Origin of the sequence: Bacillus nitratireducens (genome assembly GCF_036320425.1) — a bacterium.
Lineage (GTDB): Bacteria > Bacillota > Bacilli > Bacillales > Bacillaceae_G > Bacillus_A > Bacillus_A nitratireducens.
Genome location: NZ_JAUMJO010000003.1, coordinates 567,053 through 624,605 on the forward strand (window position 1 = coordinate 567,053; position 57,553 = coordinate 624,605).

A 57,553-nucleotide genomic window follows, 5' to 3' on the forward strand; every position below is an offset into this window, starting at 1 on the left:
GGAGCGGTTTATATAAACGCAACGATTGTTGTTGAACGTGCATCACAAAAAGGAATTATTATAGGTAAGCAAGGGAAGATGTTAAAAGAAGTCGGTAAGCGAGCTCGTTTTGACATTGAAGCACTACTTGGTTCTAAAGTATTTTTAGAAGTATGGGTAAAAGTGCAAAAGGATTGGCGTAATAAGATGTCGCAGCTTCGTGACCTTGGTTTCCGTGAAGACGAGTATTAATATGGAGTAAAGTTGTAATCAGTGGATGGTTCATTCATCCACTGATTATTGGTTTTTATGAACCTTGATAAATTAGGAAAAATTTTTCTCACATGAAAATGAACAAAATGGGTCAATTTAATAACAACAAAGGAAATTGGTTTATAGGCTACGCTTATTGAGAAAGGTGGATTCTTATGCTAGATTTTACCTGGAAGTTTTTCTCCAAAACAGGAAGCATTGAAACGTATTTGCTTTTGAAAGAAATGGAAAAAGACGTAAACGATGAGATGGATCAACATGAAGAGGAGTTAGCTCATTTAGACTCTCCAATTTCTTGACCCGTTTTGTTCAAACCTTGGATGGTGACGAACATGTTTCAAAAAGTTGAGGGCATTGTTATCCGTACGACAGATTACGGAGAAACGAACAAGATTGTTACAATATTCTCACGGGAATTTGGTAAGGTAAGTGCAATGGCAAGAGGGGCGAAAAAACCGAAGAGTCGGTTAGCAGCTGTTTCGCAACTTATGACACATGGTCATTTTCTTATTCAAATAGGATCTGGACTTGGAACTTTGCAACAAGGCGAGATTATTTCATCTATGAAAGAAATTCGTGAGGATATATTTTTAACTGCTTATGCATCATTTATTATTGAATTAACTGATAAAGCAACAGAAGATAAGAAGAATAATCCGTATTTATTTGAAATGTTATATCAAACGTTGCATTATATGTGTGAGGGTGTTGACCCTGAAGTATTATCATTAATTTATCAAACGAAAATGCTTCCGGTATTAGGGATGCGCCCGTACTTTGATACATGTGCTATTTGTCATCAAGAAACAGATTTTGTCGCCTTCTCTGTTCGGGAAGGCGGTTTTCTGTGCTCGCGTCATGCAGAGCAAGATCAGTATCGTATTCCGGTGGGAGAGGCTGTTCATAAATTATTACGTCTCTTTTTTCACTTCGATCTACACCGGCTCGGTAATGTATCGGTGAAGGACAGTACAAAAAAACAAATGCGCACAGTATTGAATACATATTATGATGAATATTGTGGGATTTATTTGAAATCAAGGCGTTTCTTAGAACAACTTGATAAATTTCAAATATAATTAGGGCCGTATACGGTCCTTTTTACATACTTTCTTTTTCGAATAGCATATTTAGTATATAATATTTAAGAGATAGTATAACTTTTTTCGTTGTGCATTAAAGGTGGTGATTATCATAGAGCTGAATAAACGGCAAGAACATATCATTCAGATTGTAAAAGATCACGGTCCTATTACAGGGGAGTCAATTGCTGCGCAATTGGGTTTAACACGTGCAACGCTAAGACCAGACTTAGCAATTTTAACGATGGCTGGTTATTTAGAAGCGCGTCCACGCGTAGGTTATTTTTATACGGGTAAAACTGGGGGACAGCTATTATCTGAAGCTGTTAAAAAAATTAAAGTGCAAGATTATCAATCTAGACCTGCTGTAATTGATAAAAATGTATCAGTATACGATGCAATCTGTACTATGTTTCTAGAGGATGTTGGTACATTGTTTGTTGTAGATCAAGCTATTTTATTGGTTGGCGTTGTATCTCGTAAAGATTTATTAAGAGCTAGCTTAGGGAAGCAGGATTTAACCTCTCTTCCGGTTAATATTATCATGACAAGGATGCCAAACATTGCGATGTGTCGCAGGGAGGATTCTTTATATGATATTGCGATGGAATTAATAGAAAGACAGATTGATGCAATGCCAGTTGTAAAGGACACGAAACAAGGTCTAGAAGTGATTGGGCGAATTACAAAAACAAATATTACACGTGCGTTTGTAAATTTAGTAAATAACGAATAAGTGTAATTTGTTTAAAGTGAGGTAATGTAATGGATAATAAAATCGTATATGTCGTATCTGACTCTGTAGGAGAAACGGCTGATTTGGTTGTTAGAGCGGCAATGGGACAGTTCCCATTCGCTCCTGATATTAGACGTGTACCTTATGTAGAAGATACAGGGACATTAAAAGAAGTGATTTCAATTGCCAAGAGCAATAAGGCGCTTATTTGTTTTACGTTAGTAAAGCCTGATATGCGTCAATATTTATTGACAGAGGCGGCAAAAGAAGGGGTAGAGGCATACGATATTATCGGACCTCTTATCGATCAAATTGAAGAAATTACAGGGCAAGTACCAAGGTATGAGCCAGGTGTCGTTCGAAGATTAGATGAAGAGTACTTTAAAAAGATTGAAGCGATTGAATTTGCGGTTAAGTATGATGATGGTAGAGATGCACGTGGTATTTTAAAAGCCGATATCGTGTTGATTGGAATTTCACGTACATCAAAAACACCACTTTCACAATATTTAGCGCATAACAAACGCTTGAAAGTTGCCAATGTACCACTTGTACCAGAAGTGGATCCGCCTGAGGAATTATATAAAGTGGCAAAAGAGAAATGTTTCGGTTTGAAAATTACACCGGATAAGTTAAATCATATTCGAAAAGAACGATTAAAATCACTTGGATTAAGTGATGGAGCAACATATGCGAATATTAATCGTATTAAAGAAGAAATCGTTCATTTTGAGAATGTAGTGAGTAAAATAAATTGTCAAGTGATTGATGTATCAAATAAGGCGATTGAAGAAACAGCTAATATTATTGTGAATGCAGTGCAAAACCAAAAAATGTTTTAGCACATTTACCACAGGTGAATGTGCTTTTTTCGCTCGTGAGAAGTAGGACAATAACTGTCGATTTAGTAATAGAATACAGTGTAATGGTTATACTTATATTCTTCTGTTTTTTTATTATGTTGAAGGAACGATTTAGTTATCTTTAAATGTAAAATGAAAATTAAAGGGATATGTAGCGTAGTTGAAGAAAATATATTATAATAAAAAATTGTGATAAAAACCTATATTTTACGTTTAGACTTTAATTTTTCAGAATAAACTAGGGATAGGATTTGCGAAAAAGACATGTATTTACGTTAAATCGACAAAATCTAAACAAGAAAACGCACATTATGGAAGGATTCACAGAAGGGATGTAGAATACAGAAATATGCAAAACATCAGTGAGACATTAGTTGATGCAGATGCATGTCCCGTGAAGGATGAAATTGTGGGCGTTAGAACAAAAAATTATGTCGAAATTTTGTTTGTCGTATCGTAGGCTCATCGTTTAAGGAAACAGCAAGATAATTGGGTCTATGTAGATTTTAAGTAAGATGAAGTCGGTTTTTATATTTATCAACATGCAAAAGCTACAGATTTCGTGATCACATAGGATATGTGGCTTGCTAGTCTTCTTTTGAAAAAGAGTACATGTATTGTCTCCACGAAGTACATTTGTAAAAGATGAGCAAATGGATACAATTTTATATAGTAGGTATGTATTTGTGAAGTTACGCAAGAAAGGGGCTTATACAAAAGGCCCAAAATAGTTTACACAACGTGATCGACAGCACTTTCTAATAAATTTAGAAAAAATATTGTCGAATTATAAAGGAATCTTGTAATTAATATCGAATACAAACTACGACACGGAGATGGAGTTATGGGGAACAGAATTCCCGAAGAAGTTGTTGAACAGATTCGGACGTCATCCGATATTGTAGAAGTGATAGGTGAGTATGTTCAACTTAGAAAGCAGGGGCGTAACTATTTCGGCCTTTGTCCATTTCATGGTGAGAATTCCCCTTCATTCTCTGTTTCATCTGATAAGCAAATTTTTCATTGCTTCGGATGTGGAGAAGGTGGAAATGTCTTTTCTTTTCTTATGAAAATGGAAGGACTTGCTTTCACGGAGGCTGTTCAAAAGCTGGGTGAAAGAAATGGAATTGCAGTTGCAGAATATACATCAGGGCAAGGACAACAAGAAAACATATCTGATGACACTGTCATCATGCAACAGGCTCATGAACTTTTGAAGAAGTATTATCACCATTTATTAGTAAATACAGAAGAAGGAAATGAAGCACTTTCGTATTTATTAAAACGTGGTATTACAAAAGAAATGATTGAGAAGTTTGAAATTGGTTATGCATCACCAGCTTGGGATGCAGCGACAAAAATTTTGCAAAAAAGAGGTTTTTCGCTATCTAGTATGGAACAAGCCGGCCTTCTTATAAGAAGCGAGAAGGATGGTAGTCATTATGACCGATTCCGTGGAAGGGTTATGTTTCCAATTTACACTTTACAAGGTAAGGTGATAGCGTTTAGTGGAAGGGCGCTAGGAGATGATACTCCGAAATATTTAAATAGCCCTGAAACACCAATTTTTCATAAAAGTAAGTTGTTGTATAACTTCCACCAAGCAAGGCCGTTTATTAGAAAACGTGGGCAGGTTGTCCTTTTTGAAGGATATGCCGATGTACTAGCCGCGGTAAAAAGTGGTGTGGAAGAAGCTGTTGCGACAATGGGAACAGCTTTAACTGAAGAACAAGCGAAACTTCTGCGACGTAACGTTGAAACTGTTGTTCTTTGCTATGATGGTGATAAAGCAGGGCGAGAAGCGACGATGAAAGCAGGGCAGTTGTTATTGCAAGTTGGTTGCCAAGTGAAAGTCACACCCTTGCCAGATAAGCTTGATCCTGATGAATATGTGCAACAATATGGGACAACTGCTTTTGAAAATCTTGTGAAATCAAGTATAAGTTTTGTTGGTTTCAAAATAAATTATTTGCGTTTAGGGAAAAATTTGCAAGATGAGTCTGGCAAAGAAGAATATGTAAAAAGTGTTTTAAAAGAGTTATCATTGCTACAGGATGCGATGCAGGCTGAATCATATTTAAAGTCATTATCGCAAGAATTTTCGTATTCAATGGAAACACTTTTGAATCAATTGCACCAATATCGCAAAGAACAAAAGGTACAGCAAAAACAAATAAAGCAGGTTTCTAAGCCATCTCAAATTGTTCAAACGAAACCGAAGTTAACAGGTTTTGAAAGGGCAGAAAGAGAAATTATTTACCATATGTTGCAAAGTGCAGAAGTGGCTGTTCGTATGGAACCCCATATAGAAGATTTTCATACAGAAGAACATAAAGGGATTTTATATGAACTATACGCATATTATGAAAAGGGAAATGAACCTTCAGTCGGAACATTTTTAAGTTGGCTCTCTGATGAAAAGTTGAAAAATATTATCACTGATATTTCGACGGATGAATTTATTAATCCAGAATACACAGAAGAAGTGTTGCAAGGTCATTTGGAGACGCTCAAACGTCATCAGGAAAAACTTGAAAAGATGGAAATCATCTTTAAAGTAAAACAAATGGAAAAAACAGATCCTGTAGAGGCTGCTAAATATTATGTGGCATATTTACAAAATCAAAAAGCAAGGAAATAGCTTTTTTGATAAAATTTTAGTATAATGAATGTTTGTATCTCGCGTAAGGAGGGGAACAGATGGCTGACAAACCAGCTCGTTCTAAACAAATTGAAACTGAAATGACCCTTGAGCAAGTGAAAGAACAACTCACTGAGCTCGGAAAAAAACGTGGCGTTCTTACATATGAAGAGATTGCAGAACGCATGAATGGATTTGAAATTGAATCCGATCAAATGGATGAATACTATGAATATTTAGGTGAACAAGGGATTGACTTAGTTGGTGACAATGACAACGACGAAGGTCCTAATAATCGCCAAATTACAAAAACGGAAGAAGAATTTGACCTTAATGATTTAAGTGTGCCGCCAGGTGTGAAAATCAATGACCCTGTTCGTATGTACTTAAAAGAAATTGGTCGTGTAGACTTACTATCTGCTGAAGAAGAAATTCGACTTGCGACACGTATTGAAGAAGGCGATGAAGAAGCAAAACGCCGTCTTGCGGAAGCAAACTTACGTCTTGTAGTAAGTATTGCAAAGCGCTACGTGGGCCGTGGTATGCTTTTCTTAGACTTAATCCAAGAAGGAAATATGGGTCTAATTAAGGCAGTTGAAAAGTTCGACTACCGTAAAGGTTTTAAATTTAGTACGTATGCAACTTGGTGGATTCGCCAAGCTATTACACGTGCGATTGCAGACCAAGCGCGAACAATTCGTATTCCAGTTCATATGGTTGAAACAATTAATAAGTTAATCCGTGTACAACGTCAATTATTACAAGATTTAGGACGCGAACCATCACCTGAAGAGATTGGTGAAGAAATGGATCTTGCTCCAGAAAAAGTACGCGAAATTTTAAAAATTGCACAGGAGCCAGTTTCTCTTGAAACACCAATTGGTGAAGAAGATGACTCCCATTTAGGTGACTTTATTGAAGACCAAGAAGCAACATCGCCTGCGGACCATGCAGCGTATGAGTTGCTAAAAGAACAATTAGAAGATGTGTTAGATACACTAACAGATCGTGAAGAAAATGTTCTGCGTCTTCGTTTTGGTTTAGATGATGGACGAACTCGTACGCTTGAAGAAGTTGGGAAAGTATTCGGCGTAACGAGAGAACGTATTCGTCAAATTGAAGCGAAAGCACTTCGCAAATTAAGACATCCAAGCCGTAGTAAGCGTCTTAAGGATTTCTTAGAATAGGCTACTTTTAAGTTTACTTCACTTTTGTGAAGTAAACTTTTTTATTTTGTTAATTTTTGTTAAAATTTAGCTATCGGCAACGATTACAATTTCTTGTAATTTATTTTACAGAATTGTCTTTTGATTTGCAAATGCTCATTTTTCGATTTTTCGATTTATTTTGTTTATTATATACAAAATAATATGTAGAAAAGTAAAAAATATGATGAGAAACGTTAGTAATTATCGAAATAATATGCGATATAATAGTGAAAATCAATAAACTGAATTTATGGAATATTTTTAACAAATATTAGTTTACTCTTTTCTGATAGAACGTTTTCAAGTACAATAAAAATGACTGAATCATCTAACTATTTAGGGGTATAGAGGGGGGAGAAGAGATATGAAACGTAATCCGTTGATTCCGTTCGCTCTTATTGCAGCATTAGGTATTATCGTTATGTTTGTATTTTCATTTCAGGGGCTAAATAAATCTAAAGAGTTAGCTGATGCAAAAAATGGTGGGAAACCAGCGCAAACAGCATCAAAGCCAGAGGATATTGTAAAGCAAAGCTGTACGAGCTGTCACGGTGATCAGTTACAAGGAGCAGTGGGACCTAATTTACAAAAAATTGGTGGGAAACTTTCAAAAGATGAAATTAAAGAAATTCTTTCAAAAGGAAAAGGGAATATGCCGCCAAATATAGTTCCAGCTGATCAAGCGGCAAAAGTAGCTGATTGGTTATCGAAGAAAAAATAAAGTATAGAAAAACAAGCCTTTTGCTTTTGTGCAAAAGGCTTGTTTTTCTATACTTTCTAAAATACGATTAGTAATAGAGAATGGAAGTGTTGTTATGGACTTGCAACAACCACTATAAATTCATTATCATGGAGACAGACTGACAAGAGAAGGAGTAATGGAAATACATGAATGAAGTAAAGCTTTCAAAACGATTAGAAGAAGTTGTGCGGGAGATTCCAGTAGGATCCACAGTAGCTGATATTGGATCGGATCATGCGTATTTACCGTGTTATACAATTATAAATAATATTGCTACAAAAGCAGTTGCAGGAGAAGTTGTAGATGGACCATTTCGATCTGCGCAAGCAACTGTAGCTGAAAGTGGCCTGCGAGATAAGGTAGACGTTCGTAAAGGGAATGGATTAGAAGTAATTACACCAGGGGAAGTAGATGTGATTACAGTTGCTGGTATGGGTGGAGCATTAATTCGTGACATTTTAGAAAGTGGTAAAGAAAAATTAGAAGGTGTAACACGTTTAATTTTACAGCCGAACATTGCAGCACATCACATTCGTGAATGGTTTATTGAAAATGGCTGGGAGCTTATCCATGAAAAAATCGTAAAAGAAGACGGGAAAATTTACGAGATTTTAGTTGGGGAACGAGGAAATATTGCAGCACCTTACTCGGATAATAAACAAGCTGAATTGTTTATGGGTCCATTTTTAATAAAAGAAAAAAGTGAAGCTTTTGTTGAAAAGTGGGAAGGAGAATTGAAAAACTTCCAAAATATTTTAAAACAGTTAGAGCGTGCGGCAGAATCTGAAGAAACACAGGCGAAGCGTGCAGAAGTAGACGCGAAAATGAAAATGATAGGGGAGGTTTTATCATGAGTAAAATTCCGAATGGTCATGAAATTATTTCTTTATTTGAAAGTATGTATCCGAAGCATTTAGCGATGGAAGGGGATAAGATCGGCCTGCAGATTGGGGCACTTAATAAACCTGTGCAGCACGTACTAATCGCGTTAGATGTAACGGAGGAAGTTGTGGACGAGGCGATCCAATTAGGGGCGAATATCATTATAGCGCACCATCCTTTAATCTTTAGTCCATTAAAAGCGATTCATACAGATAAGGCGTACGGAAGAATTATTGAGGCGTGTATTAAAAATGATATTGCGATTTATGCAGCACATACAAATGTAGATATTGCTAAGGGCGGGGTAAATGATTTACTTGCTGATGCGTTAGGGTTACAAAATACAGAAGTATTAGTTCCTACATATGCAGAAGAAATGAAAAAAATTGTTGTATTTGTTCCGGTAACTCATGCAGAAGAAGTTCGCAAAGCTCTTGGAGATGCGGATGCAGGTCATATCGGTAATTACAGCCACTGTACGTTCGGTAGTGAAGGGGTGGGTACGTTTATCCCTCAAGAAGGTACAAACCCTTATATCGGTGAAACTGGACAGTTAGAACGTGTGGACGAGGTGCGTATCGAAACGATTATTCCAGCTTCATTACAAAGAAAAGTTATTAAATCGATGTTGGCAGCCCATCCATACGAAGAAGTGGCGTATGATGTATATCCTCTTGATAATAAAGGTGAAACATTAGGCCTTGGTAAAATAGGGTATTTACAAGAAGAAATGACGCTTGAGCAGTTCGCTTTACACGTGAAACAATCATTACATGTAAAGGGTGCGCGAGTTGTCGGGAAGTTAGATGATACAGTGCGTAAAGTAGCTGTACTTGGTGGTGACGGTAATAAATATATAAACCAAGCGAAATTTAAAGGGGTAGATGTATATGTAACAGGTGACATGTATTACCATGTTGCTCATGATGCGATGATGCTTGGTTTAAATATAGTTGATCCAGGACATAACGTTGAAAAAGTAATGAAGCAAGGTGTGCAAAAGCAATTACAAGAAAAAGTGGATGCAAAGAAATTCAATGTACACATTCATGCTTCGCAGTTACATACAGATCCGTTTACATTTGTATAAGAAAAATAAAAACCGTTGCTCATATAGGCAACGGTTTTTATTATTGTTCTTTTTTCACTTTTACACGAGGTAAGATTTTTTGAAGTGGTACTTTTCGAATTCTTTCCCACGTAGCCGGATTCATTGGGTCATATTGATCCAAGAAAGCGATAACCTCTTTTGTAATTGGTGTTGGAGTAGAAGCACCTGCTGTAACAGCTACGTTTTCTACACCTTGTAGCCACTCTAATTGAATTTCACTTACATCCGCAACACGATAAGCTTTCGTACCAGCAATTTCTTGTGATACTTGCGCTAAGCGATTCGAATTGTTACTTTTTGGATCACCAACAACGATTGTTAAATCTGCAACATCCGCTTGTTTAGCTACCGCTTCTTGGCGAACTTGAGTTGCTAAACAAATTTCCTTATGGAATTCTGCTGTTGGGAATTTTTTCTGAATGTCCTCCATTAAATGTTGAACGTCCCATTGACTCATTGTTGTTTGATTCGTAACTAAAATTTTATCCGTTGGGATTTCTAATGTTTCTAAATCATCAGCTCTTTCGATAAGATGAACGATATCAGGTGCAATACCAACCGCGCCTTCTGGTTCTGGATGGTTTTTTTTGCCGATATAAATGACATGGTATCCTTCAGCTTTTTTTGCTTCAATAAGGTCATGTGTTTTTGTAACATCTGGACAAGTTGCATCGATTGTCGTTAAACCTTTTTCTTTTGCACGTTGTTTAACTTCAGGAGAAACACCGTGAGCAGTAAAAATAACAGTACCAGAATCAATTTGATCTAAAATATCTAAGCGACTTGGTCCGTCTAACGTAATGATTCCATCTTCTTCAAAAGCGTCTGTAACATGTTTATTGTGAACAATCATACCTAAAATATAAATAGGTCTCGGTAATGATTTATCTAATGCAGCGTTACGTGCAATTACCATTGCATCGACAACACCGTAGCAATAACCACGAGGGGAAATTTTAACAATTTTCATATGAGTAATCCTCTCCTTCTAAACAAGAGATACTTTTGTGCATAGTCTTTTACATTATAAAGGAGGAGGGGATAGAAAACAAAGGATTGTTACACATATAGTTTTGGTTTTGTTGCTGATTGTTGAACGGGTTCTTTCGGAACCTCTTTTTCTATTACCGGTTCAAGCACTATTTTTTTTCGTTTTCGTTTCCTTTTTGGAGGTGGAGGAGGTGGAGTTGCTACCTCAACCTGTTCTGTTGCATCTTCAGTTTGATTTTCTTCCGTACTTTTTCCAGAGGTGAGGATTTTAACAATGCTTGGTAGACTACGCATAATGGGACCGTACTGTTCGACAACAGGGCCGACAGATTGCACGACTTGAGATACTTTTTCGATATTATTTATCATATTAGTTGGGTTCGAAATTAAATTTGAAAAAAAACTACCGATGCCACTGCTAGATGCCGCTGCAGTTGTAGCTGACGCAGCACCACGTGTATCATTTGATTCATACATTTGAGGTGGTATCATCTGCTCTGGATATTGCTGCATGTATGGTTGATATTGTTGTGTATATTGTTGTTGGTATGGTTGTTGCTGTTGATATTGGGGCGGCGGTTGTTGGTACATCATCGGTGGCCCTTCCATTTGTCGATAAGGAGGGACCATTTGCATGAAAGGTTCGGTTGGATCGTGTTTTTTAAAGAGTTTAGCAAGGAAACCTTTCTTTTTTTGAGCCATCGGTGGTAGTTGTGGAATCGGATATGGTGTGTAAGATTGTTGTCCTCGATTCGGATACATTTGTCTTATAGGGGATTTCGGAAACATGTGGGAAATCCTCCTTTCTTCAGTTAGGTATATACACATACAATATGCAATGAAAGGGAAGAAGGTTAGTTTTTGAAGTAAAAACCTAAACTAAAGATGGATTTTACTTGTAGATTTCGATATAATGTAGACTTGACTGATTTGTGCGCGCAGTAGAAATTTTAGAAAGAAGGTGTAACTTATGACACTACAAACTTTTACACAGTATGATTTTAAACCATTTTTAATAGATGCAGTTCGTGAACTACGCTTTTCAGAGCCGACAGGAATTCAACAGAAAATTTTCCCGGTTGTGAAAAAAGGTGTGAGTGTAATTGGACAATCCCAAACAGGTTCTGGGAAAACACATGCATACTTACTTCCTACATTAAACAGAATTGATGCAAGTCGTGAAGAAGTACAACTTGTTATTACAGCGCCTACTCGTGAGTTAGCACAACAAATTTACGAAGAAATCGTGAAATTAACAAAGTTCTGTGCAGAAGATCAAATGATTACAGCACGTTGTTTAATTGGTGGAACTGATAAACAACGATCAATTGAAAAGTTGAAAAAACAACCTCATATTGTAGTTGGAACACCAGGACGTATTAAAGACTTAGTAGAAGAAAAAGCGTTATTTGTTTATAAAGCAAATACTATTATTGTCGATGAAGCAGACTTAATGCTTGATATGGGATTCATTCAAGATGTAGATAAAATTGCAGGACGTATGCCTAAAAACTTACAAATGCTAGTTTTCTCTGCAACAATTCCTCAAAAATTAAAACCGTTTTTGAAGAAATATATGGAGAATCCAGAGCATATTCATATTAATCCGAAACAAGTTGCAGCAGGAAATATTGAGCATTATCTTGTGCCTTCAAGACACCGTAATAAAATTGAATTAGTGAAAAATATGCTACTTCAATTTAAACCGTACCTAGCAATTGTGTTTACAAACACAAAGAAGAAGGCTGATGAAGTAGCCGATGGATTAGCAGAACGTGGGTTAAAAGTAGGGCGTATACACGGTGATTTATCACCACGTGATCGTAAAAAAATGATGAAACAAGTTCGTGATTTAGAGTTCCAATATATTGTTGCAACAGATTTAGCAGCACGCGGTATTGATATTGAAGGAATTAGTCATGTTATTAACTATGAACTTCCATCAGATTTAGATTTCTTCGTTCACCGTGTTGGAAGAACTGCACGTGCGGGTCATTCAGGTATTGCAGTGACAATTTATGATCCAGCAAATGAAGAAGCGTTAGATAGTTTGGAAAAACAACGTCATATCGAGTTTAAGCATGTAGATTTACGCGGAGATGAGTGGGCGGATTTAGGTGACCGTCGTCGTCGTAAGAGCCGTAAAAAACCAAATGATGGACTAGATGTTATGGCAACAAAAGTTGTTAAAAAGCCGAAGAAAGTAAAACCAAACTATAAACGAAAACTTGCAACAGAACGTGATAAAGTGAAGAGAAAATATAGCAATAAAAAAAGATAAGGGATTTTCCCTTATCTTTTTTTATCCCGCTATTTGTGAGAGCATATAATCAGTAAGGATAGAAAAATATTGATTAAAGTTTTGCCTAATCCAGTTAAGTTAAATATAGAGTATAGCTTGTTTAAATAGTCATATAAATTTGCGTAGTGCCTTTTTTGAGAACAAACAATTCACTACATTTTTCTACAAATTATGCTATCATTATATCTATTGTATATTGAAGAGGTGATTGTATGTTAAAGATTGGATCTCATGTTTCAATGAGTGGTAAGAAGATGTTATTAGCAGCAAGTGAAGAGGCTGTTTCGTACGGTGCAACAACGTTCATGATTTATACAGGTGCACCGCAAAATACACGAAGAAAACCAATTGAAGAATTGAATATAGAAGCAGGAAGAAAACATATGGAACTGAACGGTATTGAAGAAATTATCGTCCATGCTCCCTATATTATTAATGTTGGGAATACGACGAAACCTGAGACGTTTCAATTAGGTGTTGACTTCCTTCGTATGGAAATTGAAAGAACGGCAGCATTAGGTGTGGCGAAACAAATTGTTCTTCACCCAGGAGCTCACGTTGGTGCAGGAGCAGATGCTGGTATTCAACAAATTATTAAAGGGCTTAATGAAGTAATAACGCCAGAACAAACGGTTAACATTGCGCTAGAAACGATGGCAGGAAAGGGAACGGAATGCGGTCGTAGCTTCGAAGAAATTGCGAAAATTATTGATGGCGTAAAATATAATGAAAAGTTATCTGTATGTTTTGATACGTGTCATACGCACGATGCAGGTTATGACATTGTAAATGATTTTGACGGTGTATTAAACGAATTTGATAAGATTGTTGGTATTGATCGTTTGCAAGTACTTCATATTAATGATAGTAAAAATGTACGCGGCGCAGGAAAGGACCGTCATGAAAATATCGGTTTTGGTCATATCGGTTATAAAGCGTTGCATCATATTGTGCATCATCCGCAGTTAATGCACGTACCAAAAATTCTTGAAACGCCGTATGTAGGTGAAGATAAAAAAGACAAGAAGCCACCATATAAATTAGAAATCGAAATGCTGAAGAATGGTACTTTTGATGAAGGGATTCTTGAAAAAATTAAAGCACAATAAGGAGGGGATTTTCCCCTCCTTATTTTAATAGTTGCTGAAATAAAGTATTTACTTGTTGGGCGGTGGCAGGAGAAGTTACCTTTGCGATTTGTTTTAAGAGATCTAGTCGCTCGTTATTATCGTAAATGTTAATATTTTTTCCTTTCATAAGTAAAACAATTTGATCAGCTTGTGCGGTTGTAATTGGAACTTCATATTCTTTGCTATATTTTAATAGCTCTTTTGTAGAAATATGGTTTAATTTTTTATTAACAATTTGTTTGATGAGGTTCATCGTGTTGTCCTCCTTCACACGTTCTACTATCGAAATATATGTGCACATAGCTTGTATATATTCTTATAGAGTTTCGTTTTTTCCATGAGAAAAAGAAGCTTATGCTATAATATAAGAACAAAACTATAGATAAAGAGTATAAGGAGGACTTATGGAAAAAAAGCAACATCGAAAAGAAAGTGTTATTCATCTTATATATCGCTTAGTTATGATTATCTTTGGAGCAGCGTGTGCGGCGGTAGCGATTGAACTATTTTTAATGCCAAATAAAATTATTGATGGTGGAATTATTGGTATTTCTCTTATATTAGATTATCTTACTCCTAATATTTGGTGGTTAAGTTTTTCTACTTTAGTTGTTATCCTTAACATTCCGTTTATGTACTCGGGTTATAAACAAATTGGAAAAACATTCATGTTATCTTCTGCGTTCGGAATCGTTGCTTTAGCATTTATTGAATCGACGTTGCACGCTGTCCCGCCATTTACAACTGAGCCGATTTTAGCGACAGTGTTTGGCGGTCTTATTTTAGGTCTTGGTGTAGGGCTCGTTATTCGTCACGGTGGATCAATGGACGGAACAGAAATTATGGGTATTTTATTAACGAAGAAATTACCTTTCTCTGTTGGCGAGTTTGTAATGTTTGTGAACTTATTTATTTTTGCGTGGGCAGCATTTGTGTTTGGCGTTGAACAGGCGATGTATTCTGTTATGACGTACTATATCGCATTTAAAACTATTGATACAGTAATTCAAGGATTAGACGAAACGAAAGCAGTTTTAATAGTGTCAGATCAATATGAAGAAGTATCAAATGCAATTTTACACCGCCTTGGCCGTGGAACAACAAAACTTGTTGCTAAAGGTGGCTATACAGATAAAGAAAAAGAAGTTATTTATGCAGTTGTAACGCGTCTTGAAGTGACGAAGTTAAAGTCGATTGTGCATGAAATTGATGAAAATGCCTTTGTTACGATTATGAGTACGCAAGAGACGAATGGCGGTAAGTTTAAATCAGCGATTCACTAAAAAATTAATTACAATATCTTTCGAAAGCAGAGAAATTTTCTCTGCTTTTTGTTATAATAGTAAGGTTTCTGGAAATAAGGAATATATTTTGGGCAGATTGGTTTACAACTATAATAAGCTGTACTATAATTCAAATAGAGATAAATCGGAATCATTCTGAATTAAAATAGGTGATGTGTAATGAATAATATATTAGAAATAGAAGGACTTACGTTTCGGTATGAAGATCGAAATGTGTTAGAAGATATTAATTTGCAAGTTCCGAAGGGAGCTTTTTTAGGTTTAGTTGGACCAAATGGTTCAGGGAAATCGACTTTACTTAAATGTTTATTGGGTGTTTTAAAGCCGAAGCAAGGAAGTATTAGATTGTTTGGCATTGATAGTAAAAAGTTTAAAGAGTGGAATAAAGTTGGTTATGTATCTCAAAAGGCAAATAGCTTTAACTCAGGTTTCCCGGCGACTGTTTTTGAAGTTGTTTCAATGGGACTTGTTTCCAAAAAAGGTCTTTTTCGCTTCTTTACGAAAGACGATAAGGCGAAAGTAGAAAAAGCGATTGCTGATGTAGGGATGAGTGAGTTCCAAGGTCGCAACATTGGAGAGCTTTCTGGTGGACAACAACAACGTGTATTTATTGCTCGTGCACTTGTAAGTGATCCGGAATTACTTATTTTGGACGAACCTACTGTTGGGATTGATGTGAAAAATGTGGAAAGCTTCTATGAGATACTAGAGGATTTAAACAAAAGGCTAGGGATCACGTTAATTCTTGTTACGCACGATATGGGTGCTGTAACAGAAAAGGTGACGCATGTTGCATGTTTAAATCAGCATCTACATTTCCATGGGAATGTAGAGAAATTCCGAGAGTTAGAAGATGCCGAAATGTCGATTTTATATGGACATCATGTTCATCGCTTAGAACATGAACATGGGCATCACGGGAGGATATAATGATACAGGATTTTTTACAATATGATTTTTTACGTAATTCTTTATACGCTGGTGTTTTAATAGGGCTTGTCGCACCACTTATCGGCGTGTTCGTTGTAATTCGTCGTATGTCGCTTATTGCGGATGCATTAAGTCATGTGACGTTGTCGGGAATTGCAGCAAGTTTATTACTTGAAAAGACAATCTTTACTGGTGGGTTTTTAAACCCTTTATATATGGGAATGTTTTTTTCAATCGGTGGAGCATTGCTAATTGAAAAATTACGTACTGTATATAAGCATTATCAAGAGTTAGCAATTCCGATTATACTTTCAGCAGGGATGGGGATTGGAGTTATCTTCATTTCACTTGCTAATGGATTCAATACGGATTTATTTAGTTATTTATTTGGTAGTGTAAGTGCTGTAACAAGTGCGGATTTAATTATTATTGGGATAGTAGCAATTGTAGTTATTATAACGATTGTTTTATTATACAAAGAGTTGTTTTTACTATCATTTGATGAGGAATACGCTGTATCAACCGGTTTGAGTGCAAAGTGGATTCACTTTATTTTCATTATATTAGTTGCTCTTGTAATTGCGGTATCAATGCGGGTTGTAGGTGTTCTTCTCGTATCATCTTTAATGACGTTACCAGTTGCAGCAAGTATTCGTATTGCAAAAGGATTTAAACAAACAATTTTCTTTTCCATTTTATTTGGTGAAATTGCAGTAATTGGTGGAATGTTTGCTTCGTATCAACTTGATCTAGCACCAGGTGGTACAATTGTTATGATAGCGGTTCTTATTTTAATCGGTGCGATTTTATGGAAGAAGAAAAAAACTGCATAAAGTAGGGATAGGTATGAATCTAACAGAAGCTTTACGCCTAATGAAGGAAAAAGGATATAAACATACGGGGAAAAGGGAAGAGATGCTAAGGTTATTCGCGGCACATAATCGTTATTTAACTGCGAAAGACGTTTTAGAACATATGAAGGATGATTATCCAGGACTTAGTTTCGATACGATTTATCGTAACTTAACGGTATTCGCTGAAATTGGAGTTTTAGAGCAAACGGAATTAAATGGTGAAAAACATTTTCGTTTTACGTGCTCTATTATGGCACATCATCATCATTTTATTTGTTTAGATTGTGGTGGTACGAAAGAAATCACTTCTTGCCCAATGGATTTTATGAATAAAGATTTTAACGGTTATGAAGTAACCGGTCATAAGTTTGAAATATATGGCCGTTGTCCAAAATGTGCAAAATAAGAACTCGTCGGTTACATAACTGACGAGCTTTTTTACGTAAAAAAGAAGGTTGCCCACAAATATTGTGGCAACCTTCTTTTTATTGTTCTTGTGTTTCTTTTTCTTTTTCTTTTTCTTTTTCTCGTTCAGCAGCCATTTCAGCGGCAATTACATCGATTTCTTTTTTCAGTTCTTCCACCATTATTTCTTCTGGTACTTTACGAACAACTTGCCCTTTACGGAATAATAAACCTTCTCCACGTGCACCGGCAATACCGATATCAGCTTCACGAGCTTCACCAGGACCGTTTACAGCGCAACCAAGTACTGCAACTTTAATTGGTACTTTTAGTGTAGAGATGTATTCTTCCACCTCGTTAGCGATGCTAATTAAATCAATTTCAATACGACCACAAGTTGGACAAGAAATAAGTGTTGCTGCATTAGATGCAAGACCGAATGACTTTAATAGTTCACGTGCAACCTTTACTTCTTCCACTGGATCAGCACTTAAAGAAATACGTAGTGTATTTCCGATACCTTTATTTAAAATTGCTCCAAGACCAGCAGCACTTTTTACAGTTCCAGCAAACAAAGTTCCTGATTCTGTAATACCTAAATGTAATGGATAATCAAAAGCACGAGCGGCTTTTTCATATGCTTCAATTGCTAAGTTAACATCAGAGGCTTTCATTGATACGATAATATCGTGGAAATCTAAGTCCTCTAAAATTTTAATATGGTGCAGTGCGCTCTCGACCATACCATCAGCAGTTGGGTATCCATATTTTTCTAAAATATGACGTTCTAATGAACCTGCATTTACGCCGATACGGATTGGAATGCCGCGCTCTTTCGCTGCGTTTACAACAGCTTCTACTTTATGGCGACGTCCAATATTACCTGGATTGATACGTACTTTATCAATGCCGCCTTCGATTGCTTTTAAAGCAAGGCGATAATCAAAATGAATATCAGCAACAAGTGGAATGTTGATTTGTTTTTTAATATCAGCAATAGCATTTGCTGCGCGCTCGTCTGGAACAGCAACACGAACGACTTGACAGCCTGCTTCTTCTAAACGTTTAATTTCAGCAACTGTAGCCTCAACATCATGTGTTTTTGTTGTTGTCATACTTTGTATAATTAATTCATTGTTACCGCCAATTGTTAAATTACCGACTTTAACTGGACGTGTTTTTGTACGATGAGTCATTTCATTCACGAATAGATCGCTCTCCTTATAAAAGAAGTTTCTTATTTTAGTCCCTTACATCAATGATAGTATGTGTGAGAAAGGGCTATAGAAACCAAAGTACTCGGTTTCACTTTTACTATTGTATCAGCGCCTTTATGTAATTGACAAGGATTAAGTGATGGCTTATTGATATAACGGGAATTTATAAGACTTTCCAACTTGGATTTTTGTAGCAGATGCATTTTTATTTAATTGTTTAAAATCATCAATTACTTTTTCAATAGAAGGAATTTTTTTCTTATTGATCGCTTCTGTAATAGAAAGGACTGTATCACCAGTTTTTACTTCAATTGCTTTATAAGCTGTATCCGTTACTTTTTCTGTTTCTTTCTCTTTATTCTGCTTTGTATCTGTATTTTCTTTTTTTATCGTTTCGGCAGCTGTTGTTTTTTTGTATGAACTTAACATCGGTAAAGTACCGATTTTAATGTCGTAATAAAATATATAACCGAGGACAAGCACGAATAAGAGTACACCTAATCTCTTCATATCCTTCACTCCTTTGCTAGGAATATATGCTTGTCCAAAAAAAAAAATGCCTATTTAGGCATTTTTTTATAGTTCTTGTTTATCTTTTGGTTTTGGAACTTCTTTAATTGTTAAGTATAGAACGATTAAAACAACTGCAATGTAAATGAATGTTGCACCAGGTACGTTTATTTTGAATAAATCCATAATCATAAAGAAGATTGTTGGAATTGTGTAGCTGTAAGCAGTTAATGTCCAAACTTGTTTATAAGATAATTTGCGTTGACCGCTCATCGCAGAACCGATGAAGGCAAGCAAGGTAACTCCTACAAAGGTAATAAATAATTGGAACAAGTACAATAGGAACCCAATAACGAATAGTAAGATCGGATAAATACTGTCAAATAAAGAAATGAAATCTTGTAAATCTTTCTTCTCAAGAGATGCGCCTAGTAAGTCATTATAGGAGTATGTTTGTGTTTGACCATTCCCCATGGAGACTACTTTATCTTTTAAAACAAATAAACCTGTTTTATTTTGATATTTTTCTAAGTCTGTTGAATTTGGATCAAATACGAAAAGGGCATTTCCGTCTTCTTTTTCGATAGGTTGATTAATATCAGCTTGTAGCTCGCCGTTTTCGATTTTAAAATCAGGTAAATCTTTTTCGATTACTTTATTTACCATGTTAACACCATCTTGGATGACGCTACCGTACAAGAAAGTTCTTGGAATAGTAGTGATTAGGCAAAGAAGCATAATATACAAAATGGTTTTACCGATTTTTTGAAAACGGAAAAGCGCCATATCTTTAGGCGAATATACGCTTTTTGCTAGCTGTTTAAAAATGGACATAGATTCACTTCCTTTATGTATGTATAAAATCATTGTAACGTACGAATCTAGAGAAGCTCAAGATATATTATATTTACATATAGTAGAAGGGACTAAATTTCTTCTTATTAATTTACTTCTTTTAGTAGAGAAAAATACAATTGACACTTTTCTTTTGTATATGGTAAATTTATCTTACATTTTTCAAACGATATATTCGATGGGAATTTAGTTTTTTTAATGTTACATACATAATTGTGGACCCTTAGCTCAGCTGGTTAGAGCAGACGGCTCATAACCGTCCGGTCGTAGGTTCGAGTCCTACAGGGTCCATATCCATTTCATATGTTTATTATGTCAGCAGGAAGCTTCCTTGTAGAAGGAAGCTTTTTTTACGGAATATATGAGCATTTTAATTGAAAAGAAGTGGGAATTTTGCTACTTTAATGATAGCAAGACAAAGCGATTTATTTGTTTGCACCCTATGGCAATTAGGGTAGAATGAAGTTGTAGGTCACATATGTAGTGACAATACATAAACCGGGAGGAATATAACAATGGCAAAACACGAATTACCAAATTTACCTTATGCGTATGATGCTTTAGAACCTCACTTTGATAAAGAAACAATGAACATCCATCATACGAAACATCACAACACGTATATTACAAACTTAAACGCTGCTTTAGAAGGTCATGCAGAATTAGCTGACAAAAGCGTTGAAGAATTAGTTGCAAACTTAAACGAAGTACCTGAAGCAATCCGTACAGCAGTACGTAACAATGGTGGCGGACATGCTAACCATACATTCTTCTGGACAATCCTATCTCCAAACGGCGGAGGACAACCAGTAGGCGAACTTGCAACTGCGATTGAAGCGAAATTCGGTAGCTTCGATGCATTCAAAGAAGAATTCGCAAAAGCTGGCGCAACTCGCTTCGGTTCTGGTTGGGCTTGGTTAGTAGTAAACAATGGTGAGTTAGAAGTAACAAGCACTCCAAACCAAGATTCTCCTCTAACTGAAGGTAAAACTCCAGTTATCGGTTTAGATGTTTGGGAGCATGCTTACTACTTAAATTACCAAAACCGTCGTCCTGACTACATCGGTGCATTCTGGAACGTTGTAGATTGGAACGTTGCTGAAAAACTTTACCAAGAAGCAAAATAATTAAAGTTAATACAGCTAGAAAAAAGCTAGGAGTTTTCTCCTAGCTTTTTTCTATGCTCTCCTTTTACATAATTGAGCTTGTCTTTGGAAGACTAGAACATGAAGTAAAGGAGAGTTGTGTATGAAGTGGAAACATGTAATTGGTGATGTTGAAGTGAATCGGGACTTAGTATTATTGCTCGTTATAGGAGGTTTATACACGCTCGCAATTTCTTTATCGAATACGTTTGTAAACATTTATTTATGGAAGCAAACACAAAATTATGTAAATTTGGGCTTGTATAATTTGGCCAGCGTTGTATTGCAACCTCTAACATTTCTTGTGGGCGGGAAATTAGCGAAACGTATTGATCGCTCGATTTTATTGCGAATAGGTGTAGGCACGTTAGCTGTTTTTTTTATCGTCGTTTTAGTAGCGGGAAAAAGTGCATCTCACTATATTTTACTAATGGGAGCCCTTTTAGGAGTTGGTTATGGTTTTTATTGGCTCGCTTTTAACTTGTTGACATTTGAGATTACAGAACCAGAAACAAGAGATTTTTTTAACGGTTTTCTCGGACTTCTTACATCGTTCTCTGGAATGATTGGACCGATAGCTGCAGGATATACAATTTCACGTATGGAAAAATGGAGCGGTTATACTGTCGTTTTCTTCCTCTCGTTAATGCTATTTGCGGTTGCTGTCGTTCTAAGCTTTTTTCTATCGAAGAGAGAATGTGAAGGGCGCTATGAAATTGTGCAAGTATTGAAAGAGCGGCAAGTTGATAAAAACTGGGGAAGAATTACGCGCGCTCATTTCTTCCAAGGTTTGAGAGAGGGAACGTTTATTTTCGTTATTTCGGTATACGTCTATTTAGCATCTGGTAGCGAGTTAGCACTAGGGAAATATAGTTTAGTGAATTCTGCAGTATCATTTGTATGCTATTATTTAGTTGCTCGTATGTTAAAGAAAGAATGGCGAAAAAAAGCAATTTTACTTGGTGGTATTATTTTATACGCGGTTGTATTTTTAGTTATTTTTAATGTTACATATACGAAATTACTTATTTATGCAGCATGTATTGCGGTCGCATATCCTATTTTACTCGTTCCGTATGGCTCCATGACATACGATGTAATTGGTAGAGCAAAACAGGCGAGAGAATGGCGTGTAGAATATATAGTGGTCAGGGAATTATGGTTAAATGCTGGAAGAATTTGTTCCATTTTAAGTTTTTTATGTGCTGTCATATTTTTTCCGCCTGAAAAAAGTTTACCTTTCTTACTATGTATTTTAGGAGCTGGACATTTTCTTATTTATTTTGCAGTTAAAAATGTCAAATATGATGAGGGGAATGTGAACAAAACCAGTGTTGTAGCGCAAGGAAGCACGCAGAATCAAACTGAACCAGAAGGTTAACTTATCGTATGTTTTATGCTAGAATAGAAAAAGATGTAAGACAGCAGTGAGGGCACCTGTATGAAGGTGTCCCTTTCACATTACATAGCTGTTGGTAGAGGGGGTTTGTATGAGCAAGAAGCAGAAACAACAAAAGAAAAAGACCCACGTTCCCTTTCGGTTAAACGTGTTGTTTTTTTGCGTGTTTTTAATGTTCTCCGCGGTTATTGTAAGGCTTGGATACGTACAAATTGTTCGTGGTGAGGAATATAAAAATGAAGTTGAGAAGAAAGAAAATTCAACGATAAGTAATCCTGTACCGCGTGGGAAAATATTTGATCGTAATGGAGAAGCGGTCGTAGATAATGAGCCTGTTCGTACAATTACATTTACAAAAATGAAGGGATCAACTGCAGCAGATCGCTTAGAAACGGCGAAAAAGCTAGCAGATTTAATTGAAGTCCCAACAGATAAGTTAACGGATCGCGATAAAAAAGATTATTGGCTTGCTTTACATAAAGAAGAAGCAGAAGCGAAAATCACAAAAAAAGATCGTGAAGAGTTTAAAGTGAATAAAATTGACGATAAAGAACTAGATGAACGTCAACGAAATCGTGTAACAGAAGAAGAGATTAATCAACTTTCAGCAAAAGATTTAGAAATATTGGCGATTAAAAGTAAGATGGAAAGCGGATATGCAATGACGCCGCAAATCGTTAAAAAAGGTGCAACAGAAGAAGAATACGCGATTATTAGTGAAAATTTAGCGAAATTACCAGGCGTAGATACAAATGTTGACTGGGAGCGAAAATATAAATATGACGATATGTTCCGAAGTGTACTTGGTGGTGTAACTTCTTCTGATGAAGGGTTGCCGAGAGAACGACTAGATTACTACCTTGTTCGTGATTATAATCGTAACGATCGCGTAGGGAAAAGTTACCTTGAGCAACAATATGAAGATAGCCTACACGGCACAAAAGCTGAAGTTAGAAATGTTACAGATAAAGAGGGTAATATTTTAGAAACTATTAATGTGTCACAAGGACAACGAGGTAACGACCTGAATTTAACAATCGATATGGAATTACAAAAGCGCGTAGAAGAAATTCTTACAAAAAACTTAATGAGATTTAAAGGGAGCGAACCTCTTTTAGACCGTGCATTCGTTGTAATGATGAACCCGAAAAATGGTGAAGTTTTATCTATGGCAGGGAAACAATTAGTGAATAAAGACGGCGAAACGAAAGTAGAGGATTTTGCATTAGGAACGATGACAAGTTCTTATCCGATGGGTTCAACTGTAAAAGGTGCGACAGTACTTACGGGGTATCAAACTGGCGCGATTCAACCTGGAGCTGTACAGTTAGATGAACCGATTAAGTTAAAAGGGACACCTACGAAGTCATCTTGGAAACAGATGGGGTATATTAATGACCTTACAGCGTTAAAACAGTCTTCAAACGTTTATATGTTTAAAACAGCGATGAATATCGCTGGGGTTCCATATGTACGAGGCGGTACGTTAGATATTCCGAAAAGTGCGTTCGATACTATGCGTTACTATTTTGGTCAGTTTGGACTTGGTGTAAAAACAGGAATTGATTTGCCAAATGAAACTGCTGGTCAAATAGGTAAAGGAAATCAACCAGGTTTCTTATTAGATTTATCAATCGGGCAGTATGATACGTATACACCGCTTCAATTAGCGCAATATATTTCGACGATTGCAAATGGTGGATATCGTATGCAACCTCAAGTTGTAAAGGAAATTCGTCAGCCATCGGCGAAGCCAGAGGAAGTTGGAAAAGTTGTTCAATCGATTGAACCGAAAGTATTAAACCGTGTTGATATGCCTGAATCACAAATTAAACGTGTTCAAGAAGGATTTAGACAAGTGTTTAACGATACAGGTGGTACAGCTACAAAATACTTTGCAGGTGCACCATATAAAGCAGCTGGGAAGACAGGTACAGCTCAAACTGTATATGGCGGAGATAAAGAGATTGGTAGAAATGCAAAAGGTGAGCGTGTTGAAACATATAACTTAACATTAGTAGGTTATGCGCCACTTGAAGATCCAGAAGTAGCATTTTCTGTTGTTGTCCCATGGGTACATGATGATAAAACAGGAATTAATGGATATATCAGTCGTGAAATTATGGACGCTTACTATGATTTGAAAAAACAAGCATTAACTGGTGAAGCTCCAAAAGATGAAAAAGAGAAAAAAAGTAATACACAAGATGATGAATAAAAAAGTTGTAAAAAAAGCACACTATCTGAAAAGATAGTGTGCTTTTTTTTATGCTTTATGCATATGGTTTAGTAAATGTGGACAAGCGTAAACTGTTGAAAAAACATGTAGTTTCAAAAAAGATGAATACAACAAGATTGGTGCATACGCTTTAAATTTGTGTTATGTGCTAGGAGATAGCAGTTTATGGATGATTAGAAAATTTACTGCATCTAAAGTGCAAAAATGAAAAACAAATTGCTGTATACATTTGTTTTTGTGGAACTTTACAAAACTTTTACAAACAATTAAAACCGAATTAATAGTTTAGCAGTATTCTTATATCTGTAATCCTGTTATTTCCGGTTACTTCTAGGAGGAAGAACACGTGAAATGGATGAGTGTATCGATTAAGGTTTTGACATTATCGGCATGTATTCTTTGTTATAACATATCTACTGCATTCGCTACAAATGAAATGGGAGAAGTGAGAGTTGATGGATCCTCAACGGTTTTTCCTATTATAGAGGCAGTAGCAGAAGAATATACAAAGGCTCATCCAAACGTGAAAATTTCTATTAGTATTTCTGGAACAGGAGGAGGGTTTAATCGTTTCAGTAAAGGAGAAGTAGATATAAACAATGCTTCGAGAGTGATGAAGCGTGTAGAAGAAAATGCAATGAAGAAAAACTCCATTCAATTTACGCCATTTGAGGTTGCTTATGATGGTCTTACGATTGTTGTGAATCGTCAAAATACGTGGGTAAACAATATAACGATAGACGAGTTACGTCTACTATGGGGTGAAGATGGAAGTTCAAAACGATGGTCGCAAATTCATTCATCATGGCCACGTGAACAAATTAAATTTTATGCGCCAGGCGTAGACTCTGGTACTTATGATTATTTTCAAAATATTGTCTTACAAAATAGTCGCCTTGTAAAAACGGTCTCTTTGTCTGAAGACGATCAAGTGATTATGCAAGGGGTAATGAATGATAAAAATGCCATTGCTTTTGTAGGATATGCTTATTATATGGCTAACCGAGATAAGGTGAAAGCAATCAAGGTGAATGGTGTATTTCCAACGAAAGAGACCATTCAGTCAGGTGCGTATAAGCCTTTAGCTAGACCGCTATTTACTTATGTAAATGATGCATCTATCCGAAATAAAATGAATGTAGCAAATTATGTTGAGTTTATGATTAAACATGTTGGCAACCTCGCTGAAGAGGTCGGATATGTAAAATTGCCAAAAAAAAAATACAATGAACAGCTGCGAATGTTAACAGAAATAAAAAGGTAATGTCAGGGTGGAAAGGGGTTTTCATCTTTGGCTCATAATGACAAAAGTCAAATTACATTTTCTGTACAACATTTGATTGAGAGAAATACAAATAGAAGAAAAAAAGCGCAGCGAATCAATCGAATAGTTCCGTTATTACTAAAAATAATTGCTAGCGTGTCTATAGTGACGACACTTGGAATTATTTTTACGTTGGCTAATGAAACAATCATGTTTTTTCAAAAAATATCATTATACTCCTTTTTGACGGAGCAAGAATGGTTACCTTTTTTTGAAGATCCTAAATTCGGTATATTACCACTTATATGTGGAACAATTCTTGTAACAGCAATTGCTATGGTTGTAGCAATTCCAATCGGTTTAGGGTGTGCCATATTTTTGAGCGAATATGCTTCAAATGGTGCCCGGAAAATATTAAAACCGTTGTTAGAGCTACTAGCAGGTATCCCAACAATTGTATATGGTTTTTTCGCATTAACAATTGTTACGCCACTTTTACAACGGGTCATACCAGATTTGCAGTTTTTTAATGCTATTAGCCCAGGCATTGTGATTGGATTTATGATGGTACCTACGGTTGCCTCTCTTTCTGAAGATGCAATGAGAGCTGTAGCGAAAGGAATTAAAGAAGCTTCACTAGGGCTAGGGGCAACTCGTTTTGAGATGGTAAAACAAATAGTATTTCCATCAGCTTTTACGGGCATTATGGCAGCGATTATATTGGCAGCTTCTCGGGCGATTGGTGAAACAATGATTGTTGTTATTGCAGCCGGATCAACACCTAATGTATCGATAGATCCGACTCATTCCATTCAAACATTAACAGCTTATATTGTACAAGTGAGTTTAGGGGATGCTCCGCATGGAACGCTTACTTATTACAGCATGTATGCTGTAGGTGCGACTTTATTCATGTTTACTTTTATTATGAACATCATTTCGCAGTATATTATGCGCCGTTTTAGGAGGGGGACATAATATGCGAATGTTAAACCATAAAAAAGTACAAGAAAATATGGCATCACGTTTTTTAAAAGATAGAATTTACAAATCATTATTTTATATAGCAATTTTGTTTTCAATCGTAATTTTGTTTATTTTGTTGTTTCAAATTTTTGAAAAAGGTATGAGTTATCTTTCAATAGATTTTTTTACAAACTTCGCTTCACGTAATCCGAAAGAAGCTGGGATTGTTGCTGCTTTGTCAGGAACAATATTATTTATGAGTATTGTTATACCGGTCTCCTTTATATTTGGAGTCGGAACAGCTCTTTATTTAGAGCATTATGCGAAAGAGTCTGTTTTTAAAAAGTTAATAGAATTGAATAATCAAACATTAGCAGGGGTACCTTCCGTTGTGTTTGGTTTACTCGGGTTAACTATTTTCGTATACGCTCTCCATTTGGGAGAGAGCATAATCGCAGCGGCACTGACGATGAGTTTACTCGTCTTACCAACGGTTGTTGTGGCTAGCCAAGAAGCGATTCGATCTGTACCAAGTTCTTTATTAGAAGCTTCTTACGGATTAGGTGCTACGAAATGGCAAACGATGTATCAAATTGTACTGCCAGTAGCTTTGCCAGGGATTTTAACGGGATGTACGTTAGCGGTATCGAGAGCGATTGGAGAAGCAGCGCCGTTGTTAGTTATTGGGGCACTTGCATTTGCAAATTATGTTCCGTTTAGTATGTTCGATAGATTTACGGTTTTACCAATTCAAATTTTTAATTGGATGAGTAGACCACAAGAAGAATTTCAGTATGTAGCAGCAGCTGGGATGATTGTTTTGCTAGGATTGTTGCTCTTTATAAATATATTTGTCTTATGGTTACGAAATCGAAAATAAGTTGGAAGTGGATGAAAGGGGAATTCAAATGGTAGCAACAGTAGTAAATGTACAGGTGAAAAATGAGAAGAAGATTGAGACAGCACCAAAAAAAGTAGTGTTTGATACGAAAAATTTAAATTTATGGTACGGAGAAGACCATGCTTTAAAAGATATCAACTTAAGTATTCATGAGAATGAAGTAACAGCGATTATCGGTCCAAGTGGTTGCGGGAAATCAACATACTTAAAAACACTAAATCGTATGGTAGAGTTAGTACCTATCGTTCGAACTACTGGAGTTATCGAATATAGAGAACGAAATATATTCGATAAATCATATCCGGTTGAAGAATTACGTACGCATGTGGGTATGGTGTTCCAAAAGCCAAATCCATTCCCGAAATCTATTTATGAAAATGTAGCATATGGACCGAAAATTCATGGTGTTCGTGACAAAAAAACACTTGATGAAATCGTTGAAAAAAGCTTGCGCGGAGCAGCCATTTGGGATGAGTTAAAAGATCGTTTGCACGATAATGCATATGGTTTATCTGGTGGGCAGCAACAACGTCTATGTATTGCACGCTGCTTAGCGATTGAGCCAGACGTAATTTTAATGGATGAACCAACATCAGCGTTAGATCCAATTTCAACATTAAAAGTAGAAGAACTAATTCAGGAGTTAAAGAAAGATTTTAGTATTGTTATTGTAACGCACAATATGCAACAAGCAGCACGTATTTCAGATAAAACTGCCTTCTTCTTAAGTGGAGAAGTTGTGGAATATACAGATACAAATAAATTATTTACAACACCTGCAGACAAGCGAACAGAAGACTACATTACAGGACGATTTGGTTGATATCGTTGTAAGGCTAAGAGTAAATGCCCTCTTAATAGAGGGCATTTCTCACTTTCACCTCATTTTAAATAGGGGGAGTAATATTTCTCTTTTCTCAAGGCTTAATAAACGTACAAGAGGCTGGGGAGGGGATTTATCCCGCATTAACGGGCAGTAAAACTCCCACCTCAAAATTCGGATGAAGCAAAGAAGTTAGGTGGGAGTCGGGCTGCCCGTAAACGCCCGATTGGTGAGGGCTGATAATCAGTGGGGATGAACAAAACCCCCCACTGATTAAAGTTTCACTTTATATATAATGCACATAATATTGAGGGGGAAGAAGCAATGGTAAGAGAACAGTTTCAATGTGATTTAAAAACGTTACAGCAAAAGGTAGTTGAACTTGGTGAATTAGCAAGGGAAGCTCTATTGATTGCTATGGAAGGACTTCACAAAAGAGATGTAGAGAAAGCGTTAGAGGTCATTGATGGTGATTATCGTATGGATAATTTAGAAGAAGAAATAAATGATCTTGCGCTTATGCTTATTACAAAGCAGCAGCCTGTAGCAAGTGATTTACGAAGAATTTTCATTTCAATTAAAACAGCGACAGATTTAGAACGTATTGCAGACCACGCTGTTAATATTGCGAAATCAACAATTCGCCTTGGAGAAAAAGAAGTGGTTGTTAGCTTGCAGAATCTTGATGAAATGTTTGAGATTGCTCATGAAATGTTAAATTTAGCATTAGAAGCATACGAGCAAGAAAATTTAGCTTTTGCTAGACAAATTGCTGAAATGGATGATTCAGTTGATGAAATTTATGGAAAGGCGATTCGTGAATTTATTTCCTCTATCCCTGGACAACCAGAAGCGATTACACAAATTACACAACTATCCTTTGTTGCAAGATATATTGAGCGTGTAGCAGACCATGTTACCAATATTGCTGAGAATGTATTTTATTTAGTAAAAGGAAAGCATTATTTATTGAATGAGTAGGAAAAGAGTAGGTGATGAGAAGTCACCTGCTTTTTTTAGTCAAAACATGACAAAAAAAGCTCGTTGTTTCCTTTAGTTTATGATGATAAGATGTATCATAATTAATGGAAAAATAAGTACATATGTGTTAATTACATCTTATTAAATATTTTGCTAAGTTAATAGTAAGCGCTTTCTTTTAGCTGGAATTAAAAGGAACATTTATTTATCCCGCTATTTGTGGGCAGTTAATGCGGGATAAATGATATACATGTGGTATACGGAGTTCTTGAACATTATATAAGTGGAGGCTGAAGTATATGAAGGGGGTTATTTTAGCTGGAGGAAAGGGAAGACGCCTTAGACCATTAACATGTAATACTCCAAAACCGATGTTACCATTGTTAGAAAAGCCAGTTCTTGAATATAATATTGAATTATTACGTCAGCATGGCATTCGTGAAATTGCAATTACCGTTCAATATATGAGTACAGCTATTAAGCAGCACTTTGGTGATGGTAGTAAATGGGGAGTTAACTTGTATTATTTTGAAGACTCTCCCCCACTTGGAACCGCAGGGAGTATTAAGCAGGCGGAAAGTTTTTTAGATGAAACATTTGTTGTTATTAGTGGGGATGCATTAACTGATTTTCAATTATCAGAAGGAATTGCATTTCATGAACAGAAGAAGAGAATGGTAACGATGTTTGTGAAAGAAGTAGAAAATCCACTCTCATTTGGGTTAGTTGTAACGAATAAAGAACAAGAAATTATACGATATATAGAAAAACCGAGTTGGAATGAGGTAGTTTCTAATGTTGTGAATACAGGTATTTATATAATGGAGCCGGAAATTTTTTCTTACATACCATCCATGGAATTTTTTGATTTCAGTCATGATGTATTTCCATTATTGGCAAATAAAAATGCGTTATTTGCATATTTATCAGAAGACTATTGGCTAGATATTGGTACATTTGATCAATATCGGCAAGCTCAATTCGATTTGTTGACGAAAAAATTGAAGGTGCCTATTCCATATACAGAAGTATTACCAATGGTGTGGATGGGAGAAGGCGTAACGATAGGAAAAGGGACGAAAATTCATGGTCCTTCTTTTATTGGAGAAGGCGCAATAATTGGTGCGGGGGCTGTAATTGAACCGTACTCTATTATAGGGAAAAATAGTATGGTTTCAAGTTATTCTCATCTTCAAAAAAGCATCGTTTTTGCAAACGCCCGTATCGGAAAATATTGTGAGTTGCTAGAAACAACAATTGGAGAGCATACAATGGTTGAAGATGATGTTACACTTTTTCAAAAAAGTATCGTAGCGGACCATTGCCATATAGGGAAAAGTACAGTAATTAAGCAAAAAGGAAAACTATGGCCATATAAGGTGATAGATAGTCATTCAATAGTAGGCTCTGCTGGTGTTCAAGAGAGTGAAAAGGGGGCAGGATGGTTACAAAAAAGCCGGATTGTAGGAAGAGGCAATGTTGAGATTACCCCTCAATTTATTGTGAAAGCCGCAATGGCTTATGGTTCTCTTTTTGTAAAAGGAGAGAGTATATTAATCGGAAGTCAAGAAAATATAGAAACAACGTCCTATAAAAACTTATTCCTCCATGCTATTCATGGTATTGGGATTCATACGATGGAATGTAAAGAAATGAACGAGTCACTTTTTCAGTATGCCATTCATAATTTGAACTGTGCAGGTGGGGTTTTTATTCAAGTGGAAAGTGATAGAGGGATTGTTATAAAGATGTATGGCAGGGATGGAATGTTATCGTATAAGCAGCAAAAAACGATCGAACAACTATATATGTCTGAGTCGTTTCGTTACGTATGTGAGAAAGAAATGGGACGAAGTAAGCAGGTTCATGTTTCTTTAAATAATTATATAGAAGCAGTATTAGAACACATTGATATAGAGAAAATACAAAAACAGAAGTTTCATCTTCTTATTAATAAGAGAAATGATATGTTACAACAGTTACTTATTCTCTTTCTGCAAAGGCTTGGGTGCACAGTTACATGGATTTATGCGGGGGGACAAAAAGATCATGTGAAAGCTTTGATGAAATCGAGTAAAGCGAATATGGCGCTTATGTTTTCTGAACAAGGAAATCAATTCGATTTATATGATAATCATAGTAATATTTACCAAGGAACTGATTTTGAAGAAGTAGATATTCCTGATTTATTATTCGAATCAGCAGGTAAAATTTACCCAATGTCTTTGAAATTGGGCGGTTGTTACCTTCTATTTTATATGCATGATGAAAAAAAGTCTTTTCAAATAAGATGGAAGCGAGATATTTTATATCGAATAGGAAAATTATTTGAGTTAATAGCACTGCAGGAAAAAACATTTCTCAGCATATTAGAGCAATCACCTCCGCTCTATTTACTTTGCGATGAAGTTGTGTGTTCGTGGAAGGAAAAAGGGAAAGTAATGCGGAAATTATTGGCTGACATGGAAAGAAAAGAAGACGGGATATTAGAAGGAGTACAGTTCAAATATACAGAAAAAGAGTGGTCTTATATCGTTTCTGACGCAAAACAACCAAAATTTTTAGTGTATTCACATGCTAGAAACCCAGTAATAGCAAGGGAAAACATGAAAAATCTTATAGAAAAAATTAGACAATATCAAAAGGTGTAGAATTTTTATTTTAAAAGTGGTATTATGGTATAGTCTGATTTAAGTTATTAGTACTGGAGGGAAATAAGAATGCGTGTGAATATTACTCTAGCATGTACAGAATGCGGAGATCGTAACTATATCTCAAAGAAAAATAAACGTAACAACGCTGAGCGTATCGAGCTTAAAAAGTATTGCAAGCGTGACAAGAAGTCTACGTTACACCGTGAAACAAAGTAAGCAGTAGGAATATTTTCCTACTGTTTCTTTTTTTTATGCGATTCCTATGTAAAAGTGATACACTATCCTCGTAGAGTAAAGTGTCACTGTAAGGGGGAAAAGTGTGTGAAAGAAGAGAAAATACGTTTACGTAAACAAATAATAGAACGCATGAATTCTTTATCTGAAGAACAGTATACAACTTTATCGGAACAAATTGCAGTTTCGTTGTATGGACAAAAAGAGTGGATTGAAGCTAAAACAATTGGAATCACTCTCTCGATGGAACATGAAGTGAATACATATCCTATTATCGAAAAAGCTTGGGAAGAAGGAAAGAAAATTGTTGTTCCAAAGTGTAATAAAGGGACAAGAACGATGTCTTTCCGAAAAATTAGTAATTTTGATCAATTAGAAACAGTATATATGGATTTACGTGAACCGATTCCAGCGTTTACGGAAGAAGTGAATGCGTGTGAAATTGATCTTCTTATCGTGCCAGGAGTAGCCTATACGCGGCGAGGGGAACGGATTGGATATGGCGGTGGCTACTATGATCGTTATCTCGTGCATTATAAAGGGAAAACGCTATCATTAGCTTATGATTTTCAAATGGTAAAACATATTCCTGTTGAACCATTTGATAAAAATGTAGAAAAAATTATTACAGAAAAAGGAACAATGGTTATAAATGGGCTTGTATAGACAAATAAAAATTGACGAGACTTTTTCTTCTTGATTATAATAAAATATGTGAACGTTTTCTTATTATAGTTTTTTATAGTAAGTAAGCATTGAGGGTGATGAAATGATATCCATTTATGATATTCAACAATTGCTAAAGAAATTTGGTACGATTATTTATACGGGTGATCGAATTGCAGATTTACAATTAATGCAAGATGAATTGCGTGAATTAAATCAATCACAGTTAATCGATCCACAAGACTATCAAACAGCTTTATTTTTATTGAAGCAAGAAATTCAAAAAGAGCTAAATAAGAATTAGATAAAGGTAGGTAAGCAACATGGAAGAGAAATGGTTAGTTGGGGTTGACCTTGGTGGTACAACGATTAAATTAGCATTTATTAATGTGTACGGTGAAATTTTACATAAGTGGGAAATCCCTACGAATACAAATGAGCAAGGAAAACATATTACACTTGATGTAGCGAAAGCTATTGATAAAAAGTTAGAAGAGTTAGGTGAATTAAAAAGTAAGTTAATTGGTGTTGGTATGGGAGCTCCTGGTCCTGTACATGTGGCATCTGGAATGATTTATGAAGCGGTTAATTTAGGATGGAAAAACTATCCGTTAAAAGATTTATTAGAAGTAGAAACAGGATTACCTGTTGTGATTGATAATGATGCAAACTTAGCGGCGCTTGGTGAAATGTGGAAAGGTGCTGGCGAAGGAGCAAAAGATTTAATCTGTATGACACTTGGCACTGGTGTTGGTGGCGGTGTAATCGCCAATGGTGAGATTGTACACGGTATAAGTGGAGCTGCTGGCGAGATTGGACATATTACAGTAGTTACAGAGAATGCTTTCCCGTGTAATTGCGGGAAGTCTGGTTGCTTAGAAACAGTAACATCTGCAACGGGTATTGTGCGTGTTGCCATGCAAAAAATTCAAGAGACTGATAAAGAGAGCATGTTGCGTTCTATGTTAGCAGAAGAAGGGCTTATTACATCAAAAGATGTGTTTGAAGCGCATGGACAAGGTGATGAACTAGCAGGCGAAGTAGTAGAAAAAGTAGCTTCTTATTTAGGATTAGCTGTAGCGAACCTGTCTAGCACGTTGAATCCAGAGAAAATTGTTATTGGTGGAGGCGTGTCTAAAGCTGGAGATGCACTTTTAGAGCCAGTTCAACGCTATTTCGAACAATATGCTTTCTCACGCGCTGTAAAGAGCACGAAGTTAGCCATTGCGACACTTGGTAATGACGCAGGTGTTATCGGAGGAGCTTGGCTTGTAAAAAAGCACAAATACGAAGCGAAGATGATATAAGTTGTGAAATATGAGAAGAGGAAGGGGGCACCCCTTCCTCTTTTTATGCAAAATCTTGATGAAGAATTCCATGTAAATGAATTAAGCTGCTGGAGGGTACCCATTATATAGAACAGTCATGATTGTAAACCATCCGAAAACGAGTACGGTTGCAATTGCAAAACCGCCCGCGAAAAAGTTCTTTTCGCGAAGTGTTCTAAGCGTAGCAAATACAGCTAACAGAGTGACTAGCGCAAAAATAATAACAAGGCCCATACAATATCCTCCTCTGTCTTCTCATTTCTTACGATGAGTTTTTGGAATATTTACTCTTTTATATTGTACATGTTTTAAAAATGAATGTCGAGATAGCATCCTTTCTTTTCCTAAGAGAAAGAAATGTTGTATCATTGAAAGTAAGTTCAATAACTGGAGGAGATTTTTATATGAAATGGACACAAATGCCTTTAGGCCCATTACAAACAAATGCTTATATTTTAACGAATAATCAAAATGAGTGTATTATTTTTGATCCTGGTCATGAAGGAGAGAAACTTGTTACATATTTACAAGAAGCGCAGTTAAAGCCCCTTGCGGTTTTATTAACACATGCTCACTTTGATCATATTGGTGCTGTTGATGCCGTGAGAGATGCTTTTCGTATTCCGGTATATGTACATAAAGAAGAAGCGGATTGGTTAGGAGATGCAACTGTGAATGGATCACAAATTTTTATGATGAACCGCAGTATTACAGCGAAACCAGCAGATCAAATTATTGATGCAGAAGGTACATTAACAATCGGTTCTTTTAACTTTGAAATTTTTGAGACACCAGGACATTCTCCAGGAAGTATTTCTTATTATTGTAAAGAGGCGAATGCCGTATTTTCTGGTGATGTATTATTCCAAATGAGTATTGGAAGAACAGATTTGCCTGGCGGAAGCTTTGCTGAATTAATCGGAAGTATTGAAGAGAAATTATTTGTATTACCAGATGAAACAGCGGTGCTATGTGGGCATGGTCCAGAGACAAGCATTGGATTTGAAAAAGAAAATAATCCGTTTTTACAATAAGGAGTCATTATGGGGATGGAGCTCATTTTAAGGGAATGGATGGGGAAAGAAAAGGATTATTCAATTTCATACAGTACGTATATGAACCTCGTATTATATGCAGAGGGACATGGATATTATATGAGAGAACGTGAAAAAATTGGGAGGCAAGGAGATTTTTTTACGAGTAGTAATGTATCTTCTGTCTTTGCGAAGACTTTTGCTAAGTTTTTCATTCGGCTTGTTGAAAATGGAGAAGTTTCTTCAAATATTTGTGAGGTTGGTGGGGGAACAGGAAGGTTTGCCTATGATGTTTTACAAGAATGGAAACAATTATCTCCGGAAACCTTTAGTAGTTTAAACTATTCAATTGTTGAAGTGAGCCCTTTTCATAGAAGATTACAGCAGGAGAGTCTTTGCTCATTTGATAATGTATCGTATTATACATCGTATATTGAAATGGGAGAGTCTTTCGAAGGAATTATTTTTTCGAATGAGCTATTTGATGCGTTTCCTGTTGAAGTAGTTGAGAAAAGAAATGGAATTTTGTATGAAGTACGTATCACGTATACAGAGGAAGGGGACCTTGCTGAAGTATTTAGGCCAGTAGAGAAAAGAATTGGTCGATACTTATTGAAATATAATATTCATATTGCAGAGGGGCAGCGATTTGAGGTACCTATTGCAATGGAAGAGTATATAGAAGAGATTGCAGAATGGTTCCAGCGAGGTATATGTATTACAGTTGATTATGGTTATACAAAAGAAGAATGGATGCATCCTGCACATCATGAAGGAAGTTTAAGAGGATATTATAAGCATAAGCTAATTCGTAACCCTCTTGCATATCCAGGAGAAATGGATTTAACTACCCATGTTCATTGGGATGAGTTGAAGATGATTTTCGAGTTACAAGGGATTCATACGATATGGCACAGGAAGCAATCAGAGTTTTTGTTAGCGGCAGGAATATTAGAACATCTTACGAGTCATCAAGATACGAATCCTTTTTCTGAAACTCAAAAACGAAATCGAGCAGTTCGTTCTATGATTTTGAACGGAGGCTTAGGAAGTGCCTTTGATATTGTTATGCACACGAAAGATATGAAGAATTTACATTTGAATCGATATTTAACAACATGAAAAAACAAGACACAGTATATTTCTGTGTCTTGTTTTTTCATACGACTTATGTAGTATTATATATTTCCTCTCATGATATATATTTATATTAAAGATATGAGATGAAAAATATAGAATACGTTCTTTTTCTCTGTCTATTAGTCCCTAACCTAATAATACACGAACGAGTTGAATAATTGTTTCGTTTTCTACTTTGTAGTAAATTTCTAATCCTTTTCTTTCACTAGAAACGATTTTAGCACTTTTTAACTTTGCTAAATGCTGTGAAATTGTAGATTGTGGCATGTTTAAGCCAGTGTACATTGTAGAAACATTGCTTGGGCCACGTTCAATTAATCCTTTTACAATACATAAGCGAACAGGATGAGCAAGCACTTTCAATAATTCTGCATTGCTTTCATATAGTTCTATTTCTTTTTGAAAGGTTTCTAACATGTTCTTTTCCACCTCCGTGTGAGCTGTTATACCATACCATACTATACATACCAAAAAATTAAAGAAAAGAAAACAGTTGTTGCAGAAAAAAAGTCCTAAAGTAAAGAAATTGTAAGAAAAGAGACCCTGATGTAAATAAAATAGATAAATTTGTACGGTTTTGTAAAATGACACTTTTGGGTGAAAATTTTGATGCGTTTTAAAAATTGAAAGATATAGATATATTTGTAACACAATTTTATCATGATTTTCTTATTCTTTCAAATGAATATACGAAATTTTTAAAATAATATGACAAAGGAATTGTAATGATATATATAGAATATAGAACAGGTTAAAAGAAGCTGACTATAATCAGCTTCCTTATGGTGATGATTAAATATTTGAGTCATTTATTCTAGAGCTCATCTTTTATCAACTTTAAAAATCTATGGTTCCATATATTCTCATAAAAATCAATTGTCTCTTTTGCCGACATAAATGGATTATGTAACGTAGAGGTTGTTTTCTGTACCATGAAGTTTTCGTATCCTAGTCCGTGGGCAAATTTAATCGTAGCATCCATGCAGTATTCTGTTTGGGCACCACAGAATTCAATACGATGTACGGATAATTGATCTAAAATCTCTTTTAAGTTTGTTTTATAAAATGAATTTGCATGTGTTTTTCTTACAAAAAAATCTTGTTCTTGAACATCTAGATCAGCATGAATAGCCCAAAGTTCTTTTTCAGGTACTAAATCATCATCGCAATGTTGAACAAAAATGATTGGTTTATTTGATTTTCTGTATGAAGAAATTCTTTTATTTACTTTTGAAAGTAAGCTTTGTAAGTCAAATAAGTGTTCTTCGCTATAACATACCCCATTTTGTAAATCAATAACGATTAAAACATCTGCACAAGTATCCATTATTTTTTGCCCCTTTTTTTACTTCTTAATATATCAATTAATTTATTACTTGGAAATAGATGGTGCTCTATCGTTTTTTTATGAACTATACGAAAAGTAAGAAATATACTCAAAAACATAAAAAGAAGATATGAAAACTTAATTTCATATCTTCTTTTCTCTCTATGCATTTACAGGTTCTTCTACATAAGAAAGGGCATTTTCAAAATCGGATATTAGATCGTTAACATTTTCAAGACCGACAGATAAACGAAGCAATGAATTAGAAATGCCTCTTTCGTCACGTGCCTCCTGTGATAAAGCGGCATGTGACATTTTTGCTGGATAGGAAAGAATAGATTCAACAGCCCCTAGACTAACCGCAAAAACGGGTAGTTTAACTTTCGATAAAAATTGGCGGAGTGCGTCTTCTGATTGTAAAGTGAAAGATAGGACAGCTCCGGCTGATGTAGCTTGAGATTGTTGAATATCATAGCCAAGATGTGATTGTAAGCCAGGATAATAGACATTTTGGACTTTAGCATGCTCTTGTAAATAATGTGCAATTTTATTGGCGTTAGCAGCGGAGTGCTCGAGACGTACATGCAATGTTTTTAAACCGCGAAGTACGAGAGAACAATCTTGAGGTCCTAAAATAGCGCCAAATGCATTTTGTAAAAATCCAAGTTTTTGAGCGAGTTCGGCATCTTTTACAACCGCTAATCCGGCAGTAACATCACTATGACCAGCAATAAACTTTGTGGCACTATGAAGAACGACATCGGCGCCAAGATCAAGTGGTTTCTGGAATAGTGGTGTCAAAAATGTATTATCAACAAAAGTAAGAGCACCAATAGATTTTGCAAGATTAGAAACAGCACGAATATCTGTCACTTTTAAAAGTGGGTTAGAAGGTGTTTCTACATAAAAGAGCTTCGTATTTGGTTTAATATTTTCTTTTACTTTTTCTACATTTGTCATATCTACAAATGTATGTGAAACACCGTAACGAGAGAGTACTTCAGTTATAATTCGATAAGTGCCTCCGTATACGTCTTCTGAAATGAGTACGTGATCACCTTGTGAAAGAAGGAGAAATGCAGTGGAAATCGCTGCAATTCCTGATGCAAATGCGAATCCTTTTGTTCCGCCCTCTAATAAAGCAATGATATCTTCAAGAGCTTCACGAGTTGGATTACCCGATCGGCTATAGTCGTATTTCCCAAAAGTATCTACGTCAAACTGGTGAAATGTTGATGTGTTATAAATGGGAACGTTAACAGCTCCTGTTTGCGAGTCATGTTTATATTGGTTGTGTAGTAGGAGTGTATCGATAGAATAACTCATATTCTTACACCTTCTTTTACAAGTTTAATGGCTTGCTTTAAGTCTTGAATTAAATCGTTACTATTTTCAATGCCGACGGAGAATCGAAGAAGACGATTACATACACCGTTTGCCGTTCTGATTTCTTCTGGAATATCAGCATGCGTTTGCGTTGCTGGATAAGTCATTAAACTCTCTACACCACCAAGACTTTCAGCAAATGTGATTAAGGATAAAGATTGTAAGAATGGATTAATCCATGTTTCATCTTGAAGGCGAAACGAAATCATGCCGCCTCTTCCTGGATAAAATACATCTGTCACACCATCTTCATCATTTAAATAAGCAACAATTGCTTTCGCATTTTCTTCATGTTGTTTCATGCGAAGCGCTAAAGTTTTCATGCCACGAATTAATAGCCATGAGTCAAATGGGCTTAAGACAGCACCAGAGGCATTATGATAATGAGCGATTTCCTCACAAAGTTCCTTTCCTTTTGCAACGACAAGTCCGCTTAATACATCATTATGTCCACCTAAATATTTCGTTGCACTATGAAGTACGATGTCAGCACCTTCTGTTAATGGCTGCTGTATATAAGGCGTGTAGAATGTGTTATCTACGATAAGAAGTAGTCCGTGTCTTTTCGCTACAGTTGCGACAGCGGCAATATCAGTAACTTGCATTAATGGATTAGTCGGAGTTTCTATGAAAATAGCCTTCGTTTCATTTGTGATAGCTTGCTCAATTTGTTTAATAGATTGTGTATTTACGTATCTACATCGAACATTCCACTTTTTTTCGTGTTCGGAAAATAAGCGATACGTTCCCCCGTATAAATCTTCGGATACAATAAGTTCATCTCCAGAACGGAATAATGAAAGGACGAGGAGAACAGCTGCCATACCTGAACTACAGGCATAACCTTGTTCGCCATATTCTAAGTCTGCGATTGCCTGTTCTAAAAGACCACGAGTTGGATTTCCAGTTCGTGAATAGTCAAAGCCGGTAGATTTACCAAGTCCTTCGTGACGATAAGCGGTTGAGAAATAAACGGGTGGATTAACAGTTCCTGTTGTAGTTTCGCTACGATTTCCGATTTGTGCTAGTTTTGTTTCGATAGTTGACATGTAAAAATTCCTCCTTTTTAAATTGAACCAGTAGTTGAATATAAAATAAAAAAAGCCTTCTAAGAAGAAGGCTTTCGGATTGAATAGAGTCTTCTTCTCATCTGTCAAATCTTTCACAATTTGCTGGAATTAGCACCTTATTAACAAATGTTAATGGTTGCTGAGGCGTCATAGGGCCAGTCCCTCTACCTCTCTAGATAAGAATGTTCGTATGAAATTTTTATTATGTTTTTAACTTTACAACAAAAGTTAATTGAATTGCAACTTTATTTTAAATAATTTTTATTTTTCCGCAAGTGTCATTGACTTTTATATTTGTGCATGCTAAATTTATAAAAAATTAACAAACATTGTTAAAAGGGGAACGTATTTCCTTTTAGCTACATAAATAAAATAATAAAGACAACTCTTATTGAGAGCGGTGGAGGGAAAGGCCCTGTGAAACCCGGCAACCTTCAAACGAAATGTTTGAAACGGTGCTAATACCTGCAAAACGAATGTTTTGCATAATAAGAGGCGGAACAATTATGTCCCCCTCTTCAAAGTGAAGAGGGGGTTTTTATATTGATAGAAATGAGGGAGATTCGTGAAGTTACTAGATTTATTATCAAAAGGAATTGTAATAGGTGATGGTGCGGTTGGAACGTTATTACATTCACATGGTTTGCAAAGTAGTTTTGAAGAATTGAATTTGTCTGATCCAGACTTAATTATATCGATTCATAAACAATATGTAGCTGCTGGTGCAGATGTGATTCAAACAAATACGTATGGAGCAAATGAGGCGAAATTACGTATGTATGGCTTAGAAAATCAAGTTGTTCAAATTAATAAAGCGGCAGTGAAGATTGCGAAAGCATCTGTTACAGAAAGAAATGCAATTTTAGGAACAATCGGTGGTATGAAACATATTGGAGCTGTTACAACGACTGATATGGAAAGGGAGTTTATGCTACTTGAACAGGCAGGTGCTTTACTAGAAGAACAGGTTGATGGATTACTATTAGAAACTTTTTACGATGAATTTGAATTACTTCATGCCGTTAAAGTATTGCGTAAGCAAACAAATATTCCGATTGTTGCTCAATTAGCGTTACATGAAGCAGGTACGACTCAAAATGGAAATGATGTCAATGAAATATTAAAGCAGCTTATAGATTACGGTGCAAATGTTGTTGGATTGAACTGTCAACTAGGACCACTTCATATGACGGAAGCTTTTAAAATGATATCGATTCCGCAGAATGGCTACTTGTCAGCATATCCAAATGCAGGTCTCCCGAATTATGTGGAGGGACGTTACGTATATGAGGGAAGTCCGGCTTATTTCGAAGCGATGACACTGAAATTTATTGAGCAAGGTATTCGGTTATTGGGTGGTTGTTGTGGTACTACTCCAGAACATATTGAAAGTATGAAGCGTGCTACTCTAAATGTTACGCCTGTAATAGAAAAGGACACGATTCAAAGACCAAAAGTAGTTCATACACACGAGAAACGTTCGAAATCTCACGTCACTCTAGCAGAAAAAGCAAAGAAACAAACGACAGTTGTAGTGGAACTAGACCCACCGAAAACATTAGACACGCAGCGTTTTTTTGAAGGGGCAAGAGCACTGAAAAGAGCTGGGGCAGACGCTATTACTCTAGCAGATAATTCATTAGCATCGCCTCGCGTTTCTAATATGGCAATGGGTGCATTATTAACGAAGCATGATATTCCGGTATTGACTCATTTAACGTGTAGAGACCATAACGTCATTGGGCTACAATCTCATTTATTAGGTTTATCGGCGTTAGGGATGGAGGAAGTGCTAGCTTTAACTGGTGATCCAGCGCGCGTTGGTGATTTTCCGGGAGCAACTTCTGTATATGATCTGTCCTCTATAGAGTTAATTAAAATGATTAAAGAAATGAACGATGGACGTTCCATTTTAGGGAAATCCATTGGACCGGCAACAAGATTTTCTGTAGGCGGCGCATTTAATCCCCACGTAAGGCATTTAAAAGCAGCGGTAAAGCGAATGGAACGAAAAATAGATGCTGGGGCTGAATATTTCTTAACACAGCCGATATATGATGTTGCTTTAATAGAAGAAGTATATGAAGCAACAAAACATTTGGAACAACCTATTTTTATTGGAATTATGCCATTAGTAAGTAAGCGGAATGCAGACTTTCTCCATTTTGAGGTGCCGGGTATTACCCTTCCTGAAGAAATAAGGGAGAGAATGGATGGACACGAAACGAAAGAGGCAGCTATTGAGGAAGGGATTCGTATTTCACAAGAGTTGATCGATGCGGCGATGAAATATTTTAACGGTATCTATCTAATTACACCATTTCTAAAATATGAAATTACAGAACATCTTGTTAAATATGTGAGAGAAAAGCAAGAAGTGAAAGAAGGTATTAATTGATGAAGTGTATAGAAGAAAAATTAAAAAATAACATTTTAATATTAGATGGTGCAATGGGGACAATGATACAACAAGAGGACTTAACTGCGGAAGATTTCGGAGGAGAAGATTACGAGGGGTGTAATGAATATTTAGTAGAAACAAGGCCGGATGTTATTTTAAAGATTCATAAAGCTTATATTGAAGCTGGAGCTGACATCATTGAAACAAATACATTTGGGGCGACAAATATCGTATTAAGTGATTATGAGCTGTCTCATTTAGATGAAGAACTAAATGAAAAGGCAGCACTATTGGCGAAGCAAGCTGTTAAAGAAAGCGGGAAGGAAGTATATGTTGCAGGTGCGATGGGGCCGACAACGAAAGCAATTAGTGTTACAGGAGGAGTTACATTTGAGGAACTGATTGAGGCCTATACAAGGCAGGCGAGAGGGTTATTGAAAGGTGAAATTGATGTATTACTTGTGGAGACGAGTCAAGATATGCGTAATGTGAAAGCTGCTTATATTGGAATTCAAGCAGCTTTTGATGAACTAAATAAAACGGTTCCTATTATGATTTCTGGAACGATTGAACCGATGGGAACGACTTTAGCGGGGCAAACGATAGAAGCCTTTTATTTATCGATAGAGCATATGAAGCCGTTATCGGTTGGATTAAACTGTGCGACTGGTCCAGAGTTTATGAGAGACCATATTCGTTCCTTATCTGATTTATCGGAGTGTTATATTTCTTGTTATCCAAATGCAGGTCTTCCTGATGAAGATGGACATTATCATGAATCTCCATCTTCTCTCGCTGAAAAAGTGAAGCGATTTGCTGAAGAAGGATGGATTAATATTATCGGTGGTTGTTGCGGCACAACACCAGAACATATAAGAGCAATGAAATCCGCGTTAGCATCTCTTAAGCCGCGTGAGCAACATGAACGAGAAGGGCATGGAGTTAGTGGATTAGAGGCGTTGCAATATGATGACTCTATGAGACCGTTATTTGTTGGAGAAAGGACGAACGTAATTGGATCACGCAAGTTTAAAAGATTAATAGCAGAAGGAAAATTTGAAGAGGCAGCTGAAGTGGCAAGAGCGCAAGTGAAGAAGAATGCTCATATTATTGACATTTGTATGGCAGACCCTGACCGTGATGAAATAGAAGATATGGAAAGATTCTTGGCAGAAGTTACGAAAGTATTAAAAGTACCGATTATGATTGATTCAACAGATGAAAATGTTATGGCAAGAGCTCTAACTTATATTCAAGGAAAAGGTGTTATCAATTCTATTAATTTAGAAGATGGAGAAGAACGTTTTGAAAAAGTGACACCTCTTCTTCGGAAATACGGTGCCGCTATAGTTGTAGGAACAATTGATGAAGACGGTATGGCAGTTAGTGCAGAACGAAAGATAGAAATTGCGAAAAGAAGCTATGAGTTACTAACGAAGAAGTATGGCATACGTCCATCTGATATTATTTTTGATGCGCTTGTGTTTCCTGTAGGGACAGGTGATGAAGAATATATAGGTTCAGCGGCAGCGACTATAGAAGGAATTCGTCTTATTAAAGAAGCGTTACCAGAATGTTTAACGATTTTAGGTGTAAGTAATATATCATTTGGTTTACCGCCCGCGGGCCGTGAAGTATTAAATTCCGTCTTTTTATATCATGCAACGAAAGCGGGATTAGATTATGCGATTGTTAATACGGAAAAATTAGAACGCTATGCGTCAATTCCAGAGGAAGAAAAACGTCTTGCAAATGCATTGTTATTTGAAACGACGAAAGAGACGTTAGAAGAATTTACAAACTTTTACCGTGTTGCCAAAAAGAAAGATGTCGTTGTACAAGAAACACTAACGCTTGATGAACGACTAGCAAATTATATTGTAGAAGGTACGAAACAAGGGTTACACGAGGATTTAAGTCTTGCGCTTACAGAAGGAAGAAAACCTCTTGATATTATTAATGGCCCACTTATGACAGGAATGGACGAGGTGGGACGATTATTTAATAATAATGAGCTTATCGTTGCTGAAGTATTGCAAAGTGCCGAAAGTATGAAAGCTTCCGTAAGCTATTTAGAGCCACATATGGAGTCTAGTGATAGCGCAAAAAAAGGGAAAGTATTATTAGCGACTGTAAAAGGTGACGTACATGATATTGGGAAAAATCTCGTTGAAATTATTTTATCAAATAACGGATATGAAATTATTAATTTAGGGATTAATGTTCGTTCGGATCGAATTGTTCAAGAAGTACAAGAGAAGAAGCCTGATATTATTGGTCTTTCAGGCTTGCTAGTAAAATCAGCCCAACAAATGGTAACAACTGCTGAAGATTTAAAAGCGGCAAATATTGATATTCCAATCGTTGTCGGTGGTGCAGCGCTAACGAGAAAGTTTACAGATAATCGTATTTCTCCATCATATAAAGGGCTCGTATGCTATGCGAGTGATGCGATGACGGGGCTTGATATTATTAATAAGCTTCAAAAAGAAGAAGAGCGTGAGAAGATGAAACAGGATAAAAAAGAACGTCATCTTCATATCGTTAAAAAAGAGGAAAAACCAGTGGAAATTCCAGCAGTAATTGAGCCATTACCGAAGGCGGAGGTTATGATACCTGATTCTACAAAACGAATTGTATTGCGCGATATTCCAGTTGCACATCTCGCACCGTTTTTAAATAGACAAATGCTGCTTGGGCATCATCTTGGATTAAAAGGAAATGTAAAAAAACTCCTGCAAGAAGGAGATAGAAGAGCGCACGAATTAAATGATTTAATCGATGAATTATTACAAGAGGGACAATCTTGGTTACGCCCGAAAGCAGTGTATCAGTTTTTCCCAGCACAAAGCGACGGACAAAACATTGTAATATATGATCCAGAAGATCATACGCGTATTATAGAGCGTTTCACATTCCCTAGACAAGGAAAGGCTCCATACCGTACTTTAGGTGATTATTTACGTCCGATTGGGGATGAAATGGATTATGTTGCTTTCTTATCTGTTACTGTTGGGGAAGGAGTTCGGGACATTGCTGAAGAGTGGAAGGCGAAGGGTGATTATTTACGCAGTCATGCCATTCAATCGTTAGCGCTTGAATTAGCAGAAGGACTTGCTGAAAAAACACATATGCTCATTCGTGATCGTTGGGGCATTCCAGACTCACCTGAACTGACGATGGAAGAACGTTTCCGCACGAAATATAGAGGAATACGTGTTTCCTTTGGTTATCCAGCTTGTCCAGAACTTGCTGACCAAGAAAAATTGTTCCGTTTAATTCAGCCGGAAGAAATAGGTATTTCATTAACAGAAGGATTTATGATGGAGCCAGAAGCGTCTGTAACGGCTATGGTATTTTCTCACCCTGAGGCAAGGTATTTTAGTGTACTATAGTGTAGAAGGGGGAGACGTATGAACAAAATAGTCTTTACAGGTGGCGGTTCGGCAGGACATGTAACACCTAATTTAGCAATTATTCCACATTTACAGGAAAAAAACTGGGACATTTCTTATATCGGTTCTCATCAAGGGATTGAAAAAACGATTATAGAAAAGGAAGGGATTCCGTACTATAGTATTGCAAGTGGGAAGCTACGTCGTTATTTTGATTTAAAAAATATAAAAGACCCTTTTCTCGTAATGAAAGGGGTTATGGATGCGTACTTAACAATTCGTAAACTAAAGCCGGATGTTATTTTTTCAAAAGGTGGTTTCGTATCTGTACCAGTCGTAATTGGAGGATGGCTAAATAGGGTGCCAGTTTTGCTACATGAATCTGATATGACACCTGGACTAGCAAATAAAATTGCGCTCCGTTTTGCCTCGAAAATATTTGTTACATTTGAAGAAGCTGCGAAGCACTTACCGAAAGAGAAAGTAGTATATACAGGATCACCAGTACGTGAAGAAGTACTAAGAGGAAATCTTGAAAAAGGTTTAAAGTTTCTAGGATTTTCCCGTAAGAAGTCAGTTATTACTGTTATGGGAGGAAGTTTAGGAGCAAAGAAAATTAATGAAACTGTTCGATCGGCACTTCCAGATCTTCTGAAAAATTATCAAATTGTGCATCTTTGCGGAAAAGGAAATCTTGATGAATCCTTACAAAATAAAGAAGGATATAGACAATTTGAATATGTACATGGGGAGTTGCCAGACATATTAGCGGCAACAGATTTTGTTATTTCGCGTGCGGGCTCCAATGCGATTTTTGAGTTTTTAACATTGCAAAAGCCAATGGTTTTAATTCCGTTATCGAAATTTGCAAGCCGTGGAGATCAAATTTTAAATGCGGAATCCTTTGAAAGACAAGGGTATGCATCGGTATTATATGAAGAGGATGTAACGGTGAACTCGCTTATAAAGCATATAGAGGAGCTATCTCATAATAATGAGACGTATAAAACAGCATTAAAAAAATATAATGGAAAAGAAGCAATTAAAACTATCATTCAACATATTTCAGAGGCATGATTATATAATCATGCCTTTTTTACTAGGATGAAAGATTCCAAGAATTGATATTTTTATGTTACAATAAAGTGAAACTTTAATCAGTGGGGGAGGGGTTAATCCCCCACTGATTATTAGCCCTCACCAATCGGGCTTTTACGGGCAGTTAATCCCCACCTAACTTCTTTGTTTTCGCTGAATTTTGAAGTGGGGGTCTTACTGCCCGTTAATGCGGGGTAACAAATGGTTAGTAGGGAAATTCCAATTGATTAAGCGTGAAAATACGAATGGATTAGGAGTGACTGTGTTGGAGCTAAGTCTCTATGAAAATACTGCACTTATTATATGCTTTGTGTTGTACGTTGGTAGTGTTATTGTTTATATTTCACGGAAATTTTCACAAGAACGAGAGCTTGAAAAATCAGAGATAACAGCTGAACTAGAAATGTTAGCTGATGAAAGTTATAAAAAACAAAAAATAAAAGAAGACCATGAAACACCCCATCATTTAAACGCAAATAAGTTCTAAAGATGGGGATTTTTTTTGCAGTCTTCCTTAATTATTTCTACAACCATTAACGCTAAAAAGGAGTTTCCCCATACGTATTTAAAGGGTGGACATAAATGAAATTTTATATTGCCTCGGGATTTCAAAATAAACATATTGTTCGTTTTGTATCAAGCCAGTTAAAAGAAGCAGGATGGTACCATACATATGATTGGACCAAAAATGAAAGAGCAGTTAATCAAGAACAATTAAGAGAAATTGGTCAAGCAGAAAAGAACGCTATTAAAGAAGCGGATGTATTTTTACTTATATTAGATGGCGGAAATGGAAGTCATACAGAGCTTGGAATGGCGATTGCGCTAGAGAAAAAGGTATATATGTATCATGAAGGAAACAAGCTCCAAACAACGTTTTACCATTTGCCAGAGATTAATATTTTTGAAGGAGATGCAGCTGAGTTTGCATCTTATGTTATAAATAATATGGAATAATAGTAATTACCTAAAGGTTATAAAAGTGATCTTTTGGGTACAGTGATGATAAGAAAAGGTAATAAAGGAGTTATGTTATATGAAATTAGAAAATGGATGGGAAACAAGTTTTTTAGAAGTTGTACAAAACAGTGAATTTAAGAAAGATGCACTTCTTAGCCAATTGCTTTTTGCGGATGGTGAAGAAGTAGAAGAGCTTGTTGATGATTACGGTTACGAAGAGATTATTGAACGCGAACATGATGATGAGTTAGCAGGAATTTTAGGAGAAGAACTATTTAGTGAGATGGAGCGAAACGTATTCTTATCTCCACAGTCAGAAGAAAAACTTATTTCATTCGTAAATGGATTAGGTTTTCATGTGTTAGATTGGATTGTGCTTCTTGAAACAGAATTTGGCATTGATAGCGCAAATTTCACATCGGATGCAGTGAAAATGTTAGAAAAGCGTTTTAGACAATTCCCGTACATAGAAGATAAAACGATCTTTGATATGACTTTTGGAGAGGTAATGGATGTATTACAATCTGTTACAGGATTACAACTGAAAGAAAAAATGAACATATAAAGAAAAAGAACGTGAGGATATCACGTTCTTTTTTTTACATAATAATAATTTTATCATCTAGCTTTGTTTGTCCAGTAAGAAGTGCATTTAAATACTCTACTTTTCGTATGCAAGCTTGTATATGTCTTTCAACCTCTTGTAACTCTGCTTGGTGATGCGTTTCAATTGGATGAATTTGTACGTTAAATTTTTCGAATTGACTACTATATGTTATTTTTGCATAGCCGCTCATAATATCGGTTTCGTTATGAAATAAGAATTGCTTCGTTTCTTCACAGAATGATACATCCTGAAAGCCATATACTTTTAATGCTTCAATTACTTTTTTAATCATGTTTGTATTCATTTTTTAACCCTCTTTACGAAGTTCTACTTTTATATTATAACATAAAAAATTACACAGAAAGCGCTTCCAAGTGTATTTTATTATAAACTTTACGTTTCAATCATAAAAATGAAACAAAGAAAAAATAATTGTAAAGAAGGAAGGACTCTTTTATTGTTTCGTCATATATATAGAGAAATAGTGCAATGAAAGGAAATTTTTCGAGGTGGAGATTGTATTTCCAATTTGAGCGCAGTAAAAGAGGTGAGAATCTTGAACTTTGATATTGTAGGACAAAAAGCATATATAAAAGACGGACCGTATCGGAACCGAATTGGAACTGTAAAGAAAAACGAAAAACAATTAGAATCCCACTTTGCTATTGTAATTGGAGAACAAAGTGTTGCTGTAGAGCTAAAGGATATCGTGCTAGTTGGAGTAGACGTAGGACAATTTCATACATGGTGCGAGCAAAATGGTTATTTGTGAAAGGGACGGGCTGTGACATAATGAAATATATTTGAGAAAAGAGAATATGTTATTGTATTCTCTTTTTCTATGTTTAAGGAGATGGAAATGAAGTATAAAGAACGAGATTTCACATTGGAATTGAAAGAGAAAATTCAATGTATGGAAAAGGAAATAGAGCGAATATCACTTAAACTTTTTGAAGAGTATTCATATTTATACATAGAGAAAAACATGGAACTATCTATGGAACTTGTTAAAGATAAAGAGCATCCTTTTGAGGTGGGTTATTATTCATCAGCTGCCATAGCTATATTAGATGAAGAAAAAGAGATGATTGGATTTCACAATATACCAATTTGGAAATGCGAAAGAATTTTTTTAGGAATGCCAATTCAATCAAACATTTTGGGGAGTAAGAAAGTAGGGGAACTTGTTGATGAATCTTGTTATGAGATTGAGGAGGAGTTAAAAGAGCAACTAGAAGAGTTTTAGTAGAAGTATAAAAACCTGAAAAGATATATAATTTATTTATAATTACCTTTTCTAATATATAGGTGGTGTTTTACCATGGCTGAAGTAATCGGTAGAGCTGTATACATAGTGTTTGAAACAATATGTTATGCCTTATGTTTAAAAGACAAAGAGGAAGATGAAAAGAACTAAAAAAGGACGCTAACATTTTTGTTAGCGTCCTTTTTTATTATGAAGCAATCTCACCAGTTTTTACATCATCTTGATTGTACGTATCGTGATCTAATTCTCCAAGCCATTTACTAGAAATAAGACCTGCTGTCATAGAACCACTTACGTTAAGAGCTGTACGACCCATATCGATTAATGGCTCAACTGAGATAACTAGAGCGACAATGCCGATTGGTAAGTTCATTGTAGATAATACGATTAATGCTGCGAATGTTGCACCGCCACCAACGCCGGCAACACCGAATGAGCTAATAGCAACGACAGCGATTAAAGTTAAAATAAATTGTGGTTGTAACGGATCAATTCCTACAGTTGGAGCGACCATCATAGCAAGCATTGCTGGGTAAATACCTGCGCAACCGTTTTGACCGATAGATACTCCAAAGGATGCAGCGAAGTTAGCAATTCCTTCAGAAATACCAAGTTTTTCTTTTTGTGCTTCAATATTTAATGGCATTGCACCAGCACTAGAGCGAGATGTGAATGCAAATGTTAATACCGGGAACACTTTTTTCAAATATTGAATTGGATTTAAACCAGATAGTGCGATTAATAATAAGTGAATGATAAACATTACGATAAGTGCTACGTAAGACGCTAACACGAAGTTACCAAGTTTTAAAATAGCATTTATATCGCTACCAGCGACTGTTTTTGCCATAAGAGCTAACACGCCGTATGGAGTAAGACGTAAAATTAATGTTACCATACGCATTACAATTGCATATACAGCATCAAGCATTTTCTTAAATAGCTCTGCTTGTTCTGGATATTTTCGTTTTACACCTATAAAGGCGATACCGATAAATGCTGCAAATATTACAACAGAAATTGTTGATGTTGGGCGAGCACCTGTTAAATCAAGAAACGGATTTGTAGGTAACAGTTCTAATAATTTGTCTGGAATTGTTGTCTTTTCAATAGAAGTAAATCTTTCTTCTACTAATTTCAGACGAGCAGATTCTGCATCACCTTGTTGTAATCCTGTTGCTGATACATCAAATCCTGCGCTTGCAGCGATACCGACAGCTGCAGCAATTCCTGTAGTAAGAATTAAAATTCCAATAATAAGACCACTGATTTTACCAAGGTTTTTCGTTAATTGTAATTTTGTAAATGCTGAAATAATAGATACTAAAATAAGTGGCATAACAATCATTTGAAGCAATTTCACATAACCGTTACCGATTAGGCCAAACCAAGTATTTGATTCAATAATTACTTTAGAAGTTGGCTCATAAATAAATTGTAATATAAGACCGAATATAATTCCGACTCCTAAAGCAGTAAATACACGTTTATTAAAAGATACATGCTTACGTTGCATATAATATAATACGCCAACTAAGATGAGCATGACTGCAACGTTAATTCCGACAAGCAGTGTATTCATGATAATTCCCCCTAATTCCAATCTGTTATATAGAATATAAGGTAATAAAACCTATAAGTCAACTAGGGAATTGCGGAATTAAAAAAAAGATGGCAAAATGCCACCTTTTAATGTCCAGCCCCAGGGACAAGTAAGAACGTCGTGTAGTATGTAAATCCTATGAAGAAAACAGTTAAATATGCCCCGAATACGTATATATACATACGCTCTGTTAATTTTAAATAGCTTAAAAGTACGAAGAAACCTGTTTGTCCTAAAAATAGTAGTGCAGCCTGTTGCATATCCCCTACGTAAAACATAACCGAGAAAATTCCAGTCCAAAAGCCGAGAACGCGAAACATGCGCTCCATGCCATCTCCCTCCTTTTCTAAAAAAAGTAAAACCTCTCTTCATTATAGTTTATTTTTCTAACTATTGTAAATATTCATTCATATAAAAGAAAGAAGCCAATTATAATATTGACTTCTTCTTAGTTGAAAAACTAAATTTGAACCTTATAGTTACAAGATTTGCATCCATCTAGTAGACTATCGTTCCGTGTTAATTCCACGTTCGGGAATAGGATTTCAAAAATCCCCTTCATCATATCTCCGTGCATATTACAAATTTCAGTCGGATGATGCGCAGCAACTTCTTTAAATGGGCAATTGTGTACATCATAGAAAATTTTTGTACCATCCGTACTTATTTCAAAAGCAGGAGATAAACCAGCTGTTGAGAATGCTTCTTTTGCGATTTGCATTTTTTGTTCTATCGTCAATGCTTCTGCACTTACATTTAAGCGATGCATATGTTGTTGCATTAATTCTTTGCCGAATTGTTTCCCTGTTTCATATAGCGCTTTTTCACCAGCGCTACCTAAGCTTAACAGTGAATTAAATGCTATCTGTGCTAATAATTGATAATCGCGAAATGGGAATTGTAACTGGATGACATCTTGAGACAAGACGTATAGTCTGCTTGGTCTGCCGCCTTTCCCAGTTTTTTTTGTTTCTGATTTTAGCATATTAACATCTTCTAATTTAGATAAATGTAAACGAGCTACGTTTGGATGAATGTCAAACTCATCTGCGATTTCTTGTACAGTTACGTAACTATGCTTTTGAGAAATATATTTATAAATGTAATAACGAGTAGGGTCAGATAACACACCTGTAATTTTTAAAGCTTGTTCCATTAGGATCTCCACCTTTATCACTTTATCCAAGATATTAACATTATAATACAGATAAACTTTTATATAGGTAATTTCAGACAATAATTCGGAAATTGTTCATAATTTCACAAACATATTTTCCCTTTTTCTCTTAGTGAAAATAAAAAATTGCTAATTTTTGTTTTGCAGTTTTTCATGATATATACATGGTGAGGAGGGAAATTTGATGAATAGTGTCGAGCTTTTTGCAAATATGATTATGAAAGAAGCTTGTGGGGTGCAAGCATCGGACTTACATATTGTGCCCAGGCAGAAGGATATGGCGATTCAATTACGTATAGGAAAAGATTTAATTATGAAACGGTGTATTGAAAAGGAATTTGGAGAAAAGCTTGTTTCGCACTTTAAATTTTTAGCATCAATGGATATAGGAGAGAGGAGAAAACCTCAAAATGGTTCGTTGTACTTACAAATTGATGGACAAGAAGTGTATTTACGCCTTTCAACACTTCCAACAGTATATCAAGAAAGTCTCGTTATTCGCCTCCATTTACAAGCATCTTCTCAGCCGTTGTCTCACCTTTCGTTATTTCCAAGTTCAGCGGAAAAATTACTCTCTTTTTTAAAGCATTCACATGGGTTACTCGTATTTACTGGGCCGACTGGTTCTGGGAAAACAACAACAATGTATGCGTTATTAGAAGTAGCTAGAAAATGGCAAACACGTCGCATCATTACACTGGAAGATCCAGTTGAGCAAAGAAAAGACGGTTTATTACAAATTCAAATAAATGAAAAAGCTGGTATCACATATAAAACGGGATTAAAGGCTATTTTGCGTCATGATCCAGATATTATTTTAGTTGGCGAAATTCGTGATGAAGAAACAGCAAAAGTAGCTGTGAGGGCCAGTTTGACGGGACATTTAGTAATGACAACCTTGCATACAAATGATGCGAAAGGAGCGATACTACGATTTATGGATTATGGTATTACAAGGCAAGAAATTGAACAATCATTATTAGCAGTAGCTGCTCAGCGGCTCGTCGAATTAAAATGTCCATTTTGCAGAGGGAAGTGTTCAACTGTATGTAAATCAATGAGGCAAGTGAGACAGGCAAGTATTTATGAACTGTTATATGGATATGAATTAAAACAAGCGATTAAAGAAGCAAGTGGAGAAAATGTTACGTATCACTATGAAACGTTGGAATCGTCGGTTCGAAAAGGGTATGCTTTAGGATTTTTGGAAGAAGATGTATATGTTTAAGAGGAAATGGGGTTTAAGTGATCAAGCATTATTATGGAAAAGATTAAGTGATTTATTAGATAAAGGTTACTCACTTTTGCAGGCGTTAGAATTTTTGCAGTTGCAACTACCATTAGGGAAGAAATTACAGCTACAGCGTATGATCGAGGGATTGAAGAATGGACAAAGTTTGCACGCTTCTTTTCACCAATTAATGTTTCACCCTGAGGTGTTAAGCTATTTGTTTTATGCAGAGCGACATGGTGACATTTCTTTTGCTTTGCAACAAGGGAGTGTACTTCTTTACAAGAAGGATAAATATAGGAAAGATATGATGAAAGTAATGCGATATCCTATGTTTTTATCATTCTTTTTAATGATTATGCTCTCTGTTTTTAACCTCATTTTATTGCCTCAGTTTGAAATGATGTATAGTTCTTTACATTCTACAGCACCACCACTTACGGAGCAAATTTTAGTTGTAATTAAATTATTACCCTACTTCATTTATAGCATTTTTCTTATCGTTATAATGGGCTTTAGTTTATATATTTTTTATTTCCGAAAACTTCCGCCTACTCAAAAGGTAAAGATTATGATCCGTATTCCCCTTATGAAAACATTTCTTATTTTAAATCATTCGCATTACTTTTCAGCTCAATTAAGTGGTTTATTACACGGTGGATTGTCAGTACACGAAGCATTAACAATAATGATGAAGCAAAAGTATCATCCGTTCTTTCAGTATGAAGCAGCCCGAATTGAGCGGCAATTAATTGCAGGAGAACCGTTACAATCTATTATTGATAAAAGCGGTTGTTACGAGAAAGAACTTTCTTATATCATTACGCATGGACAAGCAAATGGTAATTTAGCAAATGAGCTTGGTGATTACAGTGAGCTCATTATTGAAAAGGTAGAACAAAAAATTAAACGTATGTTATTTGTGATTCAACCTATTTTATTTACATGTCTTGGGCTTATAGTCATTCTTATGTATTTAGCGATGATTATGCCGATGTTTCAAATGATGAATTCTATTTAGGGGGCATTTACATGCAGAATGAAGAAGGTTTTACTCTTTTAGAAATGTTGTTAGTTATGGTTGTTATAACTGTATTATTACTATTAATTATTCCAAATGTAGTTAAGCAGCGATCCTCGGTGCAGGAAAAAGGGTGTGAAGCCTACGTGAAATCTGTAGAAGCACAAATACAGGCATATCAACTCGAAAATAATAAAATACCTACAATCGAGGAATTAAAAACTAAAAAATATATTGCTGTTGATGAATGTCCGAAAGGTAAACCAATCCATATTTCTGATGATGGATCAGTATCAGCAGGGAAATCGTGAAGCAAAAAGGTTTTACTCTTTTAGAGATGCTACTTGTCTTATTTGCTATTTCTGTACTGAGTGTTGTTACGCATTTTAACGTTACTTCATTACATGAAAAACAAAGAGTTGAGCAGTTTTTAAAACAGTGTTCAAATGATATTTTGTATATGCAGCAGTTGGCAATTAAGCGTCAAAAACATTATACGTTACGCTGGTTTAAAGGGAAACAGATGTATTATATTTCGGAATCAGAGACGGATTTTTTAATTGTTAAGAGAGAATACAATAAAGATATCCAATTTGATTTGCATACCTTTCCAAATCCAATGACGTATAATCCGAGCGGAAATATTAATAGAGGTGGTACGATTTTACTTTCCTATCAAGGGTATAAATATGAGATTGTATTTCAGCTTGGAAGAGGGAGATTTACGTATCGTGAAGTGTCAAAAAGGATCAGTAATGGTTGAAATGGTTGTAGCGTTAAGTTTAATAATGATGGCGGTATCGTTATTACTCCCGCAAACATTATTAATTATGCAGGAAAGAAAAAATATAAAAATGAGCTATAAAGCATTAATATTATTAAAAAAAGAAGCGGCCTTGTTTAAGTATGAGGATGAGGAAAAGCGAGAGAAAGAGCAAGTCATAAAAGGGATTGTATATTACACATATTGGAGAGGAGATGAAGTTTGTGCGGTGTGGAAAGATATGAGAGGAAAAGCGATGGAGCAATGCCTTTATGCAGAGAAAAGATAAAAAGGAAGCGGGATTTACCTTAATAGAAATGATTGCATGTTTTTTACTTTTATCAATGTTCTTTTTACTTTTACCGCGTCTTCATATTATGGGGATAGAAAATACACATTCAAAAGGATTAAATGACTGGGAGTGGGATGTGTTTTTAGGACAAATGCAATTAGAATTTCGTGAAGTAATAAGTGGGAGGAAGATAGAACGAGAAAATGATTGGAATATTTTGCGTTTCCAACTTCGTAATGATGATGAGGTGACGTATGAAAAAGTGAATAGTAATTTAATAAGAAAAGTAAATATGCGCGGAAGGGAAGTTATATTACAAAGGATTGAAGCGATTTCGTATAAATTAACACCTCAGTTGCTATATATACGTGTGAAAGATATAGGTGGTGAAATATATGAAGGCGTGGTTGTACGCTATAGTGAAATTGAGATAGAAACATGAGAAAACAAGATGGATTTGCAATGCCAGGAACAATTATTTTTCTTATTTTATTAATTTCTTTTTTGATGTGCGAAACGAATATGTTACTTTTGGATAAAAAATTTTATTCTGAAATAGAACGGAATTTTTTCATGGAGGAACTTATTGATCGAGCTATTTCAGATATAAAAAGAGACTTACAGCAAAAAGAAAAAGAGGATATTTTTTTGTTTCAGTATGAAAGAGGAGAAGTGAGTGGAAAGTACGTCTTTGAAAATGATGTTATTATCATTTCGTTGCAATGTGTTACAAAGCAGAGAGTTTTCTATACAGTGAGCTTTCGCTATAGGAAAAGGGATAATAAAATATTTGATTGGGTAGAAGGATAGTGTGTAAAATACGCGGGAGAGAACCACTAATTCCTATTGTGGAGTGATTTAATTTCTTTGAGGAAAGGGATAAAATGATAGTTAAAAGTTTAAATTTTCTCAAAAAAGAGAAAGGTAGAAAGAATATGATATATTCATGCTATCCAATCATTTTTTTCTAGGGAGATAAGGAAATGACAAATAACAATCAAATAGGTGAAAATAAGGAACAAACTATTTTTGACCATAAAGGAAATACGATTATGACAGAGGATAGGGAAATACAAATTATTTCAAAATTCGAAGAACCTCTTATTGTCGTATTAGCAAATGTATTAAGTGATGAAGAGTGTGACGAATTAATTGAATTGTCTAAAA

General features: G+C 35.8%; 62 protein-coding genes, 1 tRNA gene and 2 riboswitches (2 of these 65 cut by a window edge). Of the genes, 48 read left to right on the forward strand and 15 right to left on the reverse strand.

Annotation, left to right across the window (positions count from 1 at the left end; all coding sequences use genetic code 11):
• The 10 genes from era to Q3V31_RS14920 all read left to right on the forward strand — a co-directional run.
• Positions 1–231, forward strand: the final stretch of a protein-coding gene (gene era / locus Q3V31_RS14875) for a GTPase Era (RefSeq protein WP_001080239.1). The gene continues 675 nt to the left of window position 1, outside the view; 231 of the gene's 906 nt are visible here — the last part of the coding sequence; its start codon lies beyond the left edge, outside the window; its stop codon occupies positions 229–231.
• A gap of 176 nt (positions 232–407) precedes the next feature.
• On the forward strand, positions 408–551 hold the full coding sequence (locus tag Q3V31_RS14880; RefSeq protein WP_000883924.1) for a YqzL family protein: 144 nt from the start codon (positions 408–410) through the stop codon (positions 549–551).
• 33 nt (positions 552–584) lie between these two features.
• The gene (gene recO / locus Q3V31_RS14885; RefSeq protein ID WP_000487006.1) at positions 585–1,331 is read left to right on the forward strand and encodes a DNA repair protein RecO; all 747 of its coding nucleotides are present in this window, start codon (positions 585–587) and stop codon (positions 1,329–1,331) included.
• Positions 1,332–1,437: 106 nt separating this feature from the next.
• On the forward strand, positions 1,438–2,070 hold the full coding sequence (ccpN, locus tag Q3V31_RS14890; RefSeq protein WP_002077328.1) for a transcriptional regulator CcpN: 633 nt from the start codon (positions 1,438–1,440) through the stop codon (positions 2,068–2,070).
• A 29-nt stretch (positions 2,071–2,099) separates the two neighbouring features.
• Positions 2,100–2,912, forward strand: a complete 813-nt coding sequence (locus Q3V31_RS14895) for a pyruvate, water dikinase regulatory protein (RefSeq protein WP_000368933.1) — start codon at positions 2,100–2,102, stop codon at positions 2,910–2,912.
• An 865-nt stretch (positions 2,913–3,777) separates the two neighbouring features.
• The gene (gene dnaG, locus Q3V31_RS14900; RefSeq protein WP_000528227.1) at positions 3,778–5,574 is read left to right on the forward strand and encodes a DNA primase; all 1,797 of its coding nucleotides are present in this window, start codon (positions 3,778–3,780) and stop codon (positions 5,572–5,574) included.
• 59 nt (positions 5,575–5,633) lie between these two features.
• The gene (gene rpoD, locus Q3V31_RS14905) at positions 5,634–6,761 is read left to right on the forward strand and encodes an RNA polymerase sigma factor RpoD (protein WP_000764062.1); all 1,128 of its coding nucleotides are present in this window, start codon (positions 5,634–5,636) and stop codon (positions 6,759–6,761) included.
• 385 nt (positions 6,762–7,146) lie between these two features.
• Positions 7,147–7,503 (forward strand): cytochrome c550, encoded by a 357-nt coding sequence (gene cccA / locus Q3V31_RS14910; RefSeq protein WP_000828145.1) that lies wholly within the window; start codon positions 7,147–7,149, stop codon positions 7,501–7,503.
• A gap of 167 nt (positions 7,504–7,670) precedes the next feature.
• A complete protein-coding gene (locus tag Q3V31_RS14915; protein WP_001006562.1) occupies positions 7,671–8,378 on the forward strand; it encodes a tRNA (adenine(22)-N(1))-methyltransferase in 708 nt (235 codons plus the stop codon).
• Positions 8,375–9,496 (forward strand): Nif3-like dinuclear metal center hexameric protein, encoded by a 1,122-nt coding sequence (locus Q3V31_RS14920; RefSeq protein ID WP_329765571.1) that lies wholly within the window; start codon positions 8,375–8,377, stop codon positions 9,494–9,496. The genes Q3V31_RS14915 and Q3V31_RS14920 overlap by 4 nt, the downstream gene beginning before the upstream one ends.
• A gap of 40 nt (positions 9,497–9,536) precedes the next feature.
• On the opposite strand, the gene Q3V31_RS14925 is transcribed toward Q3V31_RS14920, so the two are convergent.
• Positions 9,537–10,487, reverse strand: a complete 951-nt coding sequence (locus tag Q3V31_RS14925; RefSeq protein ID WP_000706652.1) for a 4-hydroxy-3-methylbut-2-enyl diphosphate reductase — start codon at positions 10,485–10,487, stop codon at positions 9,537–9,539.
• Positions 10,488–10,576: 89 nt separating this feature from the next.
• Complete coding sequence (gene vrrA / locus Q3V31_RS14930; RefSeq protein WP_000484136.1) at positions 10,577–11,296, reverse strand: VrrA/YqfQ family protein; 720 nt, start codon at positions 11,294–11,296, stop codon at positions 10,577–10,579.
• Positions 11,297–11,477: 181 nt separating this feature from the next.
• Here vrrA and Q3V31_RS14935 point away from each other — a divergent pair, with 181 nt between their 5' ends.
• Complete coding sequence (locus tag Q3V31_RS14935; protein ID WP_000175089.1) at positions 11,478–12,788, forward strand: DEAD/DEAH box helicase; 1,311 nt, start codon at positions 11,478–11,480, stop codon at positions 12,786–12,788.
• A gap of 233 nt (positions 12,789–13,021) precedes the next feature.
• Positions 13,022–13,918, forward strand: coding sequence for a deoxyribonuclease IV (locus Q3V31_RS14940; RefSeq protein WP_000912446.1), 897 nt, complete (start codon positions 13,022–13,024; stop codon positions 13,916–13,918).
• A gap of 19 nt (positions 13,919–13,937) precedes the next feature.
• On the opposite strand, the gene Q3V31_RS14945 is transcribed toward Q3V31_RS14940, so the two are convergent.
• Positions 13,938–14,192, reverse strand: a complete 255-nt coding sequence (locus tag Q3V31_RS14945) for a DUF2624 domain-containing protein (RefSeq protein ID WP_001048956.1) — start codon at positions 14,190–14,192, stop codon at positions 13,938–13,940.
• Positions 14,193–14,343: 151 nt separating this feature from the next.
• Between Q3V31_RS14945 and Q3V31_RS14950 the strand changes: the two genes are divergently transcribed.
• From Q3V31_RS14950 to Q3V31_RS14965, 4 genes are all read left to right on the forward strand, one after another.
• A complete protein-coding gene (locus Q3V31_RS14950; protein ID WP_000412583.1) occupies positions 14,344–15,222 on the forward strand; it encodes a YitT family protein in 879 nt (292 codons plus the stop codon).
• Between the two features lie 180 nt (positions 15,223–15,402).
• Positions 15,403–16,173: a metal ABC transporter ATP-binding protein gene (locus tag Q3V31_RS14955; protein ID WP_001059657.1), complete on the forward strand. Its 771-nt coding sequence runs from the start codon at positions 15,403–15,405 to the stop codon at positions 16,171–16,173.
• Positions 16,173–17,006, forward strand: coding sequence for a metal ABC transporter permease (locus Q3V31_RS14960; protein WP_000613830.1), 834 nt, complete (start codon positions 16,173–16,175; stop codon positions 17,004–17,006). The genes Q3V31_RS14955 and Q3V31_RS14960 overlap by 1 nt, the downstream gene beginning before the upstream one ends.
• Positions 17,007–17,019: 13 nt before the next feature.
• A complete protein-coding gene (locus tag Q3V31_RS14965; protein ID WP_001054514.1) occupies positions 17,020–17,433 on the forward strand; it encodes a Fur family transcriptional regulator in 414 nt (137 codons plus the stop codon).
• 79 nt (positions 17,434–17,512) lie between these two features.
• Here Q3V31_RS14965 and ispG read toward each other — a convergent pair whose 3' ends face one another.
• From ispG to Q3V31_RS14980, 3 genes are all read right to left on the reverse strand, one after another.
• Positions 17,513–18,628: a flavodoxin-dependent (E)-4-hydroxy-3-methylbut-2-enyl-diphosphate synthase gene (gene ispG, locus Q3V31_RS14970; protein ID WP_131934101.1), complete on the reverse strand. Its 1,116-nt coding sequence runs from the start codon at positions 18,626–18,628 to the stop codon at positions 17,513–17,515.
• Between the two features lie 165 nt (positions 18,629–18,793).
• Positions 18,794–19,159, reverse strand: coding sequence for a hypothetical protein (locus Q3V31_RS14975; RefSeq protein ID WP_329765572.1), 366 nt, complete (start codon positions 19,157–19,159; stop codon positions 18,794–18,796).
• A 66-nt stretch (positions 19,160–19,225) separates the two neighbouring features.
• Entirely contained in the window at positions 19,226–19,993 is a 768-nt protein-coding gene (locus tag Q3V31_RS14980) for a DUF1189 domain-containing protein (protein WP_000021681.1), read from the reverse strand.
• A gap of 238 nt (positions 19,994–20,231) precedes the next feature.
• Here Q3V31_RS14980 and Q3V31_RS14985 point away from each other — a divergent pair.
• The 14 genes from Q3V31_RS14985 to glcK all read left to right on the forward strand — a co-directional run bounded on the left by Q3V31_RS14985 (position 20,232) and on the right by glcK (position 34,593).
• Positions 20,232–20,305: transfer RNA gene (locus Q3V31_RS14985), tRNA-Ile, on the forward strand.
• Positions 20,306–20,529: 224 nt separating this feature from the next.
• Positions 20,530–21,141 (forward strand): superoxide dismutase [Mn], encoded by a 612-nt coding sequence (gene sodA / locus Q3V31_RS14990; RefSeq protein WP_001052033.1) that lies wholly within the window; start codon positions 20,530–20,532, stop codon positions 21,139–21,141.
• Between the two features lie 121 nt (positions 21,142–21,262).
• A complete protein-coding gene (locus tag Q3V31_RS14995) occupies positions 21,263–22,540 on the forward strand; it encodes an MFS transporter (protein ID WP_000871394.1) in 1,278 nt (425 codons plus the stop codon).
• A gap of 109 nt (positions 22,541–22,649) precedes the next feature.
• Positions 22,650–24,776, forward strand: a complete 2,127-nt coding sequence (locus tag Q3V31_RS15000; RefSeq protein WP_000038996.1) for a peptidoglycan D,D-transpeptidase FtsI family protein — start codon at positions 22,650–22,652, stop codon at positions 24,774–24,776.
• 367 nt (positions 24,777–25,143) lie between these two features.
• On the forward strand, positions 25,144–26,061 hold the full coding sequence (locus Q3V31_RS15005; RefSeq protein ID WP_329765573.1) for a PstS family phosphate ABC transporter substrate-binding protein: 918 nt from the start codon (positions 25,144–25,146) through the stop codon (positions 26,059–26,061).
• 27 nt (positions 26,062–26,088) lie between these two features.
• A complete protein-coding gene (gene pstC / locus Q3V31_RS15010; RefSeq protein ID WP_000940922.1) occupies positions 26,089–27,039 on the forward strand; it encodes a phosphate ABC transporter permease subunit PstC in 951 nt (316 codons plus the stop codon).
• A 1-nt stretch (position 27,040) separates the two neighbouring features.
• Entirely contained in the window at positions 27,041–27,907 is an 867-nt protein-coding gene (gene pstA, locus Q3V31_RS15015) for a phosphate ABC transporter permease PstA (protein WP_001242567.1), read from the forward strand.
• Between the two features lie 28 nt (positions 27,908–27,935).
• Positions 27,936–28,751, forward strand: coding sequence for a phosphate ABC transporter ATP-binding protein (gene pstB, locus Q3V31_RS15020; RefSeq protein ID WP_000226692.1), 816 nt, complete (start codon positions 27,936–27,938; stop codon positions 28,749–28,751).
• Between the two features lie 324 nt (positions 28,752–29,075).
• Positions 29,076–29,732 carry a phosphate signaling complex protein PhoU gene (gene phoU / locus Q3V31_RS15025; RefSeq protein WP_000251237.1) on the forward strand — a complete coding sequence of 219 codons (657 nt, stop codon included), beginning with the start codon at positions 29,076–29,078 and terminating at the stop codon, positions 29,730–29,732.
• A 299-nt stretch (positions 29,733–30,031) separates the two neighbouring features.
• Positions 30,032–32,383, forward strand: a complete 2,352-nt coding sequence (locus Q3V31_RS15030; RefSeq protein ID WP_000679291.1) for a sugar phosphate nucleotidyltransferase — start codon at positions 30,032–30,034, stop codon at positions 32,381–32,383.
• Between the two features lie 69 nt (positions 32,384–32,452).
• Entirely contained in the window at positions 32,453–32,602 is a 150-nt protein-coding gene (gene rpmG / locus Q3V31_RS15035) for a 50S ribosomal protein L33 (RefSeq protein ID WP_001265616.1), read from the forward strand.
• Between the two features lie 105 nt (positions 32,603–32,707).
• Positions 32,708–33,286 (forward strand): 5-formyltetrahydrofolate cyclo-ligase, encoded by a 579-nt coding sequence (locus Q3V31_RS15040; protein ID WP_000656843.1) that lies wholly within the window; start codon positions 32,708–32,710, stop codon positions 33,284–33,286.
• Between the two features lie 103 nt (positions 33,287–33,389).
• Complete coding sequence (locus tag Q3V31_RS15045; protein ID WP_000623706.1) at positions 33,390–33,590, forward strand: YqgQ family protein; 201 nt, start codon at positions 33,390–33,392, stop codon at positions 33,588–33,590.
• Between the two features lie 19 nt (positions 33,591–33,609).
• Positions 33,610–34,593 carry a glucokinase gene (glcK, locus tag Q3V31_RS15050; protein ID WP_000391717.1) on the forward strand — a complete coding sequence of 328 codons (984 nt, stop codon included), beginning with the start codon at positions 33,610–33,612 and terminating at the stop codon, positions 34,591–34,593.
• Between the two features lie 81 nt (positions 34,594–34,674).
• Here the strand turns inward: glcK and Q3V31_RS15055 are convergent, their stop codons facing one another.
• Complete coding sequence (locus Q3V31_RS15055; protein ID WP_000524846.1) at positions 34,675–34,848, reverse strand: DUF2759 domain-containing protein; 174 nt, start codon at positions 34,846–34,848, stop codon at positions 34,675–34,677.
• A 170-nt stretch (positions 34,849–35,018) separates the two neighbouring features.
• Here Q3V31_RS15055 and Q3V31_RS15060 point away from each other — a divergent pair, with 170 nt between their 5' ends.
• The gene (locus Q3V31_RS15060) at positions 35,019–35,648 is read left to right on the forward strand and encodes an MBL fold metallo-hydrolase (protein WP_000872320.1); all 630 of its coding nucleotides are present in this window, start codon (positions 35,019–35,021) and stop codon (positions 35,646–35,648) included.
• Between the two features lie 9 nt (positions 35,649–35,657).
• Positions 35,658–36,770: a class I SAM-dependent methyltransferase gene (locus Q3V31_RS15065; protein ID WP_000525130.1), complete on the forward strand. Its 1,113-nt coding sequence runs from the start codon at positions 35,658–35,660 to the stop codon at positions 36,768–36,770.
• A 144-nt stretch (positions 36,771–36,914) separates the two neighbouring features.
• On the opposite strand, the gene Q3V31_RS15070 is transcribed toward Q3V31_RS15065, so the two are convergent.
• The 4 genes from Q3V31_RS15070 to metI all read right to left on the reverse strand — a co-directional run bounded on the left by Q3V31_RS15070 (position 36,915) and on the right by metI (position 40,550).
• Positions 36,915–37,205 (reverse strand): ArsR/SmtB family transcription factor, encoded by a 291-nt coding sequence (locus Q3V31_RS15070; RefSeq protein WP_000894375.1) that lies wholly within the window; start codon positions 37,203–37,205, stop codon positions 36,915–36,917.
• Positions 37,206–37,602: 397 nt separating this feature from the next.
• The gene (locus Q3V31_RS15075) at positions 37,603–38,115 is read right to left on the reverse strand and encodes a cysteine hydrolase family protein (protein ID WP_000379167.1); all 513 of its coding nucleotides are present in this window, start codon (positions 38,113–38,115) and stop codon (positions 37,603–37,605) included.
• A gap of 162 nt (positions 38,116–38,277) precedes the next feature.
• A complete protein-coding gene (metC, locus tag Q3V31_RS15080; protein ID WP_000122287.1) occupies positions 38,278–39,441 on the reverse strand; it encodes a cystathionine beta-lyase in 1,164 nt (387 codons plus the stop codon).
• On the reverse strand, positions 39,438–40,550 hold the full coding sequence (metI, locus tag Q3V31_RS15085; RefSeq protein WP_000103904.1) for a cystathionine gamma-synthase/O-acetylhomoserine thiolyase: 1,113 nt from the start codon (positions 40,548–40,550) through the stop codon (positions 39,438–39,440). The genes metC and metI overlap by 4 nt, the downstream gene beginning before the upstream one ends.
• 94 nt (positions 40,551–40,644) lie before the next feature.
• Positions 40,645–40,754: riboswitch (SAM riboswitch) on the reverse strand.
• A 202-nt stretch (positions 40,755–40,956) separates the two neighbouring features.
• Positions 40,957–41,066: riboswitch (SAM riboswitch) on the forward strand.
• A 70-nt stretch (positions 41,067–41,136) separates the two neighbouring features.
• Here metI and Q3V31_RS15090 point away from each other — a divergent pair.
• From Q3V31_RS15090 to Q3V31_RS15115, 6 genes are all read left to right on the forward strand, one after another.
• Positions 41,137–42,969, forward strand: a complete 1,833-nt coding sequence (locus Q3V31_RS15090; protein WP_000770347.1) for a bifunctional homocysteine S-methyltransferase/methylenetetrahydrofolate reductase — start codon at positions 41,137–41,139, stop codon at positions 42,967–42,969.
• Complete coding sequence (metH, locus tag Q3V31_RS15095; RefSeq protein ID WP_329765575.1) at positions 42,969–46,367, forward strand: methionine synthase; 3,399 nt, start codon at positions 42,969–42,971, stop codon at positions 46,365–46,367. The genes Q3V31_RS15090 and metH overlap by 1 nt, the downstream gene beginning before the upstream one ends.
• Positions 46,368–46,385: 18 nt before the next feature.
• Positions 46,386–47,444, forward strand: a complete 1,059-nt coding sequence (locus Q3V31_RS15100; RefSeq protein ID WP_001033972.1) for an undecaprenyldiphospho-muramoylpentapeptide beta-N-acetylglucosaminyltransferase — start codon at positions 46,386–46,388, stop codon at positions 47,442–47,444.
• A gap of 247 nt (positions 47,445–47,691) precedes the next feature.
• Entirely contained in the window at positions 47,692–47,952 is a 261-nt protein-coding gene (locus tag Q3V31_RS15105; protein ID WP_079999300.1) for a DUF3966 domain-containing protein, read from the forward strand.
• A 95-nt stretch (positions 47,953–48,047) separates the two neighbouring features.
• Positions 48,048–48,422, forward strand: coding sequence for a nucleoside 2-deoxyribosyltransferase (locus Q3V31_RS15110; protein ID WP_000675239.1), 375 nt, complete (start codon positions 48,048–48,050; stop codon positions 48,420–48,422).
• 79 nt (positions 48,423–48,501) lie between these two features.
• A complete protein-coding gene (locus Q3V31_RS15115) occupies positions 48,502–48,990 on the forward strand; it encodes a hypothetical protein (RefSeq protein ID WP_000764257.1) in 489 nt (162 codons plus the stop codon).
• 34 nt (positions 48,991–49,024) lie between these two features.
• On the opposite strand, the gene Q3V31_RS15120 is transcribed toward Q3V31_RS15115, so the two are convergent.
• Positions 49,025–49,336, reverse strand: a complete 312-nt coding sequence (locus Q3V31_RS15120) for a hypothetical protein (RefSeq protein WP_001095549.1) — start codon at positions 49,334–49,336, stop codon at positions 49,025–49,027.
• Positions 49,337–49,588: 252 nt separating this feature from the next.
• On the opposite strand from Q3V31_RS15120, the gene Q3V31_RS15125 reads away from it, so the two are divergent.
• Complete coding sequence (locus Q3V31_RS15125) at positions 49,589–49,804, forward strand: DUF3912 family protein (RefSeq protein WP_001008337.1); 216 nt, start codon at positions 49,589–49,591, stop codon at positions 49,802–49,804.
• Positions 49,805–49,891: 87 nt separating this feature from the next.
• Positions 49,892–50,278 carry a hypothetical protein gene (locus tag Q3V31_RS15130; RefSeq protein ID WP_000875404.1) on the forward strand — a complete coding sequence of 129 codons (387 nt, stop codon included), beginning with the start codon at positions 49,892–49,894 and terminating at the stop codon, positions 50,276–50,278.
• A gap of 208 nt (positions 50,279–50,486) precedes the next feature.
• Here Q3V31_RS15130 and Q3V31_RS15135 read toward each other — a convergent pair whose 3' ends face one another.
• From Q3V31_RS15135 to Q3V31_RS15145, 3 genes are all read right to left on the reverse strand, one after another.
• The gene (locus Q3V31_RS15135) at positions 50,487–51,881 is read right to left on the reverse strand and encodes an L-cystine transporter (protein ID WP_001094337.1); all 1,395 of its coding nucleotides are present in this window, start codon (positions 51,879–51,881) and stop codon (positions 50,487–50,489) included.
• A 107-nt stretch (positions 51,882–51,988) separates the two neighbouring features.
• Positions 51,989–52,231: a DUF2626 domain-containing protein gene (locus Q3V31_RS15140; RefSeq protein WP_000440717.1), complete on the reverse strand. Its 243-nt coding sequence runs from the start codon at positions 52,229–52,231 to the stop codon at positions 51,989–51,991.
• 131 nt (positions 52,232–52,362) lie between these two features.
• Positions 52,363–53,058, reverse strand: a complete 696-nt coding sequence (locus Q3V31_RS15145; protein ID WP_000434128.1) for a helix-turn-helix transcriptional regulator — start codon at positions 53,056–53,058, stop codon at positions 52,363–52,365.
• A 205-nt stretch (positions 53,059–53,263) separates the two neighbouring features.
• Here Q3V31_RS15145 and comGA point away from each other — a divergent pair, with 205 nt between their 5' ends.
• From comGA to Q3V31_RS15185, 8 genes are all read left to right on the forward strand, one after another.
• Positions 53,264–54,307, forward strand: a complete 1,044-nt coding sequence (comGA, locus tag Q3V31_RS15150; protein WP_001089525.1) for a competence type IV pilus ATPase ComGA — start codon at positions 53,264–53,266, stop codon at positions 54,305–54,307.
• On the forward strand, positions 54,294–55,331 hold the full coding sequence (gene comGB, locus Q3V31_RS15155; RefSeq protein ID WP_033656622.1) for a competence type IV pilus assembly protein ComGB: 1,038 nt from the start codon (positions 54,294–54,296) through the stop codon (positions 55,329–55,331). The genes comGA and comGB overlap by 14 nt, the downstream gene beginning before the upstream one ends.
• 11 nt (positions 55,332–55,342) lie before the next feature.
• Entirely contained in the window at positions 55,343–55,642 is a 300-nt protein-coding gene (gene comGC, locus Q3V31_RS15160) for a competence type IV pilus major pilin ComGC (RefSeq protein ID WP_001178689.1), read from the forward strand.
• On the forward strand, positions 55,639–56,094 hold the full coding sequence (comGD, locus tag Q3V31_RS15165) for a competence type IV pilus minor pilin ComGD (RefSeq protein ID WP_329765578.1): 456 nt from the start codon (positions 55,639–55,641) through the stop codon (positions 56,092–56,094). Before comGC ends, comGD begins: the two co-directional genes overlap by 4 nt.
• A complete protein-coding gene (locus tag Q3V31_RS15170; RefSeq protein WP_000230010.1) occupies positions 56,087–56,383 on the forward strand; it encodes a hypothetical protein in 297 nt (98 codons plus the stop codon). The genes comGD and Q3V31_RS15170 overlap by 8 nt, the downstream gene beginning before the upstream one ends.
• Positions 56,367–56,828, forward strand: coding sequence for a competence type IV pilus minor pilin ComGF (gene comGF, locus Q3V31_RS15175; protein WP_001189035.1), 462 nt, complete (start codon positions 56,367–56,369; stop codon positions 56,826–56,828). The genes Q3V31_RS15170 and comGF overlap by 17 nt, the downstream gene beginning before the upstream one ends.
• Positions 56,825–57,196: a competence type IV pilus minor pilin ComGG gene (gene comGG / locus Q3V31_RS15180; protein ID WP_001231181.1), complete on the forward strand. Its 372-nt coding sequence runs from the start codon at positions 56,825–56,827 to the stop codon at positions 57,194–57,196. Before comGF ends, comGG begins: the two co-directional genes overlap by 4 nt.
• A 173-nt stretch (positions 57,197–57,369) precedes the next feature.
• On the forward strand, positions 57,370–57,553 hold the 5' portion of the coding sequence (locus Q3V31_RS15185) for a 2OG-Fe(II) oxygenase (protein WP_000183868.1). Its footprint extends 467 nt past the window's final position; the window shows 184 of its 651 coding nt (coding positions 1–184); its start codon is at positions 57,370–57,372; its stop codon lies beyond the right edge, outside the window.

Coding starts and splice junctions, on each gene's coding strand:
- comGF (WP_001189035.1), top strand. CDS start 56,367: ATGCAGAGAAAAGATAAAAAGGAAGCGGGATTTACCTTAATAGAAATG.
- Q3V31_RS14965 (WP_001054514.1), top strand. CDS start 17,020: ATGAATCTAACAGAAGCTTTACGCCTAATGAAGGAAAAAGGATATAAA.
- Q3V31_RS14935 (WP_000175089.1), top strand. CDS start 11,478: ATGACACTACAAACTTTTACACAGTATGATTTTAAACCATTTTTAATA.
- Q3V31_RS15130 (WP_000875404.1), top strand. CDS start 49,892: ATGAAGTATAAAGAACGAGATTTCACATTGGAATTGAAAGAGAAAATT.
- dnaG (WP_000528227.1), top strand. CDS start 3,778: ATGGGGAACAGAATTCCCGAAGAAGTTGTTGAACAGATTCGGACGTCA.
- Q3V31_RS14945 (WP_001048956.1), bottom strand. CDS start 14,192: ATGAACCTCATCAAACAAATTGTTAATAAAAAATTAAACCATATTTCT.
- Q3V31_RS14915 (WP_001006562.1), top strand. CDS start 7,671: ATGAATGAAGTAAAGCTTTCAAAACGATTAGAAGAAGTTGTGCGGGAG.
- rpoD (WP_000764062.1), top strand. CDS start 5,634: ATGGCTGACAAACCAGCTCGTTCTAAACAAATTGAAACTGAAATGACC.
- Q3V31_RS15045 (WP_000623706.1), top strand. CDS start 33,390: ATGATATCCATTTATGATATTCAACAATTGCTAAAGAAATTTGGTACG.
- Q3V31_RS14950 (WP_000412583.1), top strand. CDS start 14,344: ATGGAAAAAAAGCAACATCGAAAAGAAAGTGTTATTCATCTTATATAT.
- Q3V31_RS14895 (WP_000368933.1), top strand. CDS start 2,100: ATGGATAATAAAATCGTATATGTCGTATCTGACTCTGTAGGAGAAACG.
- Q3V31_RS15075 (WP_000379167.1), bottom strand. CDS start 38,115: ATGGATACTTGTGCAGATGTTTTAATCGTTATTGATTTACAAAATGGG.
- phoU (WP_000251237.1), top strand. CDS start 29,076: ATGGTAAGAGAACAGTTTCAATGTGATTTAAAAACGTTACAGCAAAAG.
- cccA (WP_000828145.1), top strand. CDS start 7,147: ATGAAACGTAATCCGTTGATTCCGTTCGCTCTTATTGCAGCATTAGGT.
- sodA (WP_001052033.1), top strand. CDS start 20,530: ATGGCAAAACACGAATTACCAAATTTACCTTATGCGTATGATGCTTTA.
- Q3V31_RS14995 (WP_000871394.1), top strand. CDS start 21,263: ATGAAGTGGAAACATGTAATTGGTGATGTTGAAGTGAATCGGGACTTA.
- Q3V31_RS15055 (WP_000524846.1), bottom strand. CDS start 34,848: ATGGGCCTTGTTATTATTTTTGCGCTAGTCACTCTGTTAGCTGTATTT.
- Q3V31_RS14920 (WP_329765571.1), top strand. CDS start 8,375: ATGAGTAAAATTCCGAATGGTCATGAAATTATTTCTTTATTTGAAAGT.
- Q3V31_RS15070 (WP_000894375.1), bottom strand. CDS start 37,205: ATGTTAGAAACCTTTCAAAAAGAAATAGAACTATATGAAAGCAATGCA.
- Q3V31_RS15030 (WP_000679291.1), top strand. CDS start 30,032: ATGAAGGGGGTTATTTTAGCTGGAGGAAAGGGAAGACGCCTTAGACCA.
- ispG (WP_131934101.1), bottom strand. CDS start 18,628: ATGACTCATCGTACAAAAACACGTCCAGTTAAAGTCGGTAATTTAACA.
- Q3V31_RS15140 (WP_000440717.1), bottom strand. CDS start 52,231: ATGGAGCGCATGTTTCGCGTTCTCGGCTTTTGGACTGGAATTTTCTCG.
- metC (WP_000122287.1), bottom strand. CDS start 39,441: ATGAGTTATTCTATCGATACACTCCTACTACACAACCAATATAAACAT.
- Q3V31_RS14925 (WP_000706652.1), bottom strand. CDS start 10,487: ATGAAAATTGTTAAAATTTCCCCTCGTGGTTATTGCTACGGTGTTGTC.
- pstA (WP_001242567.1), top strand. CDS start 27,041: ATGCGAATGTTAAACCATAAAAAAGTACAAGAAAATATGGCATCACGT.
- rpmG (WP_001265616.1), top strand. CDS start 32,453: ATGCGTGTGAATATTACTCTAGCATGTACAGAATGCGGAGATCGTAAC.
- Q3V31_RS14980 (WP_000021681.1), bottom strand. CDS start 19,993: ATGTCCATTTTTAAACAGCTAGCAAAAAGCGTATATTCGCCTAAAGAT.
- metI (WP_000103904.1), bottom strand. CDS start 40,550: ATGTCAACTATCGAAACAAAACTAGCACAAATCGGAAATCGTAGCGAA.
- vrrA (WP_000484136.1), bottom strand. CDS start 11,296: ATGTTTCCGAAATCCCCTATAAGACAAATGTATCCGAATCGAGGACAA.
- Q3V31_RS14880 (WP_000883924.1), top strand. CDS start 408: ATGCTAGATTTTACCTGGAAGTTTTTCTCCAAAACAGGAAGCATTGAA.
- Q3V31_RS15135 (WP_001094337.1), bottom strand. CDS start 51,881: ATGAATACACTGCTTGTCGGAATTAACGTTGCAGTCATGCTCATCTTA.
- comGA (WP_001089525.1), top strand. CDS start 53,264: ATGAATAGTGTCGAGCTTTTTGCAAATATGATTATGAAAGAAGCTTGT.
- Q3V31_RS15145 (WP_000434128.1), bottom strand. CDS start 53,058: ATGGAACAAGCTTTAAAAATTACAGGTGTGTTATCTGACCCTACTCGT.
- Q3V31_RS15060 (WP_000872320.1), top strand. CDS start 35,019: ATGAAATGGACACAAATGCCTTTAGGCCCATTACAAACAAATGCTTAT.
- glcK (WP_000391717.1), top strand. CDS start 33,610: ATGGAAGAGAAATGGTTAGTTGGGGTTGACCTTGGTGGTACAACGATT.
- Q3V31_RS14940 (WP_000912446.1), top strand. CDS start 13,022: ATGTTAAAGATTGGATCTCATGTTTCAATGAGTGGTAAGAAGATGTTA.
- metH (WP_329765575.1), top strand. CDS start 42,969: ATGAAGTGTATAGAAGAAAAATTAAAAAATAACATTTTAATATTAGAT.
- Q3V31_RS15115 (WP_000764257.1), top strand. CDS start 48,502: ATGAAATTAGAAAATGGATGGGAAACAAGTTTTTTAGAAGTTGTACAA.
- Q3V31_RS14975 (WP_329765572.1), bottom strand. CDS start 19,159: ATGAAGAGATTAGGTGTACTCTTATTCGTGCTTGTCCTCGGTTATATA.
- Q3V31_RS15120 (WP_001095549.1), bottom strand. CDS start 49,336: ATGAATACAAACATGATTAAAAAAGTAATTGAAGCATTAAAAGTATAT.
- Q3V31_RS15170 (WP_000230010.1), top strand. CDS start 56,087: ATGGTTGAAATGGTTGTAGCGTTAAGTTTAATAATGATGGCGGTATCG.
- Q3V31_RS15110 (WP_000675239.1), top strand. CDS start 48,048: ATGAAATTTTATATTGCCTCGGGATTTCAAAATAAACATATTGTTCGT.
- Q3V31_RS15065 (WP_000525130.1), top strand. CDS start 35,658: ATGGGGATGGAGCTCATTTTAAGGGAATGGATGGGGAAAGAAAAGGAT.
- pstB (WP_000226692.1), top strand. CDS start 27,936: ATGGTAGCAACAGTAGTAAATGTACAGGTGAAAAATGAGAAGAAGATT.
- comGB (WP_033656622.1), top strand. CDS start 54,294: ATGTATATGTTTAAGAGGAAATGGGGTTTAAGTGATCAAGCATTATTA.
- Q3V31_RS14955 (WP_001059657.1), top strand. CDS start 15,403: ATGAATAATATATTAGAAATAGAAGGACTTACGTTTCGGTATGAAGAT.
- recO (WP_000487006.1), top strand. CDS start 585: ATGTTTCAAAAAGTTGAGGGCATTGTTATCCGTACGACAGATTACGGA.
- Q3V31_RS15100 (WP_001033972.1), top strand. CDS start 46,386: ATGAACAAAATAGTCTTTACAGGTGGCGGTTCGGCAGGACATGTAACA.
- comGC (WP_001178689.1), top strand. CDS start 55,343: ATGCAGAATGAAGAAGGTTTTACTCTTTTAGAAATGTTGTTAGTTATG.
- Q3V31_RS15000 (WP_000038996.1), top strand. CDS start 22,650: ATGAGCAAGAAGCAGAAACAACAAAAGAAAAAGACCCACGTTCCCTTT.
- Q3V31_RS14960 (WP_000613830.1), top strand. CDS start 16,173: ATGATACAGGATTTTTTACAATATGATTTTTTACGTAATTCTTTATAC.
- comGG (WP_001231181.1), top strand. CDS start 56,825: ATGAGAAAACAAGATGGATTTGCAATGCCAGGAACAATTATTTTTCTT.